The organism is Acinetobacter sp. BD54, from assembly GCF_044778325.1.
Lineage (GTDB): Bacteria > Pseudomonadota > Gammaproteobacteria > Pseudomonadales > Moraxellaceae > Acinetobacter > Acinetobacter baumannii.
On record NZ_JANJEP010000005.1, the window covers coordinates 288,358 to 346,028 of the forward strand.

General features: G+C 38.4%; 48 protein-coding genes and 2 pseudogenes (1 of these 50 running past the window's edge). 29 read left to right on the plus strand and 21 right to left on the minus strand.

Annotated elements, in window-relative coordinates; translation table 11 throughout:
- From NQ782_RS10650 to NQ782_RS10675, 6 genes are all read left to right on the plus strand, one after another.
- Window positions 1-2,356, plus strand: the 3' portion of a protein-coding gene (locus tag NQ782_RS10650) for a M10 family metallopeptidase C-terminal domain-containing protein (RefSeq protein ID WP_086230951.1). 941 nt of this gene lie to the left of the window's left edge; the window shows 2,356 of its 3,297 coding nt (coding positions 942-3,297); the start codon falls outside the window, past its left edge; its stop codon occupies window positions 2,354-2,356.
- 233 nt (window positions 2,357-2,589) lie between these two features.
- Window positions 2,590-3,456 (plus strand): PaaX family transcriptional regulator C-terminal domain-containing protein, encoded by an 867-nt coding sequence (locus NQ782_RS10655; RefSeq protein WP_000211449.1) that lies wholly within the window; start codon window positions 2,590-2,592, stop codon window positions 3,454-3,456.
- A gap of 29 nt (window positions 3,457-3,485) precedes the next feature.
- Window positions 3,486-4,370, plus strand: coding sequence for an SDR family oxidoreductase (locus NQ782_RS10660; RefSeq protein ID WP_024439232.1), 885 nt, complete (start codon window positions 3,486-3,488; stop codon window positions 4,368-4,370).
- Between the two features lie 236 nt (window positions 4,371-4,606).
- On the plus strand, window positions 4,607-5,626 hold the full coding sequence (locus NQ782_RS10665; protein ID WP_057092959.1) for a fatty acid desaturase family protein: 1,020 nt from the start codon (window positions 4,607-4,609) through the stop codon (window positions 5,624-5,626).
- Complete coding sequence (locus NQ782_RS10670; protein WP_057092957.1) at window positions 5,626-6,618, plus strand: fatty acid desaturase family protein; 993 nt, start codon at window positions 5,626-5,628, stop codon at window positions 6,616-6,618. The genes NQ782_RS10665 and NQ782_RS10670 overlap by 1 nt, the downstream gene beginning before the upstream one ends.
- A gap of 42 nt (window positions 6,619-6,660) precedes the next feature.
- Window positions 6,661-7,491, plus strand: coding sequence for a metal-dependent hydrolase (locus NQ782_RS10675; protein ID WP_057092954.1), 831 nt, complete (start codon window positions 6,661-6,663; stop codon window positions 7,489-7,491).
- Window positions 7,492-7,552: 61 nt separating this feature from the next.
- Here NQ782_RS10675 and NQ782_RS10680 read toward each other — a convergent pair whose 3' ends face one another.
- Window positions 7,553-8,233 (minus strand): hydrolase, encoded by a 681-nt coding sequence (locus NQ782_RS10680; RefSeq protein WP_032033394.1) that lies wholly within the window; start codon window positions 8,231-8,233, stop codon window positions 7,553-7,555.
- Window positions 8,234-8,415: 182 nt separating this feature from the next.
- Here NQ782_RS10680 and NQ782_RS10685 point away from each other — a divergent pair, with 182 nt between their 5' ends.
- Entirely contained in the window at window positions 8,416-9,336 is a 921-nt protein-coding gene (locus NQ782_RS10685; RefSeq protein WP_001153333.1) for a LysR substrate-binding domain-containing protein, read from the plus strand.
- Between the two features lie 246 nt (window positions 9,337-9,582).
- Window positions 9,583-10,506, plus strand: coding sequence for a S1 family peptidase (locus NQ782_RS10690; RefSeq protein WP_057092952.1), 924 nt, complete (start codon window positions 9,583-9,585; stop codon window positions 10,504-10,506).
- A gap of 70 nt (window positions 10,507-10,576) precedes the next feature.
- On the opposite strand, the gene NQ782_RS10695 is transcribed toward NQ782_RS10690, so the two are convergent.
- Genes NQ782_RS10695 through NQ782_RS10710 form a run of 4 tightly spaced genes read right to left on the minus strand, consistent with a single transcriptional unit; the run spans window position 10,577 to window position 15,077 of the window.
- Window positions 10,577-12,082, minus strand: coding sequence for an NAD(P)/FAD-dependent oxidoreductase (locus tag NQ782_RS10695; RefSeq protein ID WP_001038285.1), 1,506 nt, complete (start codon window positions 12,080-12,082; stop codon window positions 10,577-10,579).
- 55 nt (window positions 12,083-12,137) lie between these two features.
- The gene (locus NQ782_RS10700; protein ID WP_079745730.1) at window positions 12,138-13,058 is read right to left on the minus strand and encodes an alpha/beta fold hydrolase; all 921 of its coding nucleotides are present in this window, start codon (window positions 13,056-13,058) and stop codon (window positions 12,138-12,140) included.
- Between the two features lie 8 nt (window positions 13,059-13,066).
- Entirely contained in the window at window positions 13,067-14,014 is a 948-nt protein-coding gene (locus NQ782_RS10705) for a metal-dependent hydrolase (protein WP_000102858.1), read from the minus strand.
- 22 nt (window positions 14,015-14,036) lie between these two features.
- Window positions 14,037-15,077: an NAD-dependent epimerase/dehydratase family protein gene (locus NQ782_RS10710; protein ID WP_057092948.1), complete on the minus strand. Its 1,041-nt coding sequence runs from the start codon at window positions 15,075-15,077 to the stop codon at window positions 14,037-14,039.
- A 164-nt stretch (window positions 15,078-15,241) separates the two neighbouring features.
- Between NQ782_RS10710 and NQ782_RS10715 the strand changes: the two genes are divergently transcribed.
- Window positions 15,242-16,261 carry an AraC family transcriptional regulator gene (locus NQ782_RS10715; protein WP_057092947.1) on the plus strand — a complete coding sequence of 340 codons (1,020 nt, stop codon included), beginning with the start codon at window positions 15,242-15,244 and terminating at the stop codon, window positions 16,259-16,261.
- 703 nt (window positions 16,262-16,964) lie between these two features.
- A complete protein-coding gene (locus NQ782_RS10720; protein WP_000695008.1) occupies window positions 16,965-17,891 on the plus strand; it encodes a LysR substrate-binding domain-containing protein in 927 nt (308 codons plus the stop codon).
- 54 nt (window positions 17,892-17,945) lie between these two features.
- On the opposite strand, the gene NQ782_RS10725 is transcribed toward NQ782_RS10720, so the two are convergent.
- The 4 genes from NQ782_RS10725 to NQ782_RS10740 all read right to left on the minus strand — a co-directional run bounded on the left by NQ782_RS10725 (window position 17,946) and on the right by NQ782_RS10740 (window position 23,834).
- Complete coding sequence (locus NQ782_RS10725; protein WP_057094259.1) at window positions 17,946-19,064, minus strand: NADH:flavin oxidoreductase/NADH oxidase; 1,119 nt, start codon at window positions 19,062-19,064, stop codon at window positions 17,946-17,948.
- A gap of 75 nt (window positions 19,065-19,139) precedes the next feature.
- Window positions 19,140-20,438 carry a Xaa-Pro peptidase family protein gene (locus NQ782_RS10730; RefSeq protein WP_057094257.1) on the minus strand — a complete coding sequence of 433 codons (1,299 nt, stop codon included), beginning with the start codon at window positions 20,436-20,438 and terminating at the stop codon, window positions 19,140-19,142.
- A gap of 35 nt (window positions 20,439-20,473) precedes the next feature.
- Window positions 20,474-21,790 carry an MFS transporter gene (locus NQ782_RS10735; protein WP_000185303.1) on the minus strand — a complete coding sequence of 439 codons (1,317 nt, stop codon included), beginning with the start codon at window positions 21,788-21,790 and terminating at the stop codon, window positions 20,474-20,476.
- 340 nt (window positions 21,791-22,130) lie between these two features.
- Entirely contained in the window at window positions 22,131-23,834 is a 1,704-nt protein-coding gene (locus NQ782_RS10740) for a BCCT family transporter (protein WP_057094412.1), read from the minus strand.
- Window positions 23,835-24,163: 329 nt separating this feature from the next.
- Between NQ782_RS10740 and NQ782_RS10745 the strand changes: the two genes are divergently transcribed.
- The 8 genes and pseudogenes from NQ782_RS10745 (at window position 24,164) to NQ782_RS10780 (ending at window position 31,940) form a co-directional block, all read left to right on the plus strand.
- Entirely contained in the window at window positions 24,164-25,354 is a 1,191-nt protein-coding gene (locus NQ782_RS10745; RefSeq protein WP_001088749.1) for an aromatic ring-hydroxylating dioxygenase subunit alpha, read from the plus strand.
- A gap of 1 nt (window position 25,355) precedes the next feature.
- Window positions 25,356-26,786 carry an aldehyde dehydrogenase family protein gene (locus NQ782_RS10750; RefSeq protein ID WP_057094410.1) on the plus strand — a complete coding sequence of 477 codons (1,431 nt, stop codon included), beginning with the start codon at window positions 25,356-25,358 and terminating at the stop codon, window positions 26,784-26,786.
- 28 nt (window positions 26,787-26,814) lie between these two features.
- Window positions 26,815-26,976 (plus strand): annotated as a pseudogene (locus tag NQ782_RS10755) (rubredoxin); the annotation flags it as partial.
- Window positions 26,965-28,170, plus strand: coding sequence for an NAD(P)/FAD-dependent oxidoreductase (locus NQ782_RS10760; RefSeq protein ID WP_227557130.1), 1,206 nt, complete (start codon window positions 26,965-26,967; stop codon window positions 28,168-28,170). The pseudogene NQ782_RS10755 and the gene NQ782_RS10760, both read left to right, overlap by 12 nt.
- A gap of 17 nt (window positions 28,171-28,187) precedes the next feature.
- A complete protein-coding gene (locus NQ782_RS10765; RefSeq protein ID WP_000561083.1) occupies window positions 28,188-29,504 on the plus strand; it encodes an FAD-binding oxidoreductase in 1,317 nt (438 codons plus the stop codon).
- Window positions 29,505-29,517: 13 nt separating this feature from the next.
- Window positions 29,518-29,871, plus strand: a complete 354-nt coding sequence (locus NQ782_RS10770) for an ethanolamine utilization protein EutQ (RefSeq protein ID WP_000665859.1) — start codon at window positions 29,518-29,520, stop codon at window positions 29,869-29,871.
- A 205-nt stretch (window positions 29,872-30,076) separates the two neighbouring features.
- Window positions 30,077-31,249 (plus strand): hypothetical protein, encoded by a 1,173-nt coding sequence (locus tag NQ782_RS10775; RefSeq protein WP_057094406.1) that lies wholly within the window; start codon window positions 30,077-30,079, stop codon window positions 31,247-31,249.
- A 76-nt stretch (window positions 31,250-31,325) separates the two neighbouring features.
- Window positions 31,326-31,940, plus strand: coding sequence for a MarC family protein (locus NQ782_RS10780; RefSeq protein WP_000097917.1), 615 nt, complete (start codon window positions 31,326-31,328; stop codon window positions 31,938-31,940).
- Window positions 31,941-31,985: 45 nt separating this feature from the next.
- Here the strand turns inward: NQ782_RS10780 and yddG are convergent, their stop codons facing one another.
- The 7 genes from yddG to NQ782_RS10815 all read right to left on the minus strand — a co-directional run bounded on the left by yddG (window position 31,986) and on the right by NQ782_RS10815 (window position 38,979).
- Window positions 31,986-32,894, minus strand: coding sequence for an aromatic amino acid DMT transporter YddG (gene yddG, locus NQ782_RS10785; protein ID WP_057094404.1), 909 nt, complete (start codon window positions 32,892-32,894; stop codon window positions 31,986-31,988).
- Window positions 32,895-33,052: 158 nt separating this feature from the next.
- On the minus strand, window positions 33,053-33,967 hold the full coding sequence (locus NQ782_RS10790) for a DMT family transporter (protein WP_057094094.1): 915 nt from the start codon (window positions 33,965-33,967) through the stop codon (window positions 33,053-33,055).
- Window positions 33,968-34,008: 41 nt separating this feature from the next.
- Window positions 34,009-34,215, minus strand: coding sequence for a type II toxin-antitoxin system Phd/YefM family antitoxin (locus tag NQ782_RS10795; RefSeq protein WP_000816059.1), 207 nt, complete (start codon window positions 34,213-34,215; stop codon window positions 34,009-34,011).
- A 202-nt stretch (window positions 34,216-34,417) separates the two neighbouring features.
- A complete protein-coding gene (locus NQ782_RS10800; RefSeq protein ID WP_057094091.1) occupies window positions 34,418-35,752 on the minus strand; it encodes an MFS transporter in 1,335 nt (444 codons plus the stop codon).
- A 327-nt stretch (window positions 35,753-36,079) separates the two neighbouring features.
- Window positions 36,080-37,204 carry a mandelate racemase/muconate lactonizing enzyme family protein gene (locus NQ782_RS10805; protein WP_000695105.1) on the minus strand — a complete coding sequence of 375 codons (1,125 nt, stop codon included), beginning with the start codon at window positions 37,202-37,204 and terminating at the stop codon, window positions 36,080-36,082.
- Window positions 37,205-37,305: 101 nt separating this feature from the next.
- A complete protein-coding gene (locus tag NQ782_RS10810; protein ID WP_267581192.1) occupies window positions 37,306-38,403 on the minus strand; it encodes an alcohol dehydrogenase family protein in 1,098 nt (365 codons plus the stop codon).
- Window positions 38,404-38,412: 9 nt separating this feature from the next.
- Entirely contained in the window at window positions 38,413-38,979 is a 567-nt protein-coding gene (locus NQ782_RS10815) for a TetR/AcrR family transcriptional regulator (RefSeq protein ID WP_057094092.1), read from the minus strand.
- Between the two features lie 319 nt (window positions 38,980-39,298).
- Here NQ782_RS10815 and NQ782_RS10820 point away from each other — a divergent pair, with 319 nt between their 5' ends.
- The 3 genes and pseudogenes from NQ782_RS10820 (at window position 39,299) to NQ782_RS10830 (ending at window position 41,563) form a co-directional block, all read left to right on the plus strand.
- Window positions 39,299-39,856, plus strand: a complete 558-nt coding sequence (locus NQ782_RS10820; protein ID WP_025466243.1) for a TetR/AcrR family transcriptional regulator — start codon at window positions 39,299-39,301, stop codon at window positions 39,854-39,856.
- A gap of 743 nt (window positions 39,857-40,599) precedes the next feature.
- A pseudogene (locus NQ782_RS10825) lies at window positions 40,600-41,161 on the plus strand (TetR/AcrR family transcriptional regulator).
- Window positions 41,162-41,323: 162 nt separating this feature from the next.
- Window positions 41,324-41,563, plus strand: a complete 240-nt coding sequence (locus NQ782_RS10830; protein WP_171251923.1) for a hypothetical protein — start codon at window positions 41,324-41,326, stop codon at window positions 41,561-41,563.
- Between the two features lie 34 nt (window positions 41,564-41,597).
- Here the strand turns inward: NQ782_RS10830 and NQ782_RS10835 are convergent, their stop codons facing one another.
- Window positions 41,598-42,284, minus strand: coding sequence for a pirin family protein (locus NQ782_RS10835; protein ID WP_000995333.1), 687 nt, complete (start codon window positions 42,282-42,284; stop codon window positions 41,598-41,600).
- 243 nt (window positions 42,285-42,527) lie between these two features.
- Window positions 42,528-43,496, minus strand: coding sequence for a threo-3-hydroxy-L-aspartate ammonia-lyase (locus NQ782_RS10840; protein ID WP_001061793.1), 969 nt, complete (start codon window positions 43,494-43,496; stop codon window positions 42,528-42,530).
- Window positions 43,497-43,748: 252 nt separating this feature from the next.
- On the opposite strand from NQ782_RS10840, the gene NQ782_RS10845 reads away from it, so the two are divergent.
- Window positions 43,749-44,372: a transcriptional regulator gene (locus tag NQ782_RS10845; protein ID WP_000528174.1), complete on the plus strand. Its 624-nt coding sequence runs from the start codon at window positions 43,749-43,751 to the stop codon at window positions 44,370-44,372.
- On the opposite strand, the gene bauF is transcribed toward NQ782_RS10845, so the two are convergent.
- Window positions 44,369-45,229 carry an acinetobactin utilization protein BauF gene (bauF, locus tag NQ782_RS10850; RefSeq protein WP_057094523.1) on the minus strand — a complete coding sequence of 287 codons (861 nt, stop codon included), beginning with the start codon at window positions 45,227-45,229 and terminating at the stop codon, window positions 44,369-44,371. The two genes, NQ782_RS10845 and bauF, sit on opposite strands and share 4 nt — an antisense overlap.
- A 394-nt stretch (window positions 45,230-45,623) precedes the next feature.
- On the opposite strand from bauF, the gene basA reads away from it, so the two are divergent.
- The gene (basA, locus tag NQ782_RS10855; protein WP_057094521.1) at window positions 45,624-47,471 is read left to right on the plus strand and encodes an acinetobactin non-ribosomal peptide synthetase subunit BasA; all 1,848 of its coding nucleotides are present in this window, start codon (window positions 45,624-45,626) and stop codon (window positions 47,469-47,471) included.
- Window positions 47,472-47,541: 70 nt separating this feature from the next.
- Here basA and basB read toward each other — a convergent pair whose 3' ends face one another.
- A complete protein-coding gene (gene basB, locus NQ782_RS10860; protein WP_086231030.1) occupies window positions 47,542-49,572 on the minus strand; it encodes an acinetobactin non-ribosomal peptide synthetase subunit BasB in 2,031 nt (676 codons plus the stop codon).
- A gap of 499 nt (window positions 49,573-50,071) precedes the next feature.
- On the opposite strand from basB, the gene NQ782_RS10865 reads away from it, so the two are divergent.
- The 6 genes from NQ782_RS10865 (at window position 50,072) to NQ782_RS10890 (ending at window position 56,246) form a co-directional block, all read left to right on the plus strand.
- Window positions 50,072-50,203, plus strand: a complete 132-nt coding sequence (locus NQ782_RS10865) for a hypothetical protein (protein ID WP_001218004.1) — start codon at window positions 50,072-50,074, stop codon at window positions 50,201-50,203.
- A complete protein-coding gene (gene bauD / locus NQ782_RS10870) occupies window positions 50,203-51,144 on the plus strand; it encodes a ferric acinetobactin ABC transporter permease subunit BauD (RefSeq protein WP_001210792.1) in 942 nt (313 codons plus the stop codon). Before NQ782_RS10865 ends, bauD begins: the two co-directional genes overlap by 1 nt.
- Complete coding sequence (gene bauC, locus NQ782_RS10875; RefSeq protein WP_057094626.1) at window positions 51,144-52,091, plus strand: ferric acinetobactin ABC transporter permease subunit BauC; 948 nt, start codon at window positions 51,144-51,146, stop codon at window positions 52,089-52,091. Before bauD ends, bauC begins: the two co-directional genes overlap by 1 nt.
- Window positions 52,088-52,858, plus strand: a complete 771-nt coding sequence (gene bauE / locus NQ782_RS10880) for a ferric acinetobactin ABC transporter ATP-binding protein BauE (RefSeq protein WP_000582117.1) — start codon at window positions 52,088-52,090, stop codon at window positions 52,856-52,858. Before bauC ends, bauE begins: the two co-directional genes overlap by 4 nt.
- A 6-nt stretch (window positions 52,859-52,864) precedes the next feature.
- A complete protein-coding gene (bauB, locus tag NQ782_RS10885) occupies window positions 52,865-53,833 on the plus strand; it encodes a siderophore-binding periplasmic lipoprotein BauB (protein ID WP_001104131.1) in 969 nt (322 codons plus the stop codon).
- Between the two features lie 85 nt (window positions 53,834-53,918).
- Window positions 53,919-56,246, plus strand: a complete 2,328-nt coding sequence (locus tag NQ782_RS10890) for a TonB-dependent siderophore receptor (protein WP_057094625.1) — start codon at window positions 53,919-53,921, stop codon at window positions 56,244-56,246.
- Between the two features lie 69 nt (window positions 56,247-56,315).
- Here NQ782_RS10890 and basC read toward each other — a convergent pair whose 3' ends face one another.
- A complete protein-coding gene (gene basC, locus NQ782_RS10895) occupies window positions 56,316-57,626 on the minus strand; it encodes a putative histamine N-monooxygenase (protein WP_057094623.1) in 1,311 nt (436 codons plus the stop codon).
- Between the last annotated feature and the right edge of the window lie 45 nt (window positions 57,627-57,671).

Consider the following 57,671-nt stretch of genomic DNA (forward strand, 5'->3'; position numbering starts at 1 on the left):
AAAAGCCTACATTAACAACTACATTCTTTCAGATGGCGTGGTCCAAACCTATCAGCAGTTTCTAACAGGAAAAACTGCAACGTGGAATGGGACAGATAACGCCGATAACTTTTCGGGTACTCTTCCAAATGATGTGATCACTGGAGGTAAAGGTAATGACACGTTAAATGGGCGCGAAGGTGACGACACTTACCGTTTTTCTTTAGGAGATGGGATAGACACAATTAATGGAGATTACTCAGGCAATAACACAATTGTGTTTACAGATGTGAAATCTACCGATGTTCAATACAGTTTTGATAAAACAACTTTAAATATCCAGTACAGCGATAGTGATATTGTTAAGTTAACTGGTTATCTTGCCAGCAATAATAAAAACTTTAGTATTCAGTTTGCCGATGGCGTGACGATTGATCGTGCCCAACTAGATCCGACGGTTGGAGTGAATTACTGGGTACGCGCGCTTGTTGCCACAACAAATAGTAATCCAGACTTTAAGTATATTTTCCCTTCAACCGCACCTGATTACCTACTCGATGCAAATGGTCAAGCACCTGCATGGTGGAGTCCTTTTAGCCAAGCTCAGCAAGACTTTATGACTCAGGTTTATCAGAAAGCTTCTGAGTTTTCAGCATTAACTTTTACTTTAACGGACAATGCATCGCAGCTTAATACTGTTGCTGCATACCGCAATAGCACTGCGGCTACGGCTTATGCACAATATCCAAGCGGAGCTTTTGTTGGTTCAGATGTGGCGTTTGGCCCTGATTTTTGGTTTGACCCAGCGGGTACTTGGGTAACTGCGAGTTATCCGCATGAGTTGGGGCATGCTTTAGGGTTACGTCATACTTTTGAAGGTTCCACCATTAGCAGTTTCTCAGATGAAGAAGATACGCGTAAATGGTCAGTCATGTCCTATGACCGTACTGGTATGTCATATGATGGCTCTTTTGCGCCGTTTGATGTTGCTGCTTTGCAAGCGATATATGGGGTGAATAGTTCCGCGCGTGCAGGTAATGATAGCTATGTGTTTGATAGCACTAAAGGCGTTTTAATATGGGATGGTGCAGGCGTAGATACAATCAATGCAAGTAACGCTACACAAGCCGCTACTATCGATCTTAATCAGGGCGGCTGGAGTTATATTGGTGAAAAATCTCCTCATATATCAAGTGCAAACCAACTAAGCATTAATCTTGGCACTCAAATCGAAAATGCAATTGGAGGCGCTTACGATGATATTTTAGTTGGGAACAATTTATCTAACCGACTTGAAGGTGGCGCTGGCAACGACACTTTAAAAGGAAATTGGGGAGACGATGTTCTATTGGGCGGTGCCGGAAATGACACACTTGATGGAGGAAAAGGTGCAGATAGCCTGATTGGTGGAACGGGTGACGATACTTATTATGTAGACAATGTAGGCGATAGCATTGTGGAGAATACTAGTGAGGGGAATGATAAAGTAATCTCCGATATAAATTATACCTTAGGAGATAACCTAGAAAACCTCACTTTAAATGGCGCGGATAATTTAAACGGCAATGGAAATGCGCTGAATAATGTCATCATTGGTAATGCAGGTAATAACATTTTAAATGGATATGCCGGAAATGACACATTGAATGGTGGAGCTGGAAACGACACCTTAGATGGTGGGGCTGGCAATGACACTTTAGATGGCGGAATTGGGATTGATACGTTGATTGGAGGTTTGGGTGATGACATCTATTATGTTGATAACGTAAATGATGTCATTATCGAGAAGATTAACGAAGGATTTGAGACCGTTAACTCAACTGTGAGTTATGCGTTAGATAGCGGAAACGCGCTAAATAATTTGAATCTGTTGGGAACAGACAACATTGATGGAACGGGTAATGGAAATGGAAATACGATTGTTGGGAACAGTGGTAATAACATTTTAAGCGGTGGTACCAATAATGACGTTCTAAATGGTGGTGCGGGTAATGACATTTTAAATGGTGGAAAAGATAACGATACCTTGATTGGTGGTTTAGGCTCTGACACTGCTTTATATAAACTATTAAATACAAACGATGTAACGGGTGGTAACGGAGCTGACGTTTGGAAAGACTTTAAAGTAGGCAATACCTTAACCGACAGTGAAGCCGACAAAATTGATATTAGTGAACTGCTCATTAATTATGCCAATGGCGGCACTGTAAACTCTATTTTTTCTTATCTCTCATTAGACCTCAATGGAAATAACAGTATTTTAAGTATTGACCGAGATGGTGCAGGGACCGTTTATAACAGTACCTCATTTTTAACCTTAAATAATGTCAACACTACTTTAAATACTTTATGGGACAACCATCAGATCCTTGTCTAAATGAATGGTATGTAACTGGCTAACTAACTTTAAAAAGATGCTTAAGTGAGATGGCTTAAGCATCTTTTTTATAATTAAAAAATTAGATTTCTCCTAGAACGTTTTTCGTAAGGCTTTGATGAGTGATTTATTTCATTAATAAAAATAAAAATAAAAAAATGTAATATTGTGGTAAGCTTTATTCTGATGTTTAGAGCGCTCACAAATTTTAAATTTTTCGATCTGGAAATGAGATGACTACACAGAAAATTAATGCACGTACTTTAATTACAGATCTGTTACTGGCTTCAGAAGGTAAAATAATTTCAATTAAAGAAATGATCCTTGCTGCAAAGCTGTTTGGAATTAGTGAAAACGGAATAAGAGTTGCTGTCACTCGTTTAGCTAGTGAAGGGGTCATTGTTTCTGCTGAAAGAGGATTTTATCAGTTAAGTGAGCAATCTCTTGAATGGGCAGATGTAATGTTAAACCGAAGAGCAGGTTTAAAAGAAACAAAAGCTTGGAATCAAAAGTATTTATGTGTTCTTACAGGAACATTGGGGCGTGTTGACCGTACAGCTTTAAAAAGAAGAGAAAGAGCACTTAAAAAATACGGATTTCGTGAACTTGAACCAAGTGTATATATTCGACCAGATAACTTGGTTATTTCTTTGGAAGACATGCTAGAGCATATGAAATCTATAGGCTTGGAGTCAGGAGCCAAGATGTGCCATATCAATTCCTTTGATCAGATTACGACAGGGATGATTAAAGATTTATGGCAAACCGAAAACTTAAATAAAAATTATGAAAAATATAGCCATATTATTCAGCATTGGCTCAGTCGAGTACCCGCTTTAGGCCTTGAGGATGCTGCAAGAGAATCGTTATTGCTGGGCCGCCAGACAATTTCTTTATTAATGAATGATCCTTTACTCCCTGAACCTTTTGTAAATGTTGAGGCAAGGGAGCAATTTACTGCAGATGTTAAAAAGTTAGATGAAGTGGGGCAAAGATTATGGAAACAGTTACATGAACTAACTTTTGGTACAGCCGCAACGAGCTTATTAAATTTAGAATTACCCGCCGTTGCGGATGTAACTCCTAAAATTCTTAATTAATAGAAGAGCATGATTACAGGAGTATGGATATGCCTTTATATCAATCAGCTTTAGCAAAGGATATTTTTAAAGATCAGATAATTATAGTAACTGGAGGCGGTTCGGGTATTGGCCGGTGTACTGCTCATGAACTGGCTTCCTTAGGTGCGCAAGTCATTCTTACAGGTAGGACCGAAGAAAAACTACAACAAGTAAAACAAGAAATTATTGAAGATGGAGGTAAGGCATCTTATCGAGTATGTGATAATCGTGATGAAGAGAAAGTAAAACAAACAGTTAGTTCTATTGTTGAAGAGTTCGGCCAGATTAATGGATTAGTCAATAACGCAGGTGGTCAATTCCCTGCATTTCTTGAAACTATGTCTGCTAATGCTTTTGATAGTGTAATCCGCAATAACTTGCTGGGTACTTTTCTTATGATGAGAGAAGTTTTTAATCAAAGTATGGTGAAAACGGGCGGTAGTATTGTGAATATGACAATAGATATGTGGAGCGGTTTACCGAGTATGGGACACTCTGGAGCTGCTCGTGCTGGTATCGATAACCTTACTAAAACTTCAGCACTCGAATGGGCTAGAGCTGGGGTAAGAGTTAATGCTGTTGCACCAGGATGGGTAATGGCCTCAGGTCTTGACTCTTATAAAGATGGCATGAAGGCCATGATCCCTACAGTGTCTTCAAAAATCCCTTTAAAACGAATGGCTACAGAATCAGAAGTCTCAGCTTTAATGTGTTTTTTACTGTCGCCAGCAGCTTCTTTTATAACAGGGATGAACGTCAGAATTGATGGGGGAGCATCTTTAGTTTCACCTTTCTTTCCATTGATTGATCATGAAAAATCAATACCATTTGAAGCATTTCATAGAGACGGTATACCTAATGTTATTAAAGAAATGAACCAATCAAAATTATAAGAAATCTCTTTAATATTCTAATAAATTAGTTACTTAAGTCTGTTCAGTTAAGTTAGTTTTATTTGATTACAAATGAATAAGGATATGAAAAACATATCCTTAAGTTTTCTTTTTTTAATTTTAATATTACAAAAAATAAATTTTATAAAAATAATAGAAATATTTCATATTTTATAATAAAGTTTAATTTGTGAAATGAATTAAGTCTTCTCAATCCCGCTTAGGAGAAAAAAAAGATGAATACGCGTGTGAGTGTGACTGAGTTATTTAGTCGTGAAGAAATTAAAGAGCTTACTGAGCCTTCGGATATACATGGTTTGTGGGCAGTAGGTTCTACGTGGGCCGTAATTGGAGCAACTTTTGCAGGTGTTGGACTAACTTGGAGTTATTTACCTTGGTGGGGTAAATTGCTGATTTGTTTAGCAGCATTGGCTGTATTGGCTGGACGCCAATTAGCCTTGGCAATATTGATGCATGACGCATCACACAATAGCTTGTTTAAAACAAAATGGATGAATGATTATCTGGTCGATTGGTTATGTGCACGCCCAATCTGGAATGACGTACATAAATATCGGGTTCACCACACACGTCATCATGCCAAAACATCAACACCAGAAGATCCTGACTTAACATTAGTCGCAGGCTTTCCAACCACGAAAACGTCTTTAACTCGTAAATTTTTACGTGATTTAGTTGGTATTACAGGTTTTAAATTTACTGTGGGCCGTATTTTGATGGATGCTGAAGTTTTGAAATGGACGGTTGCGAATGACTTAACTTGGCTACCGCGTGAAAACCGTCAGTGGCATGACTATCCAAAGGTATTTCTTAAAAATAGTAGTAAGGCAATTATTGCTAATGCTTCCATCTTTGGCATTTTATGGGCTTTTGGTCGTCCAGAATTATATTTACTTTGGCCTCTTGCTTATTTAACCCCATTTCCACTTTTTATTCGTATTCGATCTATGGCTGAGCATGCTGGTACTCAAGTAAGCAATAGTGCTTTAACGAATACTCGTACTACAAAAGCAGGATGGTTGGCTCGGGCCTTTGTTGCTCCCATTCGAGTGAACTATCACATGGAACATCATTTAATGGCGGCGGTGCCTTTCTTTAAGTTGCCAAAAATGCATCAGATGTTACGAGAACGTGGCCATGTTCCAGAGCCGCCAACTTATGCGCAAGTTATTCATATGTTGTCTAATCGTCAAACCAATCAACACCCATTAAATAGTGTAGAGCAGGGCGAGTGATGATTACGGATAAACAAACTCGTATAAGCGACTTTCTTAGTCGAGAGGAGATTAGCCAATTTTCTCAGCGCTCAAATCTATGGGGATTATGGTGCATTTTCTCTGTATGGTTAATCATTGGCTTAGCATTTACAGTCATGGCTCTGGCAATTGACTACTTACCTTGGTATTTCGCAGTTCCTGTTGTATGCATAGGAACAGTGGTTTTAGGGGGGCGCCATTTGGCATTGGCGATTGTAATGCACGAGGCGGCACACCATACACTCTTTAAAAGCCGCTGGATGAATGACGTATTCGCTAATTGGGCATCGGCCAAATTTATTTGGAATGATGTACATAAATTTCGTGCCCACCATATGGTGCATCATGCGAATACAACAGCAAGTTTTGATCCTGATCGCCCAATATATGAAGCTTTACCTGTGACTAAAAAATCTTTAATTCGAAAATTTGGTCGTGATTTGGTTGGGCTAACAGGGATCAAGTTCTTTATTGGCCGAATTTTGATGAGTGCTGGCGTACTGAAGTGGTCTGATGCAACAGGTGAGCGGGCAGATACGCGTGGTTGGCCATGGCATCGTTACGTTACCAACTTTATCAAGGACTTCTGGCCAACCTTTGTGACTAATCTTGGGTTATATCTCATCCTTGCTGTGACGGGGCATGGTTGGTTATTTCTGATTTGGATAATAGCTTATGCCATCCCTTTTACTGTATTTGTACGTATTCGTGCAATGGCAGAGCATGCGTGTTTAGAGCTTGTACCCGATACGCTTCGTAATACTCGTACTACTTCTGCTGGTTGGATTGCCCGTATGACTGTGGCGCCTATACGTGTAAATTTTCATATGGAACATCATTTGATGGCTTCCGCTCCTTATTATCGCCTTCCCAAATTGCATAAGTTGTTATATAGCCGTGGCAAGGTGCCTAAACCGCCTAGCTATTTAGATGTCGTACATTTATGTAGCTCAAAACCGATAGAAAAATAAATCCATTGAATTGTATTCAATGAAAGAATGAAGGAATAAAAAATGGGAATTCTAGCTAAAGTCTTTGATCGCGGTGCTCACTTTCCTGTGCGCCATATGAGTTTTAATTTTAATCAGTCTGAACCTACTTTATTTAAGGATAACCCTTGGGGAGAGTACTGGCTGGCAACCTTGTCTGCCATGTTTCCTGCGGGTGAGCGATTTTTTGTACATAGTGTAAGAAACTTACAAAATCAGGCTAAAACAGAAAGACTTCAAAAAGATATTGCAGCCTTTATTGGACAAGAGGCGATGCATGCCAAAGAACATGAACATCTGAACCAACTTATACAGTCATCTGGACTTGATACCGAGCCTGTTTCAGCCAATGTGGAATGGTTAATGGCTAGGCTGAAAAAATATTTCACACCAACCCAGCAATTAGCAATTACTTCGGCTGCTGAACATTTTACAGCCATTATTGCACGGCAGATTATGAGACGTTCCGATTTGCAGGAGCGTTTATCGAGTAATGAAACTTTAAAAAATATCTGGTTATGGCATGCGGTAGAAGAAAGCGAACATAAAAGTGTGGCCTTCGATTTATATCAAGATGTCTCTGGGGGCAATTTCATTCGGCTTCTTGTGATGCCATTTGTGACTTTATATATGGCAGGAATAATGGCAGCGGGTACGGTGTATTTGGGCATAACTCACTTTTCCGCATGGAAGTTACTCCACTTAAAAGAATTTAATGCATTAATTCTTGGAAGGAATGGTTTTTTAAGTACTTTATGGAAAGATTATTTGGACTATTACAAATTAGATTTTCATCCAGAACAACACGACTCAAAAGCTTTGGAAGAGCGCACTAAAGCACAGCTTGGGTTTTAATAGATTTATTTTAAATGTCCAATCGTAAGAGATTGGACATTTAAGCTGAAAAACTGATGAATTAGGTTCTTTCAGAATCTAGCATTTCATTGTTTTTAACAACATCTTGCGCTTTTTGATAGCTTTCGATGAGCATTTGGTATGGTGGGAAAATTGCACTATAGGCAGCTGCAAAGTCTGCTGCATCACTACGATGCCATGTTTTTTGTAGCTCCGAACACACAGCCGCTGTATCAATTGGCACCACGCCAGCTTGAACAACTCGAGCTAATGTAATTTCTTGAGCCATTTTTGAATATGTTCCAGATGCGTCAATGACTGCAAAGACTTGGAAACCTTCAGCAACTGCACTGATACTTGGGAAAGCCATACATACGCTGGTAATAGTACCGGCAATAATCAGTTGTTTTTTACCTGTTGCTTTGACTGCTTCAACAAAGTCAGGGTTATCCCAAGCATTAATTTGACCTTTACGGGCAACATATTGTGCATGAGGAGCAAACTGGTGAATTTCTGGAATTAAAGGACCATTTGGACCTTGAGGAACAGAAGCAGTGGTAATCACTGGCACATTACATAGTGTTGCAACTTTAGCCAAAGTAACCACATTTGCACGTAACTCAGGAACAGTAAGATCTTTTACAGTTTGAAATAAGCCACTTTGATGGTCGATTAGTAGCATTGCAACATTATTTGGGTCGATTACGGGTGCTTGACCGTTAAAATTTGCTGGTGTACTCATTTTATGCTCCACTTTATTTCGATAAATTTAAAGTCGGAAGGATGACTAAATAAAACAGGGGGATAGCTGTTTTTGTATAGTTATTCACTTCTTGTTTAATTAAGATATAACGAAAATATGAGCCTAGAAGCTGCCGAAATTTGATTTTAGTGTTCTATTATTTGAACAATAAGAGGTAGGAAATGCAGGATTTAAACGATCTATATTACTTTGCAAAAATTGTTGAATATGGTGGTTATTCTGCTGCCGCTAGAGCACTCGATATTCCAAAATCTAAACTCAGCCGAAGAGTTGCACTTTTAGAAGAAAGACTCGGTGTACGTTTATTGCATCGTTCCACTAGACAATTTAGTGTGACTGAACTTGGCCAACAATATTATCAATACTGTCACGCGATTTTGATCGATGCTGAAAATGCCCAAGAATTTATTGATTTAAACCAGTCAGAGCCCCGCGGAACGATTCGGGTGTCTTGTCCGCCTGCGTTATTGCATCATCACATGGGCGAGTTTCTGACTAAATTTATGCTGCAATTCCCAAAAATAAAAATTTATATTGATGTGACCAACCGAAATGTTGATGTCTTAAATGAAGGAATTGATATTGCTTTTCGTGTTCGCTATCCGCCACTCAAAGATAGTGGTCTGGTCATGAAAAAATTTGTGACCAGTGATCAGTGTTTAGTTGCGCACCCTCGTGTTTTGTCTAAGCAGCCGATACCTCAAACTTTAGATGAATTGCATCAGTTCAGAACTATTGGGCTTGGTAATGCAGAACAACAAAGTGTGTGGGTACTTCATCATCAGGAGCATGGAACAACTCATTTCCAGCATGACCCTGATTTAATTGTGAATGACATGACCGGGGTATTACAGGCTGTTATTCATGGCTTAGGTATTGCTCCTTTACCGATTATGATGGCTCACGAATATATTTTGCGTAAAGAACTGATTGTGGTTTTACCTGAATGGAAACCTACCAGCGGTATTGTCCATGCGGCTTATGCTTCTAGAAAAGGGTTATTACCTGCCATTAAAAGGCTGCTGGATTTTTTAGAAGAACAGTTTAATCAACTCGATAAAGACTTATTAGGTTATCGATAACTAAATTAAAAGCAGTAAAAAACTTAAATTTTGATTATTTTTTATAGATTAACTTTATGAAAAATAAATAGAAATTAATATGATTTTATATTGTCGTGAAATGGTCAGTTATGTCGTGAAATGAAGTTCTCCTCAAGAAGTTAAGTGGTTAATCTCTGGCTGATAAATCATCACAGTCCTGTGAAATATTTATCAAAAAACAGTCATAACACCCTAATTACTTCTAAAGATTTGAAGGAGATAAACATGTATAAAAAGAATATTGGGGGACTAATTAATGCTCTAGCATTAGTTATATATAGTTCTTCAGTCATGGCAGCAGATAACTCAAGTTCTTTTGTAAAACTAGAATTTACCGTCACCAAACCTTTCCTTTTTTTCTCACAGACATCAGGTAATACTTGTGGAGGAGTATTAATTCGCAATGATGTAGTTTTAACGGCGGCACATTGTACGGCGGCAGTTTGGGGTGATAGTGCGAATCAAGGCTATACGCTTGGTGGGACGGTGAAATATGGGGCGAGTTTTTTATCTCAAGTTCAAGCAGCATCTTTTAAGAAAGATGAAGGCTGGGTTGAGATTCCTGATGTAGATATCGCTTTAATACGCCTATCTCATCCTATTGATAATAATAGCGGTGCAACCGTAGCCAAAATTCCAGCCGCATGTAGTCAAACTGAAGCAAGGCAAAATATTGGGCGTGGTGATGTAACGGCTTATTTAGGTCGTAGTAGTACGGGTGCGGCCTTACCTGAAAATTTATATGGCACTTCATATGTCAATATTCGAGATGTAGGTCCTTCACCCTTAGCACGAGGGATTTACTATAAGGCAACCGCTTCTATGAATGCTGGGGATTCTGGTGGACCTTGGCTGTCAGATGATAATACTTTAATTGGTATTAATAACGGTATTGCGGGTACTGATAAATACGGTGCTGTAATCTGTCAGTATACTCATCAAATCAATGATGTATTGGTGAAATGGCCAGCAGCCGGAAACCAAACTGGAGCAGTAACACCACCAACTACACCGCCGTCAGTAGAGCCAACGACTCAACCGCCGGTAACAAATCCACCAACAACTTCACAGCCGACAACTGATCCTCAAACTACCGATAATGTTGTTTTTAGTTTCTTTAACTGGCTTGCTTCATTATTTGGTTTTTAATTCGTACTTATTAAAAGATCAAGATACTTCGGTATCTTGATCTTTTTTTTACTTAGATTGAATGGGTTTATTAAGCGACCACTTTAATTACTTTAGTTGTGGCGTCGTAGTCTTTCAAATTGACGTGATGCAGCTTATGTTTAATCACAAAACCAAACTCGGGCCAAATAATATGGTTACGACCCGCATCATCTAGATAATAGCTTTTACAAACATCTGGTCTTACCGGCATTTTAGCCAATCGCTTATCTATACGGTCATTAAAACGTTTTTGAACATCTGCTTTGACTTCAATACGGTCCAGACGTTGCTGCTGTATTAATTTCACCATTTTTGCGATATAAACGGATTGTTGCTCAGCGGTCCACATCACTGAACCCACGGTGTTTTGAGAGTTTGGACCTAGCATCATAAACATATTAGGGAAACCATGAATTGACATCCCCATATATGCACGCGGTTGACGCTGCCATACCTCGCTTAAACTACGGCCTGCTGCACCTTTAATAATTTTATAAATCGCAGGTTCTGCGACCGCATAGCCAGTACCGAAAATAATGGTATCTACTTTAATTTCTTTCCCATCTTCACCGACTACACCATTTTCAGTGATATGTGACAAGCCCTGAAAGAGGACAGTCACATTCGGTTTGGCTAAAGCGGTATACCAGTTATTAGAAAACATTGGACGCTTACAACCTAAGGTATGTGTAGGTGTTAATGCCTTACGCATTTCTGGGTCTTTAACACCTAAAAAGATGTTTAACTTTCCTAAGGCATGCAGTTTTCGCATGATGTTTTCATTCATGAAAATTGGAAGTGAAGGTTCTAGGCTCCACAGCGCACTTTCACGAATAATTTTTTCTAAAATTGGCGCTTTCTTAAATGTAACTTTTACAATATTTGGAACGGCAAAGTCCGGTTTTGGTAAAACCCATGAAGGCGTACGTTGGAAACTATAAAGATGGCCAACTTTAGGCTGAATGGCTGGTAAAAACTGAATAGCTGAAGCGCCGCTACCGATCACAGCTACTTTTTCACCTGTTAAATCATGCTCATGATTCCACTTACCTGAGTGAAACATAGTACCTTTAAACTTTTCTTGACCCGGGAAGCTCGGCATTTTTGCTTCACCAATAAAACCTGTCGCAGGTACAAAGATTTTTGCACTATATTTTTTACCATCACGTGTGCTAATGAGCCAGCGATTTAGGCCATTATTCCATTCGGCATGAGTGACTTCGGTGTTAAGTTTAATCTGATTCACAATCTCAAACTTATAAGCCACATCTTCTAAATATTGTCGAATTTCGGCTTGAGGCGCATAGGTTCGCGACCAGTTTGGATTTGGAGCAAATCCAAGAGAATACATTTCACTCGGTACGTCACAAAATAGGCCCGGGTAATCATTTAATGCCCATGTGCCACCAATACGGCTAGCCATATCTAAAATGACAACGTTTTTAATTCCTTGCTCTTTTAACTTGATGCAAGTACTTAAACCTGAGGGACCAGCTCCAATAATAAGTACATCTACAAGTTGAGTTGGGGTAGAGGGTTTGACTAATTTATTCATAGAAAAATCCTGAAATAAAGTATAAATGACTTGGCTGATAGAGTTGCGTGCAGCCTTAAGTGGAGCGATCAGTCTTCTGAAAATGTTGAATTAAGTACTGAGCGATAATGTTGGGTTGTTCAGCTTGTAAAAAATGACCGCAGCCGGGAACGTAGACACTCTCAATTCCTTGTGGGAAATAAGATGTTTGGGCTAAAGCTTGATGTAGCCGTATATTCATACAACCATCGTCCAAACCAGCTAAAGCCAGTGTGGGTGTGGTGACTGGGCTTAATAAATGCCGATTTGCTTTGAGATTGTCCGAATTTAAAACTGCAAATAAGTTGTGGTAATAGCGGGTAGCTGCCCAAGCAATATCTGGATTTTGAAAAGCCGCGCGGGTAGGTGAAAAATCTGACTCAGTAAAATTCCAAGTAGGTGACCATTTACGCCAGATTTTTTCTACAAAACCTGCGTTATTACGAGATAGTACCTGTTCAGCAAATCTTGATTGCATGAGCAACATATAAGAAGACATGTAGAGCTGACGCGGGAAATCAGGTATGGCTTTAACAATATCCTTAAGATTTGGAATAGGAGGAACGGCCAACAAACTCATGCTATGCAAAGCTTCGGATTGCCCACTTGCAAAGCTCATTGCAAGTGCAGCTCCCCAGTCATGTCCTACGAGGTGAGCTTTATTTTTTAAGCGTCCTTTTGCTTTTAAAAGCTCTAACCAAGCTGCTAAATCTGCTAGAGCAGAGGCGAGACCGTAATGTGCCTGTCGATTTACAGAATCTTGGGTGTAACCACGCAACCAAGGGACAAAAACTTGATAGCCTACTTTTACGAGTAAAGGGTATACGTGGTCCCAACTATGCGGTGTGTCGGGAAAACCATGTATAAGTACCACCAAAGAGGCATCAGCTTCACCATATAAAGTCCCATGCAAAGTGAGTCCATCACGGTTTAACGTTAATTGCTCGACTTGAATCATGGCACTGCTCAGCTTTTCATTTTTGAAGAAAGCGCTTTGGCATAAGCCTCTGCGGCTAATTGAGCTGCTGGGGACTGAGCTAAATAAGCTAAAGCTTTTTCGACATCACCATCATGTTCAGGGTGATAGCTCAATTTGCTCCATCCTTTTAATGCAGTCAAAATCATGCCGAGATCAGGTAAGCTTTTCTTTTTCTTTGCAGTTTTTTGAAATAACCAAACTAAAGCCAATGGATTTTTTTTAGCAATTTTTTGGGCTTCTTTGGTTCCATCGAGATGACAAAGATAGACCGTTGAACCGAGCCAGAACCCAACCATTGCAGCAAAAGCAAACCCCATGCTGAGCTGTCTACCTAAATAGCCCTTAACGCCGTCTCCAGCTAAAGCTCGATAAGCATCATAGCCAACTGTGCGATGCTCAACTTCTTCGGCACCGTGCCAGCGTACAATATCTAGCATGGCTGGATCTGCACCTTCTAGACCTTCTGCATCTAAAGCCCATGTACCAAAGAAACAAAAATAGTGTTCAAGCCCTGCAATAATGCCCATACGAAAAGCGAGCCACTGTTTTGGATAGCGCTTAAAAGGGCCATAAATTCCAAAAGGAGTATCGCCCATAAAGCCATCTTTAAAGAACCAGTTTAAAAAATCTTTAAAAGGTGTTGGATCTATGCCATGGGTCTGAAAATAAATCTCTGCACCTTTATGTGCATTGGCGTGGGCCGCTTCTTGGGCAATAAAACCACGGATATCTGCTTTCAGGTTTTTATCTTCAACATAGGGCAACGTTTTGTTTGCAAGACGACAAAACCAGTGCTCAACAGCAGGTAAAAGAACGTGCATGCTGTTCAGCACATGTGTCGTTAACACATCGTTTGGAACCCAATGCCGAGGTGTTTGAGAAAAATCAAACTGTACTTTCCGTGCAACAATATGATGATCAATAAATGTGCTCATAGTAGAATCCTGCCTACTTAAATCAGATCGAAATTGACTCAATTTTTTTGATCAAGCTACGAGATTTGACGTAACCATTGGCTGCAAACCACTGCAATGCATCACGTACTGCAATTTCAATGGGCGTTTGAGGAAGTCCAAGCTCTTGAATGGCTTTTGTACAATTAAATGAGGTGCCAAGCTGACCGATTTTGGCTGCCGAAGGGGTCACAAGGGGAGCTTTATGAGTAATATGCTCTGTTACCCACAAAGCTGCATGGCCCGCAAGCTGAGATGAGACGCCTTCAACTACACTTGGAATGGTCATTACTGGGCGCCAGATGCCCAAGAGCTGATGAACTGTTTTTGCCATCGCTACGCCATCAAGATCTTTATTACCTAAAATATAGGTCTCGCCACTTTTACCTTTTTGTGCGGCCAAAACATGGCCTTTTGCTACATCGCGTACATCAACCATGTTGTTAATTGCACCCGGTACAGCAAGGGCAGGCATGGTAGCGATGGTGAGTAAAAGTTTTCCTGTTGGGGTTGGGGCAATATCTTGAGGGCCAATTGGACCTGTCGGGCAGACAATCACAATATCTAAGCCACCCGCGGCAAACTGTAAGGCAACCTGATGTGCTTCAAATTTTGTTAAAACGTATGCATCTCCAGTCGCGCCTAAAGCAAATGGACTTGTTTCGGTAGCCTGAATGCCTTTTGGTTGACCTGCAAAACATGCGCCTGTACTGGTGTAAACAACACGTTTAACACCAGCCTTTTTTGCAGCATTGAGCACGGTTCGTGTTCCTTCAACATTGACTTTACGCATAAGCTCAGGCTTCGGAAGCCATAAGGCATAAATTGCGGCCGTATGAAAAACCAAATCACAACCAGATACTGCTTCATCCATTTTTGCTGGGTCGGTAATGTCGCCCGCAATTAACTCAACATCTAACCCTTCTAAATTGGTTAATTTTTCTTGAGGTAAATGCAGTACACGTACTTCATAATTCTCATTGAGTAAAGTACGTACAATGTGGGAACCAATAAAACCAGCACCACCAGTAACCAGAGCTTTCATATTTCACCAATCTTTATTAGATTTTTATCCTGTACAAAATGGATAAAAATGCGGCAACTTAGTAAGAGGTACTATGCCGAATCTGAAATATGTGTCATAGTTCTTGAAATGACAGTTTTGACCATTTCACGACATTTTATTGAGAAAAATAAAGAGAGCATATTGTGAATCCGTCTTTACCTGGAACCTATGTCAGCCTTATGGCGGATGTCGTCCAAAAGCTAAATGTATCTCCTGAAGAACTCTTAGAAGGAAGTGGAGTTTCTATTGAGCAACTGTTGGAACCCTTTTGGTATTTAGATTTCAATATTTTTAATAATCTTCTAAATAGAGCAGTCGAACTGACCAATGAGCCTGCATTAGGTATTTATCTTGGCCTGCAAATGACCGTGTCTTGTCATGGTTCGGTTGGTCTTGCTGCAATGGTTTCACAAAATTTGGGTGAAGCTTTAAATGTCATGGAACAGTTCATTGGACTACGTTGTCCAGCGTTAAAACCACGTCTTGAAATAGAAAACGATTTAGCATTTTTATATTTAGATCAACCCATGACAAACTTTAAAATGGGTATTGTAGGGATGACATTTTTGATGGTGGGCTTTGCTCAAATGTCGAATGCCATTACCGGACAAAAATTAGAAATAAAAGCCGAATTAAATTACCCTGAACCTGCTTTCTTGGAACAAGTTCAAGAATTATTGCCATGTGAGATTCAATTTAATCAGCCATTCAACCGTTTGGTTTTTTCGGAAAATTTTTTGGCACTACCATTAATTATGGCTGACCCATTGGCGGCACGTTTAGCTCGTGAACAGTGTAAACATGATTTAAACAAGTTAGCTGCTAAACGCGGAGAAAAACACCCACTTACGGCTTTAGTACGTGAGTTACTTTTTGATGAAGTAGAAGGCTTCTTTAAAATGAAAGATGTTGCCGAAAAATTGCATTTAACTGAAAGAACGTTGCAACGTCAGTTAGCAAAAGAAGGGGTTACTTTTCAAATTTTGTTAGATCAGGTCCGAGAGCGTCATGCAAAAAAATTATTAAATCATCATGAATATAGTATTTCTTATATTTCAGAAAAATTGGGCTATTCAGAGGTCACTCATTTTACTCGAGCATTTAAACGTTGGACCAATCAGACTCCGAAACAATATCGAAATTTAAGAGAAGAACAAGAATAAAATTTTAATGAAGATATTGGTAATTTGGAAAATAACCTAGCTTCTAAACTCAGGAATCTGTAACCTCTAAAATTTCGCTGATTCTTAAATTAAAGTGCGAAGATAGGTCTTGATGCAAAGCCACATCAAAACTAGTAGAAATATTTTTTATCATGGCGTGTATCACTAATATGATTTTTTTATTAATTATATAATTATCAATGGTTTGTTTGTTTCGGTGGTGGATATGCCTATCAAGATTTAAAGTCCTATAAACTCGAATCGCTTTATATGACTTAAAAAAGCCCTAAATTATAATGATTTAGGACTTTTTTATTGGTTTATATAAAAGTTAGGGATTAGACAAATTTTTGTATTGAAAAGAGAAATCTATTTTTAATCCTATAAAATATAAATGCACAGAATAAATAAATGATTTGCGTTTATATCTTTATTGGGGAAGCTATGAAATTTATTTATATTGCATGAGAAAAACTCATAGATTGAATACTTTTACTCACTTTTTATTAAATTATATTTATGAGATTTTAGGGCTTTCCTGAGAAATGGATCATAATTGAAGAAATTCAAGCCATTTATGACGAGAATATCTGGTTTATTCGCTATTAGTATGTTCAAAAGACAATTTTCGTAGTAAATAGCTGGATAAAAGAACTCGAGTTGGAAAAGAGTTTTTAGGAAATGGGACAAATTAGGAGTGTCCATGAAAATTAAGCCATTGCCGCCAATGAACAGCTTAATTGTATTCGAGGCAGCCGCACGCCACCTCAGTTTTACAAAAGCTGCAAATGAATTGAATGTTACTCAAGGCGCTATCAGTCGACAAATTCGACAGCTCGAAGAATACCTAGGTAAGGAATTATTCTTAAGAGCTAATCGAAATATTTCCCTAACTCCTACCGGACTCCAATACTATCAAACGATCTATAGTGCTTTATTAGACGTTGCTCAGGCTACTGCTGAAATCAAGAAATGGCAAGGAGAGCATCAAATAACTGTGGCTACGACCAATGCTATGGCTGCTCTTTGGTTACTACCGAAAGTGGCTGCTTTTCAACAGAATAATGAGGGCGTTGATTTAAGAATTTTAACGACAGACAATATTTCAGATTTGCACAAAATGGATTTCGATTTGGCATTATTTTATTGCCGTGTTCCTCCAGCAGGTATGAGAGTTACTACTTTATTTCCTGAAGAGGTTTTTCCTGTTTGTAGTCCAAATTATCTTGCTCAATTTAAAGAAGATAGTTCTCCAGAAGAGATTTTTGGAAAAGCCTTATTATACTTAGATGATGCTCAAAAGGATTGGATTACTTGGTCTGAGTGGTTTGAAGCAGTAAATTATCCTATTGTAAAACCAAAAAATAGGGTGAATATCAATAACTATCCAATGCTTTTACAGGCGGCAATTAATGGTCAGGGTGTGGCTTTAGCGTGGGGTTCACTCGTGGATGATTATTTACAAAGTGGAGCTTTAGTTAGACCGGTTGATACCGTTCTTCGTACTCAAGCAAATTTCAGTATGCTAGAACCAGCAGATAGGGGAGTGATCCCTTCTAGTGTTAAGCATTTCCGCAGTTGGCTGCTAGATCAGTTACCAGGACAAGTTGGGCAAAAGGGTTTGAATTAGGTATAAATTATTAATTTTAGAGAATGGAGGAAATGCCCATTCTCTAAAAGTCTTCTAGTCTGCTTTATTAGAATAAGCTTTAAAAAGATGATTTGAACCACGAGGTTGAAAGCGAAAGTATTGTGGAGCGATTGCAATAGTTTCATTTAACTCCGCAGCGGCATGCCAAGGCCATCTTGGATCATAGAGAATACCGCGAGCAATACCTATAGCATCGGCTTGCTGAGCTTGTAGGATTCTTTCAGCTTGTTGAGCATCAGTAATTAGTCCTACAGCAATAACAGGAACGTTAACTGCTTTTTTAATTTCATAGGCATGTGGTACTTGATATTCAGGAAATACTTCAATTTTCTGATCAATATGTAAACCACCTGTGCTTACATGAATATAAGCCACTCCTATTTTTTCTAGAGCTTTAGATAATTTAATACTCGATTCAAGGTCCCATCCTCCTTGTACCCAATCTGTAGCAGAAATTCTCACGCCTATCGGAAAGCCTTCTGGAATTACATTTTTTATAGCTTCAAACACTTCTAAAGTAAGTCGCATTCGGTTCTCAAAACTTCCTCCATATTCATCACAGCGCTGATTAGAAAGTGGTGATAAGAATTGGTGCAATAAATAACCGTGAGCAGCATGAAGCTCAATTAGCTCGAAACCAGCTTCTACCGATCGTTGTGCAGCCATAGCAAAATCGTTAATTAATTCTTTAATTTCATTTATAGAGAGTGCAAGAGGAGGATTCTCTGAATCTTGGAAGGGAATTTCACTTGGACCAAGTGTTTGCCAACCGTTAGATTCTTCAGGATGATATTGTCCTTTTTTATTTCCCCAAGGTGTATCGCAAGATGCTTTGCGTCCCGCATGGGCTAATTGAATTGCAAAGGGAGCAGGAGATATAGTTTTAATTTTAGATAACAAAGTTTTCATTTGTTTACAGTGTTTATCATTCCAAAGCCCTAAATCAGCATAGCTTATTCGGCCATCAGGTCTTATTGCTGTTGCTTCAATAATACATAATCCCGCGCCTGATAAAGCATAACTTGCCCATTGTTGCTCATGCCAAAAACTTAAATCTCCATCTTCAGAAGAATATTGGCACATAGGAGCAATAATAATTCGATTATCCAATTTTAGACGACCAAATTGAATTGGTTGAAATAAAAGTGACATACATATTTTCCATGTTTATGGGTATAAGGAGAGAGAATAGGGATGAGGTCATCCCTATTTTTAAATTTATAAAAATTAAAGTGATAGTAACCTTGATTCAAAAGGATAGAGTGTTAATACTTCAGGGCCATTTTCAGTAATTAGGACTTGATTTTCCAATTTAACACCTGGTCCACCAGCTTTATGTCCTACATAACTTTCTACACACATCACCATTCCTGGTTCTAATACGCCATCATAGCCATAGCTTTCCCAAGCTTCTTTAAAATAAATGCCAGGTGCTTCATCACATAAACCAACGCCGTGATATAGGAATGAATAATGGTTATACTCATTTGGATCGTATTGTAGAGCGTTATGGGTGAGTTCTTTATAGGTTGTGCCAACTTTCAATAATTCAGTATTAAATTGAATTTGGTCATATGCCATTTGATAAATATTTTTTTGTTCAGAAGTAGGAGCTTTGTCTCCGCATAACCAAGTACGTGAAGTGTCTACACAAACACCATAAGCACCAATCATATCCGTATCGAACCCGACCAGGTCACCATTTTGAATAACTCTACCACTACATTCTTGGTACCAAGGGTTACATCGTGGCCCTGATGAAAGTAAACGTGTTTCAATCCACTCCCCCCCACGCGCAATATTCTCAGCATGTAAATATGACCACAAACGTTGTTCTGAGACTCCAGGTTCAAGATGGTCATGCATAACTTTTATAGCTTTATCCGTTGCATGTACAGCACACCGCATAGCCTTGATTTCATCTTCACCCTTAATTGCACGGGCAAGTTCCATAATTTCTTCGCCATTAACAATGCTTAGACCAAAATGTTCTAACTCTTTAATTCCTTCATCATTACATTTATCAATAGCAATTTTTTTATTACCTTTACCGTATTGTAAAATTACATCATTAATTTCATGTGCCCATTTTTTTACTTGTTCATCAATACGATTCCCGGCACAGAAATAGAACCAAGATATACAAGGACGGACTTCAGTAATTACTTTTGAATGGTCAGCTAAGAAATCGCAGTGGTCAAACTCCCAAAGTACTACTTGTCCCTCTGCAGAAACATAGGTGTATCGACCAGCGTTATGTAATAACCATACTTGCATATTAGTTGTGCCTGTAGCATAGCGGATATTGATCGGGTCATATAACAATATTCCAGCTAATCCTTGTTGCTTCAGTAGAGCACATATACGGTCTAAACGATACTGATGCATTCGATCAAGGTTAGGAAGAGTGAGGCCTGCTTGCTGCCATTCAGATGTAGCTAAATCACCTGGTCCAATCTGATGCATATTTAAATGTTCAGGGTGACGATTACCAATACGATTTTCATGAGGTCGTTTATTTGTCATGCGATTTCCTTTTCTTTCTCAGTTTTTAAATAGATTTAATGGAAAATTTCTGACATTGATTTACCCTTAGTTTCAGGCATAAACAGATAGGTCACGACTGTTGTAATTAGGCATATTCCTGTGGCAAGCCATACAGCAAGGGATGCACCATGTTCTAAAATGAGTTGTGGCATCAAGAATACGCCAATGGCCGCACCAATACGTGAAAAGGCAGTGGCGAAACCTGTACCCATAGCACTGACTTCTGGGCGTAAAACTTCACTTGGAATCACAGAAAGAACACAGGCTGCCCCAGCACTGACAAAGGCATATACCAAGAAGCCAATAATAATCAGGTTTGAACTGTCATCTGAGAGGGCAATTACTAAAAGGGCAATGGTTGAAAGGACAAAAGGCATGATTGCGACATTACGGCGTGATATACGTTCTATTAATATAACGGCTGCAATTGTACCTAACACGGCAAAAGTATTTAGGAATAACCCTCCTAAAATACCATCATGCATTCCGAGTTTTTCTAAAATCATCGGAATAAATGTACCCAAGGCATAATAAGGAACAGCCATTCCAAAGTAATAGGTTGTTAATAAAATTGTGCCTTTAAGATTCTTGCCTTTAAATAAATCCAAAAAGTTAGTGTTTTGTCCGACATTATCATGACGTTGATTTAAAACGTCCTGATGATCTTCTTCAGAAAGATATTCTTTAGCAATTTTCGTTGCTTCTGTTTTACGCCCTTTGGACATTAACCAACGAGGTGATTCAGGCATTCCCAAACGTAAAATTAAAACGATTAAAGATGGAATGGCACTGAGTCCTAAAATAATATTCCAGTTTCCTATTTGTTCCTCAATCATAATATAGCTAATGGTATAAGAAGCTAAATAACCGACAAACCATGAAGTTTCGGTGAGTGCCAATAATTTACCCCGTATGCGCGCAGGGGCAAACTCAGCCAACATTGGCCAACCAACAGCATATTCTATACCAATCGCGACACCCATAAAGAGTCGGGCAATGAAGAGTGTGTAAGGGTCTGATGCAAAAACTTGAAGAACTGAGCAGATCAGAAAAATGAAAAGATCTAGTGTAAACATTGGTTTTCGACCAAAACGGTCTGCTAGATATCCACCAATTGGACTACCAAAAAATATACCGATGAGTGAGGCTGCCCCAATTAAACCTTGCCATGTAGTTGATAACTGTAAATCCGCTGTGATGGAGGGCATTAATGCGCCAATATAGCCTAGAACAAAACCGTCAATAAACATTCCGCCAGCCATGAGCCAAGCGAATTTGATAATAAAACGACGTGCTTTCTGACCTTGAATAGTCATTTGCGAATTAGTCATGGATACGTTCCCTATGTATCATTAATTTTGTATGTTCCTGATTTACTTAGAAGCACATTCCAATACTTCAGAAAAGTTCAGGTGGTGTCCAACTGATTTGCTATAGAGGTGCAAATAGCGAAATTTTTAGCTGTTGGATACGATTAATACAGGGTAGTTATGAGGAGGGAGCTTACTCAACCGATTTATTCTCACTAATGACTGAGTTTTTGTCATAGATTGATTTATTTTTAATGAGGCAAGATTAATTATTTATTAACTCAAATAATTAATAAAAATTTAGAAAAATGTAATAATGAAAATAGGGATTTAATCATCCCTATTTTTTTAAAACCAGATTTTAAGTTTCAGTTACATATTGATTATCTACTTCCGTTAAGCTTTTCTCTTTAGGTTTCTCAACTGGTTTTTGCTCAGTTTTACAAGAATCAGGACGAACATGTTCTGGCATCATGACCCAAGCTAATGGATCTTCCCTTAAGCTTTTAATCAGTGAAATACAGGTAATTCCTAAAAGAATTGATATCGGGAAACCAGCAATGACACAAGCCGTTTGAATAGCTGATAGTCCACCAGTTAATAGTAGCCCTCCGCCTATCAATGGAATGATTATGCTCCAGATTAACCTGATAGCTACAGATGGATTGGTAGCACCATTGGAATCCAAAAAGCAGAGTACAAGTGTGCCTGAGTTAACTAGCGTAATGACGTGAATAGCTAGTAATAGACAGAGCAGAGCACTCAAGAATACTTTTGTGTTATGACTAGAAGCAAGATGATCAAAAAATACAAACACAGCTCGTGCTGGTTCCTTTTTAGTTGCTTCTGCAATAGTCATTTCATGAGCGGGTGCTACTGGAGGAGGGGTTATATGAGAAGTGGTCACAACAACTTCTTGAGCAGCTGGTTGATGATTTGCTTTTTCAATTTTAAGTGCAGCTCCACCAAATGCAGCAATCCACAGGAAGGTCAAAAGTGTGGGGGCTGCAAGTGAACCTAGAATGACTTCACGAATCGTGCGGCCACGAGAAATACGTGCAATGAAAAGACCAACAAAAGGTGCCCAAGTCATCCACCAAGGCCAATAGTATGCAGTCCACCAATTTTGCCAACCTGAATCTTTTTGTGCATCACTCCATAAACTCATACCTACAATGTTTTGTAAATAATCACCTATTCCTTCAAAGAAGGTATTTAAAATATAGTGAGTTGAGCCAATGAAAATAATGATAAAGACCAATAAATAAGAAATGATCATATTGCCTTCAGCAATGATCTTGAATCCTTTACTAATTGCCGATAACAAAGAAATGGTAGCTAAGGCGCAAAGAATGACTACCAGTACGAGCTGAATTTTGACATCTACACTAATGCCAAATGTATGGTTAAGTCCGGTATTTAATTCAAGTATTCCCATACTTAGTGATTGTGAAATACCGAAAGCAGTAATTACGATGGTTATGATGTCGACGATATTACCTACCGGTCCATAAATTTTATTACCTATTAAAGGATATAAAATTGAGCGCATGGCAAAAGGTAAGTTTTTACGATAAGCAAAATATCCTAAAGCGACTGCAACTAAACAGAATAAGCCCCATGGATGTAATCCCCAATGAAAGAATGTCAGTTGCATCGCCATCCGGGCAGATTCATCTGAAAGTCCTTTGGTAAACGGATTACTTGCATAGTGGCTGATTGGTTCTGCTACTGACCAAAACATTAGGCCAATACCCATCCCACATGAAAAGAGCATGCAGATCCAAGCAATATTACTATACTCGGGTTTTTCGTCATCCTTTCCTAAACGGATATGGCCATAACGGCTCATACATAAATAGATGATAAATCCTAATAAGAAAGTTGCTAAAAGAAGAAGATACCATTTTGCATTTTGTAATAAGGTATTTGATATCAGCTGAAAATATTCACCTGCCTGTTTTTCCTTAAAAATGCAAAAAGCGATAAAAATGAAGAGTAATAACTTCGAGACAATAGTAACAGTCGGATTAAGCCCTTTCATGACTCCTGTTGTTGTACGCATAACTACTCCTTGGATGCGTTTCCAACAGCTAAAAAAACGATTAGCTGCTTAATACTAATATTACAGGGTAGTGAGGTGGGAGAAGATAGCTCAACTGATTTATTCTCACTGACTAGTGAGTTTTAGTCATAGATAACAATTATTTTTATAAAAATCGTAGTGGCTAAATCCGCTTATTTACGCATGAGAAAAACTCATATATGCCTAGCTAAAAAGTCGTTTGTCGGACGAATCGATATTTAACACAATCTGTAAAGAAATAGCAGAGTGTGCAAATCATCTCAACGCAGGGAGTTCTGCGTTAGTTTTAAATATATGGAGATCATCAGATGAATAGTCGAGTTAGCCAGCAATTAATTACGGTTCAGCAAGTCGATAACGTTTTGAATCCTATTACTGAATCAAATGGTATGCCAAATTTAGCATATACCAGTAACGAATATTTTAATTTTGAACGTGACAATATTTTAAGCAAAACATGGGTGTGCGTAGGTTTTGCATCAGATTTGCCTAAAAAGAGCTATGTGAAGCCTGTTAATTTCATGGGTATGCCTTTGGTAATGATGCGCAACCGAGAAGGGGAACTTCATGTTTTCCATAACGTTTGTAGCCATCGCGGTATGATTTTAGTGCAAGAAGAAGGCACTATTGAGGGTGTGATTCGTTGCCAATACCACTCTTGGAGTTATGACCTAAACGGTAACTTAAAAGGTACTCCACATGTTGGCGGAATTAACCAACATAAAGATGAACGCTTTAAATGTGAAAAACATGGTTTAAAAGCTCTCCGTTCAGCAATCTGGATGGATATGGTTTTCGTCAATATATCTGGTGATGCACCAACTTTTGAAGAGCATATTGCACCACTAGTTGAACGTTGGAAGCCTTTCTTGGGTGAAAACGGTTTAGAGCTTATTCGTAGCAGTAAAGTAGGTTCAACTTTTGAGTTACCTGTAAAAAGTAACTGGAAACTTACAGTTGAAAACTATTGCGAAGCTTATCACTTACCATGGGTACACCCAGCATTAAATACGTATTCAAAACTTGAAGATCATTACAACATTATGTTCGAAGATCGATTTGCTGGTCAGGGCAGTTATAAATATAACTTGTCAGCTACAGCGGGTACGCATTTACCAAAATTCCCAAGTTGGCCAGAAGATCAATTGCGTCATGCAGAATATGTCGCTGTATTCCCGAACGTATTGTTAGGTATTCAAGCTGATCACGCATTTGCAATGATGATTGATCCAATTGCTCCAGAACAAACAATTGAAAAATTACGCCTGTATTACGTTGGTGATGAGTCACTAGACCCTAAATATGATGCATGCCGTGAAGCAACTTTAGAATCATGGAAAGTTGTATTTGCTGAAGATGTGTTTGCAGTAGAAACCATGCAAAAAGGTCGTCATTCACCTGGTTTTGGTGGCGGAGTTTTCTCTCCAGAGATGGATTTACCAACTCACTTCTTCCAAAAATGGTTGGCGACTCAAGCTAAAAAAGCTTTGGAGGCATAAAATGCAACATTACCTCAACTACGTTGATGGCCAATGGCGAGATGCTTCTCGCCAATTGGAAGTTATCAATCCAGCAACTGACAAAGCTTTTGCAACAGTGGCTCGTGCAAGTATTGAAGATGCAGATGCTGCAATGGCTGCAGCACGTCGATGTGTGAATAGCGGAGCTTTAACAGATGTGCGTCCTGCGAAGCGCACCGCATGGATGTTAAAAGCTGCAGAAGCGATTCGTGAAGTTGCTGAAGAGGGTGCATTAATCCTATGTCGTGAAAATGGCAAAAATATTGATACTGCACGTGAAGAGTTCGATGAAGCCGCTCGCTATTTTGAATACTACGCAGGTATGGCAGATAAAGTTGAAGGTATCTCGGTACCTTTAGGTAAAGATTATGTCGACTTCACCTCATATATTCCAATGGGTGTATCGGTTCAAATCGTACCTTGGAACTTTCCTGTTTCGATCTGTGCACGTTCATTAGCACCTGCTTTAGCGGCTGGTAATGCGGTTGTAATTAAGTCACCTGAAGTTTCACCTTTAGGAATGGTTTTACTCATCAAAGCTATTGAGAAAGCTGGTTTTCCCCAAGGTGCAGTGAACTTACTTTGTGGTAAAGGTTCAGAAGTTGGTACTCATCTGGTTAAACATCAAGATACGAATCAAATCGTATTTACCGGTTCAGTACCAACAGGCCAACGCATTTTGAAAGATGCGGCTGAACGTGCAACACCTTCAGTTATGGAGTTAGGTGGTAAGTCAGCTGCAATTGCTTTTGCTGATGTTGATCTTGAGCAATTACTGCGTAGCGTTAAAGTAGGAATTTTCTATAACTCTGGCCAAGTTTGCTCAGCGATGTCTCGCTTATTAGTGCACCGCAGCCGCTATGAAGAAGTTAAAGCAGCTGTTGTGAATCTTGCTGAGAGCCTAACTGTAGGTATTGGCGAAAGTAATGCCGAACTTACTCCAGTTGTATCTAAAGATCAGCAACAACAAATTCTTGCCATGATTGATAAGGCACGTGAAGAAGGTGCCAATGTTTTAACAGGCGGGAAAGCAGCAGATTTAGAAGGTTACTTTGTACTACCTACTATTATCGAAGCAACAGCCGATATGTCTATTGCTCAAGAAGAAGTTTTTGGACCTGTAATGGTGATCATGCCATTCGATGACGAAGACCAGGCCGTTGCAATCGCAAATGGTACGGACTTTGGACTTGTTGCAGGTGTATTTGGTGAAAATCTGAATCAAACACTTCGAGTAGCAAACCGACTTATTGCTGGCCAAGTCTTTATTAACGAATGGTTTGCTGGTGGTATTGAAACACCATTTGGTGGTGTGGGCTTATCTGGTTTTGGTCGCGAAAAAGGGCAGGAAGCCATCTACAGTTATGTTCAAACTCGTAATATCGGTATCCGTTTGAAACATAGCGTGTAATTTGTAAGAAATAAGGGAAATAGACAAGATGAGAAAGTGGTTATGTATTGTCTGTGGCTGGATCTATGATGAAGCTAAAGGCTGGCCTGATGATGGGATAGCACCAGGGACAAAATGGGAAGACATCCCAGATGACTGGATGTGTCCAGAATGTCAGGTTGGTAAATCCGATTTTGAAATGCTCGATATCACCGATATTGAAGAAGATGAAATCCCTCAAGTAGCAGCCGCTGCAGTTATTGAACCAGTTGTGATTATTGGTAGTGGTCATGCTGGCTATCATGTAGCTTCGAATTTACGTGCACAATCTCCAGACTTGTCTATTACCGTATTTACTGCTGATGATGGCGCTTTATATAGCAAACCAGCTTTATCTAATGCACTAGCATTAGGTAAAGACGGAGATAGTCTAGTTCGTGAATCTGCTCTTAGTTGGGAGCAACGTTTAAATATACGTGTTTATCCACACACGAAAGTGACTCATATTGACCGCGCCAATAAAAAGCTTCAAACCACTATTGGTGATTGCCCTTATGGAAAATTGGTGATAGCCACTGGTGCCACGCCAATTGTTATACCTATTGAAGGTGATTCGTCTGCAACATTAAGCGTAAATGATTTAGCAGATTACCGTCGTTTCCGTCAGCAATTGGCAGATAAAAAACATGTCACCATTCTTGGTGATGGTCTCATCGGCTGTGAATTTGCTAATGATTTAGCTGCACATGGGATTAAAGTTACTGTCGTCGGACTTGGTAAATGGGCAATGGAACGTCTTATTCCAGAACCTTTAGGCCATGCTCTACAAAAGGCGCTTAGCCAGTTAGGAGTAGAGTGGAAATTACAAAATAGTATCCGCTCTATTCAATCTGCAAATGGTTGTTATCAATTAACACTAAAAGATGGCCAAATAATTGAAACTGATTTGGTATTAAGTGCAGTAGGTTTAAGACCAAATATTGCTCTTGCTCAAGAAGCAGGTCTAGAGACAGCACGTGGTATCTGTACTGGTCTGGATCATCGTAGTAGTGATCCTTCAATTTTTGCTTTAGGTGACTGTGCAGAAGTGAACGGACAATGGGCACCATATATCAATCCAATCACTCAAGCACTACCTGCTTTAGTTAATAATCTTTTAGGTCAATCAACTGACGCAGATCTGAAAGCGACCCCAGTTTTAGTAAAAACCCCAATTTTGCCACTTTCTGTATTGCCAGCAATGGGAACAGGTGAGTGGAGAGTGGAAGAGCACGATGGGGAGTTGGCGGCTGGTTTTTACAATGAGCAAGATAAATTAATAGGCTTTGCCTTACTCGGTCGTCAATTACAACACCATCGTACTGAATGGCTTGAGAAATTAAATTCGTGCCCATCCACAGTTTAAGTTAAAGGAATAACAAAATGATTGCTTTACCAAATGATGATAATACTTGTGGGTGGTATGCAGCATTGCCTCCAGCCGGTCCTGCTAAAAAGTTAATAGGTCTACAAAAAGCTGACTATGCCATTATTGGAGCAGGCTTTGCAGGATTGGCAGCAGCTCGAAGATTAGCTGAACTCAAACCGCATGCCCGTATTATTCTAGTTGATGCACAACGTGTAGCTGAAGGTGCTTCTGGTCGTAACTCAGGGTTTGTAATTGATTTACCACATAAGTTTGCATTATCGCATCCTGACCCTTCTCATAAGCAAAAGTTATTAAGTCTGAATCGTTCAGCAATTGCTCAATTACAAGGCCTAGTAGAGCGCTATAACATTGATTGCCAATGGTCTGCAGCTGGTAAATATCAAGGTGCTGTAGGTGAGCGTGGTGAAGCACATCTCAATCATTTTGAGCATCTAATGAAAGATTTAGGTGAACCATATCGTTGGGTTGAAAAAGCAGAACTTAAAAAAGTTTTAGGGACAGATTTTTATAGTCGTGCGATTTTTACTCCTGGTTCATATTTGATGCAACCAGCAGCTTTAGTGCGCGGTATGGGTGACCACTTACCAGACAATGTGGAGTTATTAGAGCAATCACCAATTCGTAGTTTGCAAAAAAGTAATAACCAATGGCTATTACAGGGTGACCATGGGTCAATCACAACACCGAAAGTATTGCTGGCAACTAGTATTTTTACTCGTGAATTTGGTTATTTGAAGAACCGTTTATTACCAGTTATGACCTTTGCGAGCTGGACGCGTCCATTAACTGACCAAGAGATGAAAGTTTATCAGGGTGAGTTAGATTGGGGGCTTACTCCAGCTGATCATGCTGGGACAACGTTAAGAATGACAGCTGATCGCCGTATTCTAATCCGTAACACTTATAAGCATGTCCCAAAATACGGTGCAAATGTAAGTGATGATAATCGTCGTTGGATACAAGAAGATCATCGCAAGGCATTTTTAGCTCGTTATCCGAATTTAGCTAATGTTCCATTTACCCATACATGGGGTGGTGTTTATGCGATTTCTCGTAATTTCACTAACTTCTTTGGGGAGTTAGAAGACGGCGTTTATGCGAGTGCTTGCGACAATGGTGTAGGAGCAGCATGGGGCACAATTTCAGGAACGTTATTGGCTGATCTCGTTGTTGGCTCAGATTCCCAAGCTTTAAAAGATATTCAGTATGTAACTGGTATGCCTAGTTTAAATCCACCAGAACCGTTCTTAGGTTTAGGTGTTAGAACACGTATCAGATTTGAAAAATGGCGCAGTCGTAGTGAATTGTAAGCGGGAGAAATAGATGAAAGAAGTAAAGTTAGTTGATAGCGCTCAACTTAATTTCAATTTACGTGGCGAAACACCAGATGGTACGGCTTATGTTGCAAGAGCATTAGGAGCTGATGTTTCCCCAAATATGGGTATTGGTTTTGCACGTTGGGAAGGGGCAGAGGTAAGTTGGAAATTACTTTATGACGAAGTCATTTTTGTAATTGAAGGCTGTTTTGAGCTTACTGCTAACGGTCAAAAATATGAAGTTCGTCCAGGACAAATGTTGTGGATTCCTGAAGGAACCGAGCTAATTTATGGTGGACATGCGGTATTTGGTTACGTAGTACATCCAGGTAACTGGAAAGAGCTGCACGGAATTGCATAAAAGAAACGACCCATATTGTTCAGGAAAAAATAATGTGGGTCGTTTTTATTCTTATGAGAACGTAGCTTTGAATTAGGGCTAATACAAATTAACGAAAATTTTAAATTTCAGGAGCTTCTCCTGAACAGGGAAGTGTTGTCTGAAAAAAATAAGCAGAGGACAGGAAAGGTTTTCTGCAAATCTTCATTTAAACAAGGATTTGTAAATGAGCAAGGTCTATTTAACACTTGGATTTGGGTTAATTTCAGTTGGAATGGCGTTACCTGCTTTTGCCGGAGTAACTTTTGGAGATCCTAAAAGTGATACGGGTGCTTTAACAATTTCAGGTGCTTTACGTGGGAATTATCAAGATAAGGATTACGGCGAGTCTGCATCAGATCAGAAAATAAAATTTGATGCAGCTATTTTAAGGCTAGGTTATGAGTCACCCGACTGGTTTGGAAAAGTCGAATATCGTTGTTATCAATACGATAAATTCTGTGATTTCTCGACTTTAGTTTATGGCTATGCTGGCTACCATTTAAACGCGACAGATCATATTACTGTAGGTGTGCAACCCATTCCTTTCGGTCCAGGTCGTTTTTGGGATAGCAGCTTTTATGCTGGTATTAACAACACAATGGGTTTGCAAGATGCTTCCAATTTAGGTGCGAACTATCACTTTGAATTACCGTCTGCTACTAAAGTAGATTTGGCTTATTTTGCAACTGATGGTGGTAACTACCACGGAAGTAGTAAAGACTCAGCACGTTATACGGCTAATGTTGTTACCTCATCTGATCAACTCAAAACAAACCTGAATGAAAAAAACATGTGGATGGCACGTGTCGATCAAGATCTTAAGTTTTTAAGTACAGATGATCTCAAAGTATCGGTGGGGGGAAGTTATTGGTATTCAGACATTGAGAATAAAAAAACTTCTGTTGATGGAAATCGAAACACTTGGGCTCTATTTAACCGTATTAACTATAAAAATCTGAATGTCGTGCTTACTGGAGGGCGACAATCGATTAGTAATAAAGATGCATTAAGTCCAGCTAGCTCAACTTTCGGTTCTTTTGATGGCGAATATGACATTGCGAACAAAGGATATTTCTATACTGTTGATACGAGCTATGTTTTTAAGAATGTTAAAGATTCGCTCAATGTTACGCCGTATGTTGTTTTTAGTGGTTTTAACAAGAAAGAAAATGGATTTGATGACTCTCAGCGCAACATTGTTGGAGTGGCGTGGGACTATAAAAATATTTCTTTATATACCGAATATGTGATGAGTAAAAACGATCCGTTTGTTGGCGGCAATGGTAGTTCTCTTGCAGCAGGTGATGATGGGAAGTGGAACAAACTCCTCAATCTAATGTTGATTTATAGCTTCTAAAAGTTTGTACAGGTTTTTCATTTATCAATTTTCAGGAAGTTTAAAAGCTTCCTGAAGTCGTTTAGGAATAATAAAAATGTCTTCACCATTTATTAGTACATTTATTTTATTTTTCTCATTACTTAATCCATTCCTCATGAGTATCTATATGATTGGGCTAATCCGTCATACAGAAACCAGAGTATTTAATAAGGCTTTGATTCAAGGAAGCCTCATTGCATATGTGGTATTTCTTTTATTTGCATGGGGTGGTGAAGCAATTTTTAATAGGTACTTAAATGTAAGGTTTGAATCATTTCTAATTTTTGGTGGCCTGATTTTTCTGGTGATTGGATATCGGTATGTATTTCAGGGTGCCGATACTATTGGAGAAATGCGAGGAGCACCTGAACATTTGGCTGGCACAGTAGCTATGCCATTTATGATTGGTCCTGGAACAATTAGTGCAGCTGTAGTTACAGGCATGAGTATGTCTCTTTTAGAGGCGGCTATAGTGATCGCCTTAGTACTATTTGTGAGCTGTAGTGTTTTGATAGCAATGAAATTTTCTCATGATCACTTACGTTATAGCCATGCCAAATATATTGATCGTTATTTTGATATTGTAGGGAGGTTAGCTGCTTTATTAATTGGAACAATCGCAGTCGACATGATTGTAAATGGTGTTACACGTTTGATTGATAAAGTTTGATAAGCGTAAACGTCACAGCCATATACGATGGCTGTGACTAAGAAATTAGGAAGCTAATTTCGCTTGGTTATGTTGAACATGGTTTTTTCGAATTGAGTACCAGCAGATTAACGATCCTAAAGTAACCGTTAATGCACCGTACCAAAAATTGATTGTTAAATTGGAGTTCAAAACAAAAGCTGAGAATGCCGATGAGAAAATTGGAGAAAAATAAGAAAGCATAATTAAAACGGGCATGTTCCCTTTGATAATACCAATATTCCAAGCTAGATAACCCATAGAGAAAAAAACAGCATTAATTAAGACGAATATATAGCCATTAATACCTTGAACATGGGGTAGGTGGAATCCTTGAGTAGAGATAGTAAGAATCCATAAAGCTATAGCAGTTAAGATAAAATAAAGTGATACAGCATTAGTTCCATTGCTTTGCTTTTTGGTATAAATACAATAAACGGCCCAAAGAATAGCAGCTAAAAAAATGAGCAAGTAACTAATCGGATTTTTTGAAAAGTTATCAATAAAGTTTAGATTTGGATGATAGTTGATTACAACTATCCCTGCAAAACTTACGATTACTCCTAATATAGTTAATAAGTTTACTTTTTCTTCTTTTAATACTGCCAACATAATAATAATTAAAGTCGGCCACATATTAAAAATAATATTCATTTCAATCGATTTTTCTGATGAATTTGCTAGAGTAATTGAAAAGGCAAAGCACAGTTCAAAAACGACAAAAAGCAAGCTAGATAAAATAAGAAATTTTTTTGAAACCTTTTTTAAATCGGGCAGACCATATGTTAAGAATAAAATAATAGCACTGATGGTATATACATAAGTCACTGTATAGATAGGACCAAAACTTTCTGTAGAAAGCCTAAGTAAGCCAACTAAAGTGGACCAAAGTAATAAAGCTGAAACACCGATTAAAGTTGAGATTTGGCGGCTCATACGATAGACCCGATTAAAAAATTAATCATAATTTTTAAATAGGTATTTTAATAGTTAGTCGAGCACGATAAATAATCATGAGTTAATGACTTTTTATCATCATTGAAAATAAATAATGAAAATATTTAAAATAAATTTTTATAAAATAATTATTATTTTTACTTTCTTTTAAGTGTAATGAGCATTACACCAAAAATATTAAGAAAACACCCTAGCCACTGGATTGTATTTAAATGCTCGTTTAAAAGAAAGACTGAAAAAATAATAGTAACAATTGGGCTAATAGATGAAATAATAGCTGATTGTGTTGCACCTACATACTCTATACTCAATATTAATAAGAGTGTGGGTAGAACTGTAACAAATAAACCTAAACAGATTCCGTACCAAATAACTTGTACAGGTAAAGAGCTAAGTAGTTGTACAGGATGACTGGTTACCATTAGAAAATGTATAAGTGTGCCAATACAAGCTGCAGATAAAGATAGTCCCGTTAAGTTCCATGAACCAAATTTTTTAATTAATGGTGGGGTAAGTAAGAGGTAGCAAGCAAAAGCAACTGCACTAGCAAATACTAAGCTTGCTCCAAACCAGAAGTTATGTTGATCCGGAAGCGTTTTTTGCTCTTGTAGCATAACAATGACTGTACCACCGTAACTTAAGACAAGTGCAAATATCGTTTTTGAACTTAATTTTTGCTTGAGGATAAAACTAGACGCTAAAACGGTCATAGTTGGGTATAAGAATAAAATAATTCGCTCTAGTGACGCGGTAATAAACATGAGTCCATAGAAATCGAGCCAACTAGAAATGTAATAACCTAACAAGCCAACAGAAAGTAGATATAGAAAATCTATTAGCTTGATATTCCGATTTTGATGGCGACAAAACCAACAGATAAGTAAAAAGAAGGGTAGAGCAATTCCCATACGGATAGCCATTAGGGTAATGGCATCTAATGATGGAGTAAGGCTATATGCCTGTTTAATGAAAATAGCTTTACTGCTAAAAAGAAATGCAGAGATAAATGCAAACAAGGCACCAATTTGAATTAAAGAAATATTGAGCTTCATGGAACCTTGCTGCATGAATAAAGAGAATTTTTGGAGATGATTTAAGCTTCTGAATTTTCTTTAGAAGCTGAAATTTTATAGTAAGCAACATCGTATTCGGCTTTCTTGTAAGCCTCATAAGAAGCTTTGCTGATAATTACTGCAGATTCCCTGCCTCTGCGAGTAATTTCTACAGGATGACCAGCAACAGCTTGATCCATAATCATGGTAAGTTGTGCTCTAGCATTTGAATAATTCCACTGTTTCATCTGTATTCTCCCTGACTAAAACATGCTCAAGATAGGTGAAATGTACGGTTCGCTTCAATGGATATATTTTCAAGATATGATGAGTTTTAATCATATATTCAGGCGATTTCTGCTCTTGATGAGCAATTTAAAATAAAGACTCAAAGCAAAATACTCTCTTTTTTAAGAGAAAGTATTTTGCTTTTTATTCAGAAAGTTTGAGTTAATGAAAAATTTCACTCATTGATTTACCCTTGGTTTCAGGCATAAATAGGTAGGTAATTACTGTTGCTATTAAGCACACCCCAGCAGCGATCCAAACTGCTAATGCTGCTCCATGTGCTGCAACAAACATAGGCATCAAAAACACACCTATAGCAGCGCCTATACGGGACATTGCTGCTGCAAAACCTGTACCTGAACAACTTATTTCTGGGCGTAACACTTCTCCGGGGAGAACTGAAATCATCCCTGCAGTAATAGCATTAGCAAATGCGAAAACTAAGAAACCAATCAGAATCCATGTGGGATGATTTGCTGCTAAAGCCACAACGACTAACGCAATAGTACACACAAGGATTGGAAGAATTGCCATTTTACGGCGCGACACTCTTTCAATTAACAATACAGCTGCAAGTGTTCCAAATACAGCAAATGTGTTGAGGAACAATCCTCCTTTAATACCATCTTGCAAACCTAATTTTTCTAAAATCATTGGAATAAATACACCAATTGCGAAATAAGGTGCAGAAGTACCAATAAAATATATAGAAACTAAAGTGGTGCCTTTGATATTTTTACTTTTAAACAAATCAAAGAAGCTTGTCTTATGTCCAACGTTGGCATGCTTCTGATTTAAAATATCGTTCTTATCTTCTTCAGTAAAATACTTATGTGCAATTCTAGAAGCTTCTTCTTTACGGCCTTTACTCATGAGCCAGCGAGGAGATTCTGGAATACCACTACGCATTAATAAAACGATTAAAGAGGGAATTGCACTGATTCCTAGAATCACATTCCAACTTGCAATGTGATTCTCAATCATAATAAAACTTAGGGTATACGAGACAAGATATCCAATAAACCAAGAGGTTTCAGTCAAAATCAATAATTTACCTCTTAGGCGAGCTGGAGCAAATTCTGCAAGCATCGGCCAACCTACTGCATATTCAATTCCAATCGCCACTCCCATTAACAGACGAGCTATAAAAAGTGTGTAGGGATCAGATGCAAAGAATTGTCCAATTGAGCATATGAAGAAGATAAAAAGATCGATCATGAATAGTGGTTTACGACCAAAGCGATCTGAAAAATATCCACCAATTGGAGCGCCAAAGAAAATTCCAATGAGTGAGGCGGCTCCAATTAAGCCTTGCCATGTAGTTGATAAATGCAAATCGGCTGTAATAGAGGGCATTAATGCACCTAAATAACCTAAAACAAATCCATCAATAAACATCCCGCCTGCCATGAGCCAAGCGAGTTTTGTCATAAAGCGACGTGCTATTTGATCTTGGGAAATTAACTGAGGTGGGGAAACCACTTGTTGTTGATTCATGATACGCTCCTTGTGTTTCTTCCTTTTTTGTACATATGTACTTGCTTTAGTTTTTATGGGCGATTGAGGAGTACTTTTGAATAAAGTGGCTCCTCATACTTCATCCTTTTCGCGCCATCTTTGTTAGTCCTTGAGCGTCATTTTTCTATTGAGTAGGTATATTTAAGACAATAGAAGGGAATAACACTCATTAAAAATGAATGTCTAGATAACTTTGAAGTCTTAAAATTTGGCTTAAAACGTACACAGGAATGACTGTTTTAATTTTTAAAAACAGTCATAAATGTATAGTTTCTTGAGCTTGCCTTATTTAAATGAAAATCCTGTTTAGTCACCCCAAACAGCGACTGGTGAACCCAATAAATCTTCATCAACAGTAATACCAAGACCAGGTTTGTTAGGGACCATCACACCGCCATCAACAATCGGTGCATCAAATTCTGCTGTGTGTATGCTTACCATCCCTCTTGTATCTAAAAGACATCGTAGATTTCTCTCAGGAATAGTTGCTCCAAGATGAGCAATTGCTGCAAATGGAATATCTGAACCTACAGTTTCTTGAACACTTAGAGAAAGACCAGCTGCAAGACCAATATCACGATGTCGGCGTGAATGAGTTAATCCCCCAGCTTTGGAGATTTTTAAACCTACTCCATCAATGAGATCTTCAGTAATTGCATGGATTAAATCTTCATCTTGCTGGATCAGTTCATCAAGAGAGAAAGGGATATCACAACGTTGACGTAATGATTTGGTTTCACGCCATGTTTTACATGGTGCTTCTAAAACAAAGTCGAGACCTTTCGGGAGTAAACGGAAAATTCTTAATGCCATTTCTGGTGTAAGGCCACCATTCGCATCCACAATAAAAAACTCACCTGGTTTTTGATCAGCCAAACTTGCTTTAATACGTTCAGCATCTAGGACTGGCCCACCTTCGCTATCGACTGCACCAATTTTCACTGAATGGCCTAAATAACCCAGTTCACGATGTTTAGCCACATTTTCACGCATTGCATCAGGGGTGTCGGCATGAATAGAAGAAATTACAGGTAGTCTACGACCAGTTGAACCACCTAATAATTCGCATACTGGTAAATTTACCGATTTACCAAATAGGTCCCAACACGCCAAATCAAGTGCTGATTTGGCATGGTTATGCCCAACAAGAGCATTATCCATGGTTTCATTAATACGATCGACTTGACGTGGATCTTTACCTAATAAATGAGGAGCAATTTCAGCAATACCGGCACGTGCACCTAATGCGTGAGATGCAATATATGTTGAACCGAAAGGGGTACTTTCTCCCCAGCCTTCTAAACCATTATCAGCAATAATTTTTACGATGGAAGCATCGAAGCTACGATATTCACGGCCACCCGAAAGATGATATACACCACCAGAGTAAGGTAGATCGATTTGATAGAGCTCAATACGCTTAATTTTCATGAATATATCCTTGTCTTTAAGACTATTTATTCTTGGTGTTACTGATGACTTCCTTATTGATTAGAAAGAAGCATAAGTAACACCATTCACTTAAATCTGATCTATGCCTCAACTGATGGAACAGTCAAAACGAGCTTGCCCAGATGTTTCTTGCTCAGAAACTCTTCTTGAGCTTTAGCGATTTCATTGAGGGGATAAGTCTTAGCCACTAAAGGACGAATTTCATTTTTCTCGATATATGAAATGAGGTTGGTAAACACTTCATCTTCTTGGAATGTACAGCCCATTAAAGTCAAATCATTCAAATACACTGTACGTAGATCGATCTGCGAAATAGGACCAGCGATTGCCCCAGCATTTGCATAGCGCCCACCATTACGTAAGACTTCTAATAAAGAAGGCCATTGTGGTCCACCAATTAAATCAATGACTACATCAATTGATTCTTTACCTAACTCTTTAACTAAGTCAGCATTACGGTCAATTACACGATCTGCACCACAAGCTAATACTTCATCAGCTTTAGATAATGAGCAAAGAGCAATAACTTGAGCACCACGGCGTTTTGCAAGTTGTACTGCTGCAGAACCTACACCACCAGATGCACCTGTAATTAATACAGTTTCTGCACCTAATCCAATTCGGTGTAGCATATTTTCAGCTGTTGAATAAGAGCAGGGAATAGAAGCTAATTCTTCATCTGTCCAATCTGAATTGATTTTGTAAGCTTCGGCAGATTTAACTGTAGCAAATTGAGCAAAACCGCCGTTACATTCACTACCGAAAGTCCAGCACTCATAAGGACGATAATCAACGTAAGCACGTAACATAGTGCGGACAATGACTCGTTCACCAATACGAGATGGATCTACATTTTTACCGACTGCAACGATTTTTCCGCAGCAATCCGCACCTTGAATAAATGGGAATTTAAGAGGTGTACCTGACCAAGATGCATCATCATCGCTAATACTTTCAAGACCATTAGCACCACCTGTATTTGTAGCTTGTTCATTTGTCTTCGAGTACCAACCAATACGAGTATTAATATCTGTATTGTTTACACCAGCTGCAGAAACTTGAATTAAAACTTCATCATCTGCTGGGGTAGGAACTGTTACATCAGTACGATATTCAAGCTGGTCAAGACCACCGTGTCCCTTTAATAGCACAGCATGCATTTTAGTAGGCAGTACCATATGTTTCTCCTAGTGAAGTAGTGGGTGGGTTGTAGGTTGTAATAATTGATGGGCTAACTTACTGGCTCTTTGAATTGCTGCTTTACCACCGATTACAGGAGCTAAGGCAACGGCACCTTCAATGATGAGCATCAAACTTTCAGCTCTATCTTTAAAATGATCAGATGAAGTTTTAGCAAATTGGCCCATTAAAAAATCTAGTGTGCGTTGTTTATGAATAAGCACGGTCTGCACTATTTCAGTCTCTTTATGACGATACTCAGCTAGAGCACGTAAAAATAAACATCCTCTGTCACTTTCTTCTGTGAACCAGTTTTCCAACTCATTAAAAACGGCTACCCAATTTGGAATAGAGTTTTCTTTATTCTCAATGCATTGCTGTAGCTTTCTAAAAAAGCGTAATTCTCTTTCCTCAAGGACTTTTAAAATCAATTTTTCCTTTGAGTGAAAGTGTCGATAAAGAGTTCGTGGAGTTACCTCAGCTTCACGAACAATCTGATCAATTCCAGTTGCATGAAAGCCTTGATAGTCAAAAAGTCTCTCGGCAGTATTGAGAATGTCTTGGGCTTTGCTCATATAGAAAGGAGGTATAGTGAACGTTATATTTAAATTAGGTGGTGGTTAGCTTATTTTCAAAGGATTAATTTGCATGAATGCATGAGAAAAAGTCATGGGTTAATATTGAGTTAAATTTAAATTAATGAAAATTAAATAAATAATAAGGATGTATGTTTTATATTTAAGGTACTTGTATAATAATTCTAAAATGTAGATTAATGAAAAACAAACATTGTTTGGCTGACTTTTGTGTTTTTTATATTTTATAATTATAAATATGGAATATATGAAGTTCTTGCATATATTTTTTTCAATCTTTTTATAGTGCGGCTTATTTATGTCAAATATGGAAATTCCCTTTAGTTCATCAATGATTATCCATACTTCAAGATATCTTTTTGATCAACATGGATTTCATAATGTTGGAGTAGACCGTATCTCTAAAGAGTCAAATGTTAGCAAGATGACTTTTTATAAACACTTCAAAAGTAAAGAGAAACTAATTGAGCTGTGTCTTGAGTTTCATCAGGAAACTTTAATGCAACAAGTAAGTTCAATCTTAAGTGCAAACTTAAAAAGCCAAAATTTAGATAAGTTAAAAGAAATTTATTTTTTGCATGCTGATTTAAAAAGTCACTACCATTTAATATTTAAGGCTATATTCGAAATACAAAAAATATATCCTCAAGCTCATCGAGTAGTTATTAAGTATAGAGAATGGTTAATTAATATAATACTAGAAATATTATTAAATATTAAAAGCAATGCTTCTATTGAAGAAGCGAGATTACTTATATATATCATTGATAGTTCTATTATCCAGTCGCTTATAAATGATGAGATTGATCATAGAGAATATATATGGAGCTATTTCTCTAGTAAAATTTCACTCTAATAGTAAATCTGAATATGATTGAATTTTTAATGAAAATTAGGAAAGTTCTATCAGTCTTTGTAAGCCCAGAATCCTGTAACCTTTAAACTTTTTAAAAGGTTACACCTCCAAAACTTTACCCTATAAAACTATTACCCTAACCCCACCTTTATAAACCCCTCTTAAACAATAACTTACTCATTATTTAGCCTTACTTTTTTAATGATCTATTTTAAAGCAAATGTCATTTTGTGTGCTTGACTGCAATAAATGTGAAGCTTATCCTTTGCCTGCTGGCCACATTGCCAGTCGGTTTTAGCAGACCGTGATGAAAGATCGCATCAGAGTTATTCCTATCTGAGGGATACTCTTATGTGTAAACTCCTAGTCTCCTCCCGTAGCGGTAGGACGGGAGAGGGACACCTACGGGTGTGCTGGTTATATCTTTCACCAGTCTGCTAACCCTTTCTCGTTCTGCCACCATAATTTTAATGCCTTGGCAGAACTCCCAATAAAAAGGAGTTGGCTTTGCACATCCATTATTTCTTGGCTCTCAATGCCAAAAGCTATAACGACACCACATAAACTTTAAAGCAGTTTGAGGGCTATTAGCGCTTTCAGGCTTTAAATCGTCACAACCAAAAACTTAGCAACAATAAAACTTGAGATGTGCCAAGCATAGTCTTTATAGGTTTTGCTGTGCCTTTTTTTCTCCCAAAAAAGTATCTCATTTACAAACAACAAGAATTTATAACGGTAAAATTATGCGAAATGTAGTTCTCCCAACACGTGCCTTATATGTTGTAAATAAAGCGATTGATCTGTTTCATCACCGTGGGTTTCACCTTATTGGCGTCGACAGAATAGTGAGAGAATCAGAGATTACAAAAGCGACTTTTTATAATTACTTTCACTCTAAAGAAAGGCTTATTGAAATCTGCCTCATGGTGCAAAAAGAAAAGCTCCAAGAACAAGTAGTCGCAATGGTTGAGTATGATTTGTACTTCCGCAATCGATAAACTCAAAAAACTTTATGATTTACATACCGATGTAGAAGGGCCGTATTACTTATTATTTAAAGCCGTTTTTGAAATTAAAAATAGCTATCCCAACGCTTATCAATCCGCAGTGCGCTATAGAACATGGCTAAAAAATGAGATTTATAGCCAACTTAGATTGCTTAAACCCGATGTCTCTTTTACCGATGCCAAACTATTTTTATATATGGTGGAAGGCACAATCATTCAGCTTTTAAGCTCTGGTGGGGTAAGCGAGCGGGAGAGTGTGTTTGAGTGTTTTTTAAGAGGGCTAACTACATGCAAATGAAAAGTTTAGGGTTGCGTCAGTAGCAGCTAAATACGAGTCATAAGAAAGGGGGCTGTATGCTGTATTTATCAAAAAATAACTTGTTTATTCAGCATGGCTCCTTTAAATAATGAAAGAGAAAAACAACAATGATCTCTATAGCTGTATGAGGGAGGACGTTATTTGAAGTTATTTATTGTGATATTTATTGCCATTTTTTCTAGTATTGGAATCATTTGCTTAATCGCATTACTCAGAAATTCAAAAAATTATTCACCATCGGGTGAGCATGATTATTCAGCTTCAACACATCCACAACACCACCATATTCACGATAACAGTTACTATAGTTCTCATTCATCAAATGATTGCTCATCATTTTCCGACTCAGGCGGATGTGATGGGGGCGGTAGCAGTGACTAAAAAGCCCTTTCATATAAAAGGGCTTTTAAGCAGTTTAAGGTAAATCAAACCAGATAAATTGGCTGTCTTCATTTGCATGAATCACGGCATTATCTTCAAAGACCAGAGCATCACCCGCTTTCACTTCGTACTCACCAATACGAACTTCACCTGAAATTACATGAACGTAATTTACTCGTTTTGAAGTCTCAACTGGCAGTTCACGACCTTTTTCAAGTACCGCAGATTTTACCTCTGCATCTTGGCGAATATGCATTGGTGCATTTGCGTCAGGGCCTGCAATCAAATGCCATTCGTTAGGTTGATTACGTGGGTCCAAACTAATTTGCTGATAATTTGGCTCGGCTTCTTTTACATCGGGAATAATCCAGATTTGTAATAAGTGCACTGGCGTATCGGTGTTATTAATCTCACTATGAGCAACACCTGTACCTGCACTCATAAGTTGCCATTCACCTGCTTTAATCTGGCCTTCATTTCCCATGGTATCACGGTGTGAAATTGCACCATCAAGCACACAGGTTAAAATTTCCATATTGTCATGCGAGTGAGTACCGAAACCGTTGTGGGCATCGATTCGGTCATCATTAATGACTCGAAGTGCACTTACCCCCATATATTTAGGGTTATACCAGCTACCAAACGAAAAGCTATGATAAGACTCTAACCAACCTGCTTTAACATGACCACGATCTTCACTACGATGCAAATAAGCATTCATGACTCGATCTCCTCAATTATTATTTATCTCTTGAGGGATATGTTAAACCTGTGGGGTAAAGCTAAAAATAGAGTAGATGCAACATATTGTTGCATTTTTAAGATGATTAAGATTTTTATAAATATTCGTTTTAAATTTTAGATATAAAAAGCCTGTATAAAGCAGGCTTTTTTTAAAAGACATTACATATAAATGCCTACCTATAAGGCTTTAAAGGAAATTATAGAGAGAAATTGAGTTTGATTAGGCAGATAAAAACTCCGCATATTTAGAAATATCGACGTTGCCACCACTAATAATAATGCCGATACGTTTGCCTTTTAACTCATCTTTTAAGTTACGGGCAGCCGCAAATCCAAGACATCCAGTCGGTTCAACCACCATCTTCATTCTTTCAGCAAAGAACTTCATAGCATTAATGAGTTCTTCGTCTGTGACCGTCAAAATGTCATCAACTTTTTGTTGAATAATAGGAAAGGTCAATTTGCCTAAATATTGAGTTTGCGCGCCATCGGCAATGGTTGGTGGGGTATCAATATGAACAATTTCTCCTTTTCTAAAAGACATTTGTCCATCATTTCCTAGCGCAGGTTCAACGCCATATATTTTACAGTTTGGAGAAAGCTGGCGAGCAGACAGGGCAGAACCTGCCAACAAACCGCCACCACCTAAACATACAAACAGGTAATCTAAATCACCGACTTCTTCAAATAACTCTTTAGCAGCCGTACCTTGACCTGCTATCACATGCGGATGGTCATAAGACGGAATTAATGTTAGACCATTTTTTTCGGCAATCTCTTTTCCAATTTTTTCCCGATCTTCCGTATAACGGTCAAATTCAACAATATTGCCGCCGTATTCTCGCGTTGCTGCCATTTTTGCAGCAGGTGCATCTTTAGGCATGATAATGGTTGCAGGAATACCAAGAATTTTTGATGAAAGCGCAATGGCTTGTGCATGATTTCCCGAAGAAAAAGCAACTACACCTGCTTTCTTTTGAGTCTCATTAAATTGCAAAAGTGCATTCATGGCACCACGAAATTTGAAAGCGCCTACACGCTGAAAATTTTCACATTTAAAGAACACTTCTGCTTCAAATTCATTGTTCACCGTACGTGAAGTTAAAACAGGGGTTTTATTTATAAAATCTTTTATACGTTCAGCAGCGGCTGCGACATCTTCATAATTTGGAAGGGTTAAATTGTTCATAATTAAACCTGATTCTATTCAATATTTTCGGATGCAAGATTTCGTATTGCCAAGGAAAGCACAATCTATTGACCTTGTTTAGATAAAATATATATATTTAGACAAAATGTCTAATTTATTTTTTAATTTGATAACAATGAGATATAAGATTTTGATTTACATTAAGTTTAAAATTAGATAAAAAGTCTAAATTACTGTTTGTGTACTTCCCTCTAGGGTTTGAAACAGTATTAAGTCATTAGGAGAAATACATTGGGCAATCGTGATAAACATTTACTCACTCAACTCGATACCATCGCGAAAGGGTTAAGTGAAACACTAGCGCCTTTTTGTGAAGTGGTTGTCCATGACTTAACCAATCCTGAGCATGCCATACTCTCAATACACAATAATTTATCTGGCCGAAAAGTTGGAGATCCGGCAACTGAGTTGGGGCTGGCAAGAATTATGTCTCCGGAGTTTCCAAACCTTATTACAAACTATGCTAACCAGTTTGCAGATGGCCGCCCTGCAAAAAGCACCTCGATCGGTATTAAAGATGAAGAGGGCCAGTACGTAGCTGCTTTATGTATGAATATTGATTTAACCTTATTTAGAGGGATGCAAAGCGCTTTAGAGCATTTCACTAAAATTGAGACTGACAGCATTATTGAAAACTTGGAACCGAATGGCACGGAAGCAATTCGAAAATATATCGATCAGTTTGCTTCAAAACATGCCACTACACCGCGTATGCTAAAACTCAATGAGAGAAAGCAATTAATACAAGAACTCAAGAATAATGGCTTACTAGAAATTAAAAAGGCTGTGGAAACGGTTGCCCAACATTTAGGTATATCCAGAGCCAGTGCCTATTTGTATGTAAAAGAAACTTAATTTGCCAAATCGAGGTCATCATATTCGTTCAAGGTCTTACCTTGCTGAATATGTTCCTGATAATGTTGAGCACGCAGTTTGTCTAACTCTGAGCTAGATACGCCGTCTCTCCAATAGCCGGCAATACGCACGTCATTTTTATTTAACTGTTGATCTTCTAGAAAAAATTGACGTAAGGCTCTTGCTTCGTTGCGTTCGCAAGCCGCCCAAATCGTAATATTTTCGTAATGTTCTAGCACAAATGCTGCCTTTAAAAGAAGGCCTTTCTGTGACGTGTGATGTTCTTTATGGAACGAATGAATTTTGACATGCTCAAGTTCGGGTAATTGGCTAGCAATGTCTTTTTCAAAACTTTCAATGAAAATATCTGCACTTATGCCGAGTTCCCATTGCTTGAGTATTGAATATAACGCAGGTACAGCCGTATCGTCGGCAAACATGACCACATGCTTTTTGTCTGTGAAGTTGGGAATAAAATGAGGGCGGGGGCCAATAAGCCCGATTTTTGTACCCACTTGAGCTGAATTAAGCCATTCCATTGCTGGGCTTAAATCTTCATGTTTAACAAAATCAATTTCGATTTGAGTATTTACAGGGTTAAATGAACGGACCGTATAGACGCGTGAAATGGGTTGTCCCTCTGGCGGATTGTTCACAATTAAGCGGATTGCCAAATTGGGAGCTTGCCAAAGCTCTGGTTGTAATGTGTTGATTTTTCCTTGAATTCTTACAATAGAAGGATACGGCGTCTGAATCGAGACAAGAGTCATCTCAAGCTGTTCCATATCTTGTAAATGGTCTTTTTCTTTTAGTAAGTCGCCATATTCTTGTTTCGATTTTTCTGCAATTTTTGTCATATATATAACCCAAGCTTAATGATTACTATAGAGCGCGATAATTGATATAGATGTAACCTCTCTATGAGCTACGATAACCAAGTTAGCTCTTAATGTAAATAATAATCATTATTAATTGTGTGTTTTAGATGATAGAATTAGTTCACTAAACGATTAAATCGAATAGCAAAAATTTTTTTATTATTTTGATATTTATCATTTTTTATTAATGGCTTTTAAAAGAAAGAAATTGATATTTCTCTTAATAGCAATTGTAAATGATTATCATTTATATTATTGTGCTGGGGTATCTATTATTCAAACAAACATCGATAAAGACGACATTTTTATAACTTTGTTTTTGAATATTAGGTTGGGTGGTATTGCATAAAGAATAGGGTGAGGACCAAGATAAATGTTAAAAGATTTGAGTCAAAATTTAGGGCAAATGAATGATAAAAATAACAACGTAGAAAATTTCTTAAAGCGAATTTATGAAAATATTTTTGATAAAAATTCCAATCGAACAGCACTCATTTTTGAAGGTCGTAGCATTAGTTATGCTGAGGTAGGGACTCAAGTCGCCAAAGTTATGTATGCGCTAAGAAAGCAAGACTTGGCGACAGGGTCGGTGGTGGCAATTTGCCTGAGAAAAAGTCCTGAGTATATTTATACAGCTTTAGCATGTGCGCTCACTGGCATCATTTGGCTACCTGTAGATATGGATTCTCCGCCGTCGCGACTGAACTATTTATTGACGAATAGTCGGGCAGATGTTGTGGTGAGTGACTCATCCATTGCAGGTGTGCAAAACCTAAATATTAACGAAATTTTATCGGCCACAACTGAGTATGAACCGAGCTTAAATGCCGAAATTAACCGACGTCCGGCTTATTATTTATATACTTCGGGAAGTACAGGGACTCCAAAATGTGTGGTCCTAAATAATCAAGCCACAGAAAACACGCTACAACAGACGATCTCGGAATGGGAAATTACTGCTGACGATGTGATTATGGCGGTAACACCGTTTCATCATGATATGTCGGTATTTGATGTATTTGCTTCAATGGCAGTGGGTGCAACTTTGGTGGTTCCATCTTTTGAGCAAAGTAAAAATGCTGTTGTCTGGGCCAATTTAGTAGATCGTTGCAAGGTTACGATTTGGAGCAGTGTCCCTGCCATTGTCGATATGCTGTTCAGTGTAGCTCAAAAAGAACAATTACAATCTTTGCGTTTAATTGCCCAAGGCGGCGACTATATCAAGCCTTCACTTATAGCGAAGTTAAGACAACAATTACCTAACGCTCGTTTATTTTCATTAGGTGGACCTACCGAGACCACAATTTGGAGTATATGGCATGAAATAAATGAGCAAGATCAGGAAATTATTCCGTATGGAAAAGCTTTAGAAAATAACCGTTATTTTATTTTGGATGAAAATCTAAAGCCTTGCCAAATGGGCGAGGTCGGTACGATGTATATGGCCGGCCTGAATTTATCTAATGGTTATTTACTTGATGGGGAAATTAATTATAAAGATTTCGTTGATATTCAAGTGAGCGAAAATGAAACTCAAACTGCTTTTCGCATGAGTGATCAAGGATATTTTAGGGAAGATGGAAATATTATTTTTGCGGGACGTGAGGAAGGTTATTTAAAGATAAAAGGCGTGAGAATCTCTGCGGCCGAGGTTGAAAATGCTTTGATGAAGAACCCGTATATCCATAACTGTGTGGTGATCAGTTGTGTACACCCAACAACTGAAACTCAAGAGTTAGTCGCTGTTTACACCCTAGAAAATAAATATAAAACTACTCGCCTAAATAGCCCCGAATTAAAGAACTTCTTAAAAATACATTTGCCGAGTTCACATATTCCTTCGAAATATTTGGCCGTCGAAACCATACCTCTCACTCGAAATGGAAAAATTGATCGTAAAGCTGTGCAAGAAATCGCTCAGGGGAAAATTTACGTAACTTCTGCGTTGTCTGCAAACTCTTCTAAAGCATCGTCAGCAGTCGCTGAGGTGGGGGATTCGGTTTTATCGGTTTTCCGTGAATGCATAGCTGACAGCCAAGCTGAAAAAATGGATATTTTTTATAGAAGTGAAATATTAGATATAGGAATTCGTCCGAAACAACTCATGAGTATTGCTCAGAAACTTTCTCAAAAGCTCAATACACAAATTGACTTTTATACGTTAGTTAGCTGCAAAACAATTCAGGATGTGGTGAATAAAGTAGAGCAGCAAATAAAATAGAAACATTGAAATGTGCTTAAAAGCGGAGTTGAGTTGTTTGCTTTTAAGCACATAGTTGGTTTTAGGGCAACTAGATTTGAGCTAATGTTGCCTTAATTTTTTCGCAAATACTTTTCACTGTTGCAGTCGGGAAGCGGTGAGCCTGATACGTAATAATCATGCTTAACTGATGCTGTCCATCAATCACATTTTCCATAATTTCAAAATGTAACCCGAACATGGATTCATCACGTTCCGGCAAAATCTGACGATAAGGAAGGTCTTGTCCTTGAGGTGTTTTGAGCGCGCCGTTTAAAGCATTATTTGAATGGATATGAATAAACACATCAAATAACAGCCCTTCATCTGCGCTCATCCCTAACGCATTTTGTATATGGTTGATTGGAATATCTGCATAGGCCATCGAGGTATTAATCATTGTGCTGATATTGTGGAGCAATGATTGGAATGAATCTGAAGGGCTAAACTGTGTGCGATGCGCCACCATGGTCGTAAAGTAACCCACCGTATCAAAAAACTCAGGATCAGTTCGTCCAGAGGCAGAAGTACCAATCACAATATCTTTTAAATTACCTTGTTGCTGTAATGCATGGGCGATAGCAGTATAGAGAACCGTGAAAATAGAAGAGCTGTGTTGTCTCGAAAATGCGAGAAGCTTGTCATGCATTTCCGGTGCAAATTTAAGTTCGAGCCATTGGACTGGAGGTTTTTCCTTTTCAGCATTTAATTCATGTTCCGAAACAGGAAGGCTTAGACCTTTGGTTGCCCCTGTTAGCAGGTTAGTCCAATAATTTAGATGGTCTTGATTGATACCTTGTTTTTGCTGGCGTAAAGAAAAATCAAGAATAGATTGGGCAGGTGCCTTCCAGCTCGGTGCTTGAGCATTTGAGCGAGCAAGATAAGCATGCGCAAGGTCAGCCATAATGGTATTTAAAGACCATTCATCAATCACCATGTGATGAACTAAAAACGATAGAGTTTGGCGACCTTTGGCATTTCGAATTAAACGAATTCTTAAGGGAAGTTCACGGGTTAAATCAAATTTATATGAAGCTTCACTTGCAAGCGTTGCATCGTGACTTTCGGCACTGTTCCAAAACCATTTGAATTGTTTAAGTTCAGACGTAGGAATAACCTGTTGATAGGTTTGACCATTGGCGCTATTAAAAATAGTACGTAAGCCTGCATGGCGCTCCACAATATCTGTAAACGCCTGAAAGAAAACATCTTCATTAATTTCTTCAAGGAATTCTACGGCAAATGGTAAGTTATAAATTGGGCTAAAATCGAACGCAGAATAAGCTTGCCACAGGAAATCTTGAGCTAAAGTAAGCGGGGCTTTATCTACACTTTGTAAGGTGGTTTTTTCAGTTTTTGCAGATTTAACGAAAGCATATTGGGCTAAGTCAGCCGCAGATGGAGATTTAAAGAAATCATTAAATTGAATCTCAATTCCATGTTTATTAAGTAGGTTTCCAATAATTCGCGTTGCTAATAGTGAATGGCCGCCAAAATCAAAAAAGTCATCATGCTGACTCATTTCGGGTTCAGCGAGCGTATTTCGAAACTCTTCTAAAATAATTTCTGACACATAATTTTGGTTAGATTGTTCTGACGCTTTTGTAGAATTTGCATCGAGTTGATTTGATATATCAATTTCTGTCAGCACCAATGGCATATTATGTGGTGAATATTGTTGATATCGATTTTGTATAGCCTGAATGAAATCTGACTTTTGATAGCTTTCATCAAGAATCGGGTGGAGCGCTAAAATAAGAAAATAGTCTTGCTCTGTTTCTATGAGACTTGTAAAAAAAGGGGGATGAAATTCTGCGTTCCATGCTTGTGCTTTTAAGGTAGCGACCTGCTCAAATACGTGTTCTGCATTGCTCTTTTTTACTTCTAGGCAAGCTGAATGGTCATCAAATGGATACTTGTATAAATCACCTTCGTCACTAAATGTATAGCGAACATTTAAGTCAGGTGTAGTTTTAATAATGTCTTGAATTGCTTTAATGAGCAGTTGAATGTCTAAATCTTGATTAAGTTTCCATAGATTAAAACGTCGGTTAACTTGTTCAGGCTGTTGTAATTGCAACATCCAGATATGTTCTTCGTAATCAGTAACCGAAAGGAGAGTGGGCGATTTGGAAAATTGTTCCAACATAAATGAATCCTGGTTTATCAAATGGCTATTTTCATCAATTTTTATTTCGCAAATTTTTTACATTAGACTAAATTTCATATAATTCATAATGTTATAGATTTGCTTGTTTGCAAAAATTGACCTTTTTCTAATGAGTTGATGTCCACATGAACTGTACTGATGTAACAGTAGGGTTACATTTTACCTTTAAACATACTATAATTGATTCTCATTTACATCAAGATTATTATTTGCAAGTAGATGGTACCAATTGAGAATGACGAATTTTTAAAATAGAAAATAAATAATAAGTTATTGATTAATATTTATTTAATTCGAAATTGGTTGGGAAAAAATAATTTAAAGATGAAAAAACGCTCCTCGGAATAGGACTGTGATTTTGCCTATTCAAAAGGAACTGATTCTGTTGTCTCGATAAAATTGAGGAATTTTCATGAGAATATTCAATCATGAAAGGTTAATAAGCCCATCAAATGTTGAACAAATTTTCCCTCGCTTTGGTTTGATGGGATTAAATTTGCAATTTGCATCGGCTTTATTACGCTCAAGTGGGGCACGCCACTGATGCGATTTGGCTTATTCTGTATTTTTATCATTTTATGTATTTGCTCATTATTGCTCGGGGCTGAACAAATACAGTGGTCTACCTTATTTTCTTTTTCTCATGAGAGTTGGCTCACTCTTACAGCCAGCCGTATTCCTCGTTTAATTACTATTGTGCTTACCGGTATCGGGTTGGCGGTATGTGGCGTCATCTTGCAGCATATTGTGCGTAACAAGTTTGTTGAACCGGAAACTTCGGGTGGTTTAGATGCTGCCAAACTGGGAATTTTAGTGTCATTAACTTTAGTTCCGGTAACCAGCACGCTGAGCAAGATGATATTTGCGATCATTTTTTGTTTTATTGCTAGCTTAATTTATATCGCAATTATTCGCCGGATCCGTTTTAGAAATACGGTTTTAGTACCGGTTATTGGCTTGATGTACGGCAGTGTACTGAGTGCCTTAGCTGAGTTTTATGCCTATCGCTTTAATATTTTACAAAGTATGCAAGGGTGGCTTTTAGGAGATTTTTCAAAAATTGTCCAAGGCCACTATGAAGTTATTTACATTATTTTTCCGATTGTTGTCCTAACTTATCTTTTCGCACACCGCTTTACCGTGATTGGTATGGGTGAAGAGATGGCTTCTAGCTTAGGTCTCAGTTATGCAGCTATAGCCGCGATTGGTTTGATACTGGTTGCTATTACAGTTTCGACCACAGTAATTACGGTTGGTGCTATTCCTTTTGTGGGGCTCGTGGTCCCCAATTTGGTCGCACTGAAATACGGAGAAAACTTAGCTAAAACCTTGCCCATTGTGGCTTTGGGTGGGGCATCTCTATTACTGGTTTGCGACATTCTTGGCCGCTCAATCATTTACCCATTTGAAGTGCCAATTGGACTTACCGCAGGTGGTGTGGGGGGAATTATTTTCCTCATCCTCATTTTGAGGGAGTTCAGATAATGCGTATTACAAAGTTATGGATGATTTATCTGATTGTCATCTGCCTAGCAGTATGTTTTTTATTTTTAAACTCAGGGTTAGATTTTGATTACGTCATTCCTAACCGACTTTTGCGTCTTGCCACGATTGTGATAGCTGGTATTTGCGTTGCTTTTTCCTCAATTGTTTTTCAGACATTGGTTGGTAATCGTATTTTGACCCCTTCCATTATGGGCTATGAAGCGATTTATCTCTTATGGCAAGTTTTGTTGTTGTTTTTTTGGGGGACACATGGATTAAGCCAGTTAGGGGTAAATGGTAATTTCTTTATCTCTATCGTTTTAATGCTGCTTTATTCATGGGTAATCCATAAGTGGTTATTGCCATATGGCAGAAATGATGTCTTTCTCCTGTTGCTTTTAGGCTTAGTCCTTACGATGGTCGTCGGGACGGTTACTCAATTTATTCAACTCAAAATTAATCCTGGTGAATTTTCTGTTTTCCAAGGCCTTAGCTATGCTTCGTTTAATCGCTCTCACCCAGAAACTTTATTGTATGCCAGCTTAGCCGTAGTCATTGTTCTATTCCTCGGTAGAAAAGCGCTCCCTATTCTGGATGTTCTGGTTTTAGGACGTGAGCAAGCCATTTCATTAGGCATTGATCATCACCGCTATGTCAGTTTCTATTTAGCCCTGATCGCTATTTTGGTTGCGGTATCTACCAGCCTGATTGGCCCGACAGTATTTATGGGCGTATTCATTGCCAATATTACTTATGCACTAGCAAGAAGTTATAAGCATAAATTAACGCTGCCCATGGGCTGTGCCATCACGATTGCCATATTTATTGCTGCTCAAATTTTAGTTGAGCACGTTTTTAATTACAAAACGACCGTCAGCATTCTGGTCAACCTCGTATGTGGCATTTATTTCCTTGCGCTGACGGTTCGTACCCGAGGTGTTGCATGATTCATGTCAAGAATATCAATAAGTCATATGGAAATAAGCCAATACTGACTGACGTAAATGTTGAATTTCCTACAGGTCAGGTGACGTCACTCATTGGCCCAAATGGAGCCGGAAAATCGACTTTGCTCATGATGATGGCACGTTTAATTGAGCCGGATAAAGGAGAGATTTTTCTTAATCATCAAAATATTGCGGATATTAAAACCGCTGTTTATGCCAAGCATGTCGCGACTTTACGTCAAGCACCCGGCTTCAATTTGCGCTTAACCGTAGAAGAGCTGGTGTCATTTGGACGCTTTCCTTATAGCCGTGGTGTTTTAACCGAGCAAGATCGTCAGGTGGTTGATGAAGCGATTGAGTTTCTTTCTTTAGAACCACTGCGCAAATCTTACATAGATGAGATTAGTGGCGGTCAAAGGCAAATGGCCTTTTTGGCGATGACGATCGCCCAGCAAACAGACGTACTTTTATTAGATGAACCCTTAAATAACCTTGATATGAAACATGCCGTTCAAATTATGCGTGCACTCAGACGCTTATGTGATGAACAAGGGCGCACTGTGATTTTAGTCATTCATGACATCAATTTCGCCACGAATTACTCGGACCATATTGTCGCGCTCAAGAACGGCAAGCTTCATTTCAGTGGGTTAACGGAACAAGTGATTACAGAGGCGCAATTAAATGATCTGTACGAGCTTGATTTTGAAATTACATACAGTGAGCGTGGCTGTATGTGTAATTACTTCAACTCATCTGGAGCTTGAATACATATGAACTGGAAGAAAAAGTATGGGGGAGTAGCCCTCATCATAGCGGCAGCTGTCACTCTACAAGCATGTGATCAAAAAGTTGCAGATACCACTCAAGCTTCTCAGAAGCTAGCAGAACCGATTACGGTGAAACATGCGCTTGGAACTACGGTGATAGATCATTTACCGCAACGCGTTGCTGTACTTGATATGAATGAAGCTGACTTTCTAGATCAACTCAATGTCCCGATTATGGGAATGCCAAAAGATTATGTTCCACACTTTTTGGAAAAATATAAAAAAGATGCACAAATTCAGGATTTGGGTGCAATTGTACAGCCCAATATGGAAAGGATATATGCATTAAAACCAGACTTGATTTTGATGACGCCATTACACGTTAATCAGTATCAGGAACTGTCCAAAATTGCCCCGACCATTCATTACGATATTAACTTCAACAACAGCGAGAGTAATCATATTGGTCTGGTTAAAGACCATATGATGACCTTAGGAAAAATCTTTAATAAAGAAGATTTAGCTCGCCAGAAAGTTTCTGAACTTGATGAACAAGTGAAACAAGTACAAGCCGTAACGGCCAATCGCCCAGAAAGAGCGTTAGTCGTTCTTCATAACAATGGGGCATTTAGTAATTTTGGTATTCAGTCACGCTATGGCTTTATTTTTAATGCCTTTGGGGTAAAGCCTGCAAGTGGAGTGGTGGATACAAGTCTACATGGGCAACCTATTTCGAGTGAATTCATCAAAAAAGCGGATCCCGACATTCTTTATATTGTGGACCGAACTGCTGTGATGGAACATCGCTCAAACATTAATGCTGCCAGTGTTGAAAATCCATTATTACGTCAAACCAAAGCATGGAAAAACGGTCGTGTCATTTTTGTCGATGCCGATGCGTGGTACACCACGGCTGCAAGCCCAACCTCACTCAAAATAGTGATGGAAGATGTGAAAAAAGGCTATCAATAAATTTTTGGGCACATCACTTAGTTAAATTTTACAGCATAAATTTTCACTATTTTGCTATGAATTTTAAGCAGATAGTTAATAAAAAATGAATCAAAACATTAAAGGTCTTTCAATGAACAACGTTAGCTATAACCGTAATTTTAAAACTGGGAATGATCAAAGAATTAATCACCGTTCTTTTGTATTAAATGGCGTTGCATCTGCACAAATGGCCCTTCGATTAGGCTATGCATTAGGCACCGTATTTGTACTATGTGCATCAAATACCTATGCTGCTGTTATTGATAATTCAACAAAAACTCTAGAACAACAACAGGCTGCTCAAACAAATGTAGCAGCTTTACCCGCAATTACCGTAAAAGCTGAACAAGATGATACTTATGCGGGAGGGCAGGTTTCGTCGAAAAGCTCAGTTGGCTTTTTAGGTAATAAAACCGCTATGGAAACCCCGTTTAATACCATTGCGTATACAGAAAAATATATTGCAGATCAGCAAGCGAAAGATATCACCGATGTGATTGCAAAAACGGATCCATCTATTTTTTCAACTGGCGCTTACGGCGTAATTGCAGAAAGTTATGCCATTCGTGGATTTAGATCAAGTTCTGTGGCTGCTGGCCGCGATACTTCTATGGGCGGATTATATGGTATTGCTCCTTTATACCGCGCTTCACCGGAAATGTTTGAACGTATTGACGTGTTAAAAGGCCCTTCAGCAATGTTAAATGGAATGCCTCCAGGTTCAACTTTAGGGGGAACAGTTAACTTGGTTCCGAAACGTGCAGGAGATGATCCCTTAACTCGTTTTACAACGACGTATATGTCGGATTCACAATTCGGAGGCCATCTGGATATTGGACGCCGTTTTGGTGAAAACAAAGAGTTTGGTGTGCGGTTCAATAGTGTATATCGAGATGGTGAAGGACCGATTAAAGAGCAAGAAAAAACCACTCATCTATTTTCACTTGGTTTAGATTGGAGAGGTGACAATGCACGACTTTCAGCCGATTTATATACTAGCCGTGACCATGCTGACGGTATAAATCGTGGTTTAACCATTTTACCGGGTGTCAATTTACCCAAAGCGCCAAATCCCGATACTTTATTGAACCCAACGTGGACGGTCTATAACACGCGTGATACGGGAGGTATGATCCGAGGCGAGTATGACTTAAATGATAAGTGGATGGCGTATGCAACGGCAGGTATGAGTAAAACAGAATATAACACTTTAGGTGCTGCTAAAACTGAAATACAAAATGAAGCGGGAGATATAAAGTTTAATATTGCACATTTAGGTTTCAAATATGAACGTAAATCTGCTGAAGTGGGTTTACGTGGTAAATTTGATACAGGTGCTGTAAAACATGCTCTGGCATTCAATGCAACACATTACCGCGAAACGGATGACGAAGCTGGTATTAGACAAGGATTTCCTGAGGGAGATCGTGTAACTAATATTTATAATCCGAATTGGGGAAGTAAACCGAACCGCGTTCCTATTGCATCTATTTTTAGTAATAAAGAAAATTTAACAAGTGTTGGCTTAGCCGATACGATGTCGGTTCTTCAAGATCAAGTCCAATTAACCTTAGGACTGCGTTATCAAAATATTGTCACCGAAAGTTTAAATGGGCAGGGCGTCCGAAATATTAACGGTCGTTATGATAAAAACGCTATTACACCTGCAGCTGCAATTTTGGTAAAAGCAAATGATCATGTTTCATTATATGCAAACTATATTGAAGGATTAAGCTCAGGGGGAACCGTACCTACAGGACAAAACTACGAAAATGAGGGGCAAATATTTTCTCCTTTTAAAACTAAACAGATGGAAACCGGAATTAAAATTGACAGCGGTAACTTCACCAATACGTTTAGTGTATTTCAGATCAAATCTAGAAATTCGTATGTAATTAAAAGTACCGATGAAAAAATCAAATCTATTTATGGCGCTGATGGAGAACAACGTAATCGCGGAGTTGAATGGGGCTTTTATGGTTCACCTGTTGACAATATTCGTGTAATGGGAGGATTAACTTATATTGATCCTAAAATTACAAAAACCAGAATTGCAAGCGAGTTAGGAAATGTTGTTGCCGGTGTTCCAAAAGTGCAAGCTAAGCTTGGTATTGAAGGTGATGTGTCGTATATCCCGGGCTTAACTTTGACTGCCAATGCGACAGCTGCGTCTAAACAATATATTTATAATGATAATTCAACCTCAGTGCCTGGACGTGAAGTGTACGGAATTGGCGCACGTTATAATACGAAAATAGCTCAATTTCCTGTCACTATTCGCGGGAATATTGATAACCTCACCAATAAGTCATATTGGTCAATGCCTCAATTTACAAGTTTAATGCTTGGTGCACCACGTACTTATTTATTATCTGCCACAATTGATTTTTAATTTGATCTAAAAAGAACATATAAAAAAACTGCCAAATTTGATTTGGCAGTTTTTTTATTAAGCGTTTTTTTATTTTGGCAAACCATAATGTTGGAAAGAAGACTGTTTAGGAATTCGATAAGCATTACGCCCCAGTAATTGATTAATAATGACTGAATTTCGGGTTGCTCCAATCCCTAAGTCAGGAGAACCTACACCTTGCTGAAAAATCTCGGCATTTTGAATGAAAATTCGACCTTGTCCTTGATCACAACGTAAAGCCGTAAAGTCTTCTTGAACAATACAATCATTTTTATCATCAACAGCTAAAATAGAACCCTTCATATTTTGGAACCATTCAGGCCAATCATGAACATAGCCTGTAGCTGCGACAAGGGCATCAGTTTCTAATTCGCAACGTTGATCGAGTTGGGTATGCAAACAAGTTAAAAGCAGAGAACCCGATTCAAGTTCTTCAACCGATTCAACCTCACAGCTTGTGTATAGGCTTAAACCGGATTTTTCACCACCCACTGAACGCTCATAAAGCACATCATATATATCACCAATGGTCGAGAAACTAATTCCTTTATAGATCAGGCCCTGACTAGCAGCAATATCGCGGCGTTTATCTCTAGGCAGGCTTTGGAAATATTGCATATATGCAGGGGTAAAGCACTCTTGCCCAAGTTTAGAATATTCCATTGGGTGAAAGCCGGCAGAACGTGTGATCCAACGAATAGATGCACCTGCTTTTACTTGTTCTGGGGTAAGTGAATTAAATAAAGCAAGTACACATTCTGCCGCACTCTGGCCCGAGCCAATAACCGTGACCTGTTTACACTGTTTGAGTTGTTCCTGAATTTTTGCAAACTCCGCAGAATGTTTTACTAAAGGGTGTTTGCATGTTTCCAGCCATTTAGGAATTCGAGGTTTAGTTCCAATACCAATCGCCAGATTTTGGCTTATATATTTTTGTTTTTCGCCTGAGGCTGATTCACTTTCTATAATAAATTTATCCAGCTTGGCGTCATATTCCACATGGCTTACGTTTTCTCCAAATCGACAATCGGGTAATTGTTTTGAAGCCCAACGGCAATAATGGTCATATTCACGGCGTGGAATTAAAAAACTGTCGTAATAATAAAACTGATGCAAGCGATCATGTTGATGTAAATAATTAATATAGCCTAAGGGATGGCAAGGATTGGCCATAGTAACCAAGTCGGCAAAGAAAGGAACTTGTAATGTCGTACCTTGCAATAGCAACCCTTCATGCCATCGAAATTCTGGTTTACGTTCTAAAAATACGCTTTTGATTTCGGGATGATGAGACAAAAGAGCAGCTAAACCTAAGTTGAATGGCCCAATACCAATTCCGGTAATATCTATTTTTTTCATGTTTATACTTTATCTGTTTCCAAAATGATGAAAGTTCAAAATACG

What these genes read in the sequence shown, in the direction of transcription:
- NQ782_RS10655 (WP_000211449.1), top strand. Translation starts at nt 2,590, where the DNA reads ATGACTACACAGAAAATTAATGCACGTACTTTAATTACAGATCTGTTA.
- NQ782_RS10660 (WP_024439232.1), top strand. Translation starts at nt 3,486, where the DNA reads ATGCCTTTATATCAATCAGCTTTAGCAAAGGATATTTTTAAAGATCAG.
- NQ782_RS10665 (WP_057092959.1), top strand. Translation starts at nt 4,607, where the DNA reads ATGAATACGCGTGTGAGTGTGACTGAGTTATTTAGTCGTGAAGAAATT.
- NQ782_RS10670 (WP_057092957.1), top strand. Translation starts at nt 5,626, where the DNA reads ATGATTACGGATAAACAAACTCGTATAAGCGACTTTCTTAGTCGAGAG.
- NQ782_RS10675 (WP_057092954.1), top strand. Translation starts at nt 6,661, where the DNA reads ATGGGAATTCTAGCTAAAGTCTTTGATCGCGGTGCTCACTTTCCTGTG.
- NQ782_RS10680 (WP_032033394.1), bottom strand. Translation starts at nt 8,233, where the DNA reads ATGAGTACACCAGCAAATTTTAACGGTCAAGCACCCGTAATCGACCCA.
- NQ782_RS10685 (WP_001153333.1), top strand. Translation starts at nt 8,416, where the DNA reads ATGCAGGATTTAAACGATCTATATTACTTTGCAAAAATTGTTGAATAT.
- NQ782_RS10690 (WP_057092952.1), top strand. Translation starts at nt 9,583, where the DNA reads ATGTATAAAAAGAATATTGGGGGACTAATTAATGCTCTAGCATTAGTT.
- NQ782_RS10695 (WP_001038285.1), bottom strand. Translation starts at nt 12,082, where the DNA reads ATGAATAAATTAGTCAAACCCTCTACCCCAACTCAACTTGTAGATGTA.
- NQ782_RS10700 (WP_079745730.1), bottom strand. Translation starts at nt 13,058, where the DNA reads ATGATTCAAGTCGAGCAATTAACGTTAAACCGTGATGGACTCACTTTG.
- NQ782_RS10705 (WP_000102858.1), bottom strand. Translation starts at nt 14,014, where the DNA reads ATGAGCACATTTATTGATCATCATATTGTTGCACGGAAAGTACAGTTT.
- NQ782_RS10710 (WP_057092948.1), bottom strand. Translation starts at nt 15,077, where the DNA reads ATGAAAGCTCTGGTTACTGGTGGTGCTGGTTTTATTGGTTCCCACATT.
- NQ782_RS10720 (WP_000695008.1), top strand. Translation starts at nt 16,965, where the DNA reads ATGAAAATTAAGCCATTGCCGCCAATGAACAGCTTAATTGTATTCGAG.
- NQ782_RS10725 (WP_057094259.1), bottom strand. Translation starts at nt 19,064, where the DNA reads ATGTCACTTTTATTTCAACCAATTCAATTTGGTCGTCTAAAATTGGAT.
- NQ782_RS10730 (WP_057094257.1), bottom strand. Translation starts at nt 20,438, where the DNA reads ATGACAAATAAACGACCTCATGAAAATCGTATTGGTAATCGTCACCCT.
- NQ782_RS10735 (WP_000185303.1), bottom strand. Translation starts at nt 21,790, where the DNA reads ATGACTAATTCGCAAATGACTATTCAAGGTCAGAAAGCACGTCGTTTT.
- NQ782_RS10740 (WP_057094412.1), bottom strand. Translation starts at nt 23,834, where the DNA reads ATGCGTACAACAACAGGAGTCATGAAAGGGCTTAATCCGACTGTTACT.
- NQ782_RS10745 (WP_001088749.1), top strand. Translation starts at nt 24,164, where the DNA reads ATGAATAGTCGAGTTAGCCAGCAATTAATTACGGTTCAGCAAGTCGAT.
- NQ782_RS10750 (WP_057094410.1), top strand. Translation starts at nt 25,356, where the DNA reads ATGCAACATTACCTCAACTACGTTGATGGCCAATGGCGAGATGCTTCT.
- NQ782_RS10760 (WP_227557130.1), top strand. Translation starts at nt 26,965, where the DNA reads ATGCTCGATATCACCGATATTGAAGAAGATGAAATCCCTCAAGTAGCA.
- NQ782_RS10765 (WP_000561083.1), top strand. Translation starts at nt 28,188, where the DNA reads ATGATTGCTTTACCAAATGATGATAATACTTGTGGGTGGTATGCAGCA.
- NQ782_RS10770 (WP_000665859.1), top strand. Translation starts at nt 29,518, where the DNA reads ATGAAAGAAGTAAAGTTAGTTGATAGCGCTCAACTTAATTTCAATTTA.
- NQ782_RS10775 (WP_057094406.1), top strand. Translation starts at nt 30,077, where the DNA reads ATGAGCAAGGTCTATTTAACACTTGGATTTGGGTTAATTTCAGTTGGA.
- NQ782_RS10780 (WP_000097917.1), top strand. Translation starts at nt 31,326, where the DNA reads ATGTCTTCACCATTTATTAGTACATTTATTTTATTTTTCTCATTACTT.
- yddG (WP_057094404.1), bottom strand. Translation starts at nt 32,894, where the DNA reads ATGAGCCGCCAAATCTCAACTTTAATCGGTGTTTCAGCTTTATTACTT.
- NQ782_RS10790 (WP_057094094.1), bottom strand. Translation starts at nt 33,967, where the DNA reads ATGAAGCTCAATATTTCTTTAATTCAAATTGGTGCCTTGTTTGCATTT.
- NQ782_RS10795 (WP_000816059.1), bottom strand. Translation starts at nt 34,215, where the DNA reads ATGAAACAGTGGAATTATTCAAATGCTAGAGCACAACTTACCATGATT.
- NQ782_RS10800 (WP_057094091.1), bottom strand. Translation starts at nt 35,752, where the DNA reads ATGAATCAACAACAAGTGGTTTCCCCACCTCAGTTAATTTCCCAAGAT.
- NQ782_RS10805 (WP_000695105.1), bottom strand. Translation starts at nt 37,204, where the DNA reads ATGAAAATTAAGCGTATTGAGCTCTATCAAATCGATCTACCTTACTCT.
- NQ782_RS10810 (WP_267581192.1), bottom strand. Translation starts at nt 38,403, where the DNA reads ATGGTACTGCCTACTAAAATGCATGCTGTGCTATTAAAGGGACACGGT.
- NQ782_RS10815 (WP_057094092.1), bottom strand. Translation starts at nt 38,979, where the DNA reads ATGAGCAAAGCCCAAGACATTCTCAATACTGCCGAGAGACTTTTTGAC.
- NQ782_RS10820 (WP_025466243.1), top strand. Translation starts at nt 39,299, where the DNA reads ATGTCAAATATGGAAATTCCCTTTAGTTCATCAATGATTATCCATACT.
- NQ782_RS10835 (WP_000995333.1), bottom strand. Translation starts at nt 42,284, where the DNA reads ATGAATGCTTATTTGCATCGTAGTGAAGATCGTGGTCATGTTAAAGCA.
- NQ782_RS10840 (WP_001061793.1), bottom strand. Translation starts at nt 43,496, where the DNA reads ATGAACAATTTAACCCTTCCAAATTATGAAGATGTCGCAGCCGCTGCT.
- bauF (WP_057094523.1), bottom strand. Translation starts at nt 45,229, where the DNA reads ATGACAAAAATTGCAGAAAAATCGAAACAAGAATATGGCGACTTACTA.
- basA (WP_057094521.1), top strand. Translation starts at nt 45,624, where the DNA reads ATGTTAAAAGATTTGAGTCAAAATTTAGGGCAAATGAATGATAAAAAT.
- basB (WP_086231030.1), bottom strand. Translation starts at nt 49,572, where the DNA reads ATGTTGCAATTACAACAGCCTGAACAAGTTAACCGACGTTTTAATCTA.
- NQ782_RS10865 (WP_001218004.1), top strand. Translation starts at nt 50,072, where the DNA reads ATGAGAATATTCAATCATGAAAGGTTAATAAGCCCATCAAATGTTGAA.
- bauD (WP_001210792.1), top strand. Translation starts at nt 50,203, where the DNA reads ATGCGATTTGGCTTATTCTGTATTTTTATCATTTTATGTATTTGCTCA.
- bauC (WP_057094626.1), top strand. Translation starts at nt 51,144, where the DNA reads ATGCGTATTACAAAGTTATGGATGATTTATCTGATTGTCATCTGCCTA.
- bauE (WP_000582117.1), top strand. Translation starts at nt 52,088, where the DNA reads ATGATTCATGTCAAGAATATCAATAAGTCATATGGAAATAAGCCAATA.
- bauB (WP_001104131.1), top strand. Translation starts at nt 52,865, where the DNA reads ATGAACTGGAAGAAAAAGTATGGGGGAGTAGCCCTCATCATAGCGGCA.
- NQ782_RS10890 (WP_057094625.1), top strand. Translation starts at nt 53,919, where the DNA reads ATGAATCAAAACATTAAAGGTCTTTCAATGAACAACGTTAGCTATAAC.
- basC (WP_057094623.1), bottom strand. Translation starts at nt 57,626, where the DNA reads ATGAAAAAAATAGATATTACCGGAATTGGTATTGGGCCATTCAACTTA.